Raw genomic sequence first — 57,671 nt, 5'->3', positions numbered from 1 at the left:
CTTGTTCTGTACTTTGGCCTGCACCATGGCCCGCCTTGGTTTCAATGCGGATAATTACCGGGGCAGGGCCTTGCTGGTATTCCTGCAGGCGGGCAGCAAACTTAAATGAATGTGCAGGTACTACACGGTCATCATGATCGGCAGTAGTAACCATCGTAGCCGGGTAACTGGCTGGTTTTAAAGCATGGTACGGCGAATATTTATACAGGTAGTCAAACATTTCTTTTGAATCTTCGGCAGTACCGTAATCATAGCTCCATCCTGCACCTGCAGTAAACTGGTTGTAACGCAGCATGTCCAATACACCCACGGCCGGTAAAGCTACTTTACATAGGTCAGGACGTTGGGTCATAACGGCTCCAATCAGTAGCCCTCCGTTAGAGCCGCCTGAAATGGCAAGGTAATCTTTAGATGTATATTTATGTTTAATGAGGTATTCGGCAGCGGCAATAAAATCATCAAACACATTTTGCTTCTTCATTTTTATGCCTGCTTTATGCCATTTTTCACCGTACTCGCCACCACCGCGCAGGTTAGGTACGGCATAAATACCACCATGCTCCAGCAGCATAATGTTGCTGGTACTAAATGCAGGCGTAAGGCTGATGCCGAAACCTCCATAGGCATACAATAATGTTGGGTTGTGCCCATTTAATACCATGCCCTTTTTGTAGGTGATAATCATCGGTATTTTGGTGCCATCTTTGGAGGCATAAAACACCTGCTTGCTCTCATACAGCGACGGATCAAATTGAACTCCTGATTTTTTGTAAACCGTAGATACGCCGGTTGCAATATCATACTTAAAAATAGTTGGCGGATAAACGTAATTGGTGAAGGTATAATAAGTTTCCTTTTCTTGTTTTTTAGCACCGAAACCACCTGCCGAACCTACCGAAGGCAGGGTAATGGTACGCTCCAGTTTTCCGTCCATATCATATTGGAGTACCAGCGAGGTAGCATCTTTCAAGTATTCAGCAAAGATTTTACCTCCCCCGGTTGAAGCTGTTAAAACGTTGGTGGTAGTTGGGATCAAATCTTTCCAGTGTATGGGTTGTGGATTTGCAGCATCAACCGTTACAATTTTAAAGTTGGGCGAGTACAGGTTGGTTAAGATATACAGCTTACTGCCTACGTTATCCAGAATGGTATGTTCGTTGTCAAAATTGTCAACCACTTTAACAATTTTGCTATCAGGCAAACTCAGATCTTGCAGGTACAACTCATTACCGGTAGTGGTATTGGCAGCAGAGATCACCAGGAAGCGTTCATCTTCGGTTAAGTAAGCGCCAATATAACGGCGTTGTGTTTCTTCGCCTCCGAAAATTAATTTATCAGTATGCTGGGTTGTGCCTAACTGGTGATAAAACAATTTATGAAATTGCGTCAGTCCGGATAATTGTGAGCCGGTTTTGGGTTTATCATAGCTGCTGTAATAAAAACCTTCATTGCCGTGCCAGGCTATACCGCTGAATTTTATATCAGTAAGGGTATCGCCAATCATACTTTTATCTGCGGTTTTTATAATAATAACCTTGCGCCAGTCGCTGCCGCCTTCTGATAGCTGGTAGGCTGCCATGCTGCCATCCTTTGTAAAGCTGATGCCTTGCAAAGAGGTGGTACCATCTGTTGAGAATTTATTAGGGTCAAGAAATATCTCAGGCGTGCCATCACCTTCCTGCCGCCATAAAACAGATTGATTCTGTAAGCCATCGTTCTTATAAAAATAGGTGTATTTGCCTTCTTTAAACGGTGCACTGTATTTTTCGTAATTCCATAATTGTTGCAGGCGTGTATGCATGGCATCACGATATGGAATTTGGGACAGATAATCCTGCGTAACTTTATTTTCTTCCTTCACCCATTCTTTGGTGTCGTCAGCTCGGTCGTTTTCCAGCCAGCTGTAAGGATCAGGCACGGTGGTGCCAAAATAGGTATTTACGGTGTCAACTTTTTTAGTTGCAGGGTACGATAATTTCTTTGTGTTCATTTGTTGTGCATGGGCGAAGCTGCAAACTAATACAGCTGCTGATAAACAGGTATAATATTTCATTTTGCAATTGTGGGTTGGTTTTGCTAATATAATCTTTTTGAGATAAAGGCAAAAAAGCCGAGTTCCGCCGGATAATTTAATTAACTTAAGAATGATTTTTTTCAACTGCTAAGATTACCTTCTTTACGGCTTGCCTGAGAGAAGGTCGACCATCCGCCTAAAGGCGGAGAACGTCAGGATGAGTCGATACGCCAATGCATTCACGTTAATGCCGCTAGTAGAGTGGACTCACCCGAACGTTGCTTCGCTCGTTCACCCTCTCTGCCGCAAGCGGCAAAGAGGGTGAGAGAAGGTTTGTTTTCTTAATTTAATCACCTTGTCCTCAATGCAGCAGTTTGGATCTAAAGCGAAATTTTATTCCGGATTAATCGTAGCTATGCCGTTCCAGGTCATAGTCAGATTGTCCGGTGATGATCTTTTTTTGCTTATCAATTTCACTATCCAGGTGATGGTCGTATACGCTATCGGTTACGGTGATGTTGCGCTCTTTATCGCGCTCGGCATAATGGATGTCGGCTTCTGAAAGTTTGGCTACGGCTACATCATATGGGCCTTTAGGTGACATCAGCTTTACAAATACCGGTAAGCATTCAAATAAAATAAACAGGTAGCTGATAAATGATTCGGCTAGATAAGTATCCAGGTCGCGTGTTCCGTTTTCGTTGTATGATAATTGTCCCAGTGCCCAGTTCCGGTCCGAAAAACCGGCTACGTTCGACAAGCTGTCCAATTGATGATCGCTGAAAAGGCGGATGCTGTTTAAACCTTCATAATCTTTGCGGGCACTCAGGTACTGATCCATTTTGCCCTCGTCTTCAGTTACGGTTTTAAGGCGGTTTTCTTTTTCCTCCAATACAGCCTGCTTTTGCTTGGCATAAGTGCCATAACCAACAATTCCGGATGTTTGATTGGATTTATCACCAAAAACTTCCTGGTTTAACTGATACCTGGAGCGATTAATATCTTTTTCAAGCGAGTCTTTTTCCTTTTTAAGATCTACAGTTTTACCCAGCTCCATAGCATACTTTTGTCCGTATGTTTTTTGCAGGGTGTCAATTTTTCTGTGCTGGCCCTTCAGGTAAGATGTTTTTAACTTCTGACGGATCTCTTTATCAAATATTTTCAGCTCCAATGGCCTCGATATTACTATCCCTATCATAATAGCTAATAATATCCGGGGAGATGCCTGTAATATCTGCTGATTGGTTGAGCCTTGTTTATCAATACTTGATACGATGTAGCGATCCATGTTAAATATGGCCGTACCCCACAGCAAACCAAACAGAATGGCAAATACTACTGCAAAATCATTTCCGCTAAAAACAAAATACATGGCGTAGCCGCCAGATAGCGACGCAAATAATGCGGTGAAAAATATGGTTGCCCCAATACCTACATATTTATTATGTTCTAAAGGGTATTTTTTTAATGTGCCAACGTGTGCTCCTGAGCAGAACCAAAAAAAGCGTGTTATTTTCTTCATCAATATCTAACTAACAATGTTGCAAACATAATATAAACGCACTTAGTTATTGATTGTTACAAAATATAGACCTAAATATTTGTATGATAACTCTACCTTTGAAAAATATTTATATTTGAACATGAAAGAAATTAGCGTACAGGAACTAAAAGAAAAATTAGATAAAGGCGAAGATTTTCAACTGATTGATGTTAGAGAAGATTTTGAATATGAAATGTCGAATCTTGGCGGTACTCTTATACCCCTTGGCGGCATTTTAATTGAGGTTGAAAAGATAGATAAAACCAAACCTGTTGTAGTAATGTGCCGCAGCGGAAAACGCAGTGCAGCAGCTATTATGCAATTGGAGCAACATGGTTTCACTAATTTAGCCAACCTAAAAGGCGGTATTTTAGCATGGGCAGCAGAAGTTGATCCAACCATTAACGTATACTAAGCCATGTGGAAAAAGGTTTTACCCAATGTTTTATATAACATAGGCATATTTTTAAGTCTTATTGTTGGTTATCAATATGGTATTGTGCAGCATCACTACGGATATATTGTAAGTGCGGCATTAATTATCGCTATCTTTGTATATCTTAAGATCAGGATCTTAAAAGATATCAGAAACGCACAAAAAAAACCATAACCCCAACCCAACATGCTTATTGCAATTTTAGGGATCATTATACTCGTAGTGGGTATAGTGCTCAAACGCTCGCCCGAACCGGGTAACCGCCTTGCCGGTACTGTTAATTTAGTAGGTATAGCCGTAATTGTAATCGGCCTGTTAACATCAGCCTTTAAAGTTATTGACCCAGGCAAGGTAGGTGTACAAGTACTTTTCGGTAAAGTACAGGATGAAGTACTGGAAAGCGGTTTACATGTTATTAACCCTTTGGTTGAGGTAACCACCTTCAGCATACAAACTGAAAACTATACCATGAGTGCCAAAAGCAACGAAGGCCAGGTAGAAGGCGACGATGCGATACGTGTTTTGTCATCTGACGGATTAGAAGTTACTATCGATCTTTCAGTATTGTACAAAATAAATCCTTCAAAAGCGCCTTATATTTTGCAAAATATAGGGGTTAATTATGAAGATAAAATTGTACGTCCTGTTACCCGTACCGCTATCCGCGATAATGCGGTTAATTATCAGGCTGTAGATTTGTACTCAAGCAAACGCGAGGAGTTTCAATACAAGATCAATAAAACCATTAGCGATAATTTCGCAAAAAATGGCTTGGAGATACAGCAAATTTTGGTGCGTAACATCACTTTGCCAGCTACTGTTCGTGCAAGTATAGAATCAAAAATTCAGGCTGAGCAGGATGCACAGAAAATGCAGTTTGTATTGCAGAAAGAACGCCAGGAGGCTGACCGTAAACGAGTGGAAGCGCAAGGTATAGCAGATTATCAGAAAATACTTTCAACCGGCTTAACCGACAAGCAGTTACAGTATCAGAGCATTCTGGCTCAAAAAGAAATAGCTTTATCGCCCAATACCAAAATAATTATAATGGGTGGCGGAAAAGGCAGCCCTATAATGCTGAGCGATAAGTAAAACGTAATTTTTAGAATTAGTCTGGTGATCTTCTTAAACGCTATTGGTTTAAGAAGATCATTTTCTGTTTAAGGCCGGTTCTGGGAATAAAATTACTCCAGGGTAATTTGTCTTCTAATGCTTTCTTCTAATGAGATAAAGGTTTCTGTTCTTTGAATCCCTTTTACACCTTGTATCTGTTCATTCAGTACTTCACGCAGGTGAGTGGTGTCATGACATACAATTTTGGCAAAGATGCTGTAGCTGCCTGTTGTGTAATGCAGTTCAACAATTTCTTTAACTGTTTTTAATTGTTTTACCGCCTCATTGTATTGTGAGCCTTTCTCCAGGAATATTCCCAGGAAAGCGGTAATGTCATAACCTAACTTCTGAGGATCAACTTCCAGGCTGGCACCTTTTATCACGCCCATCTCTTCCAACTTTTTCATCCTTACGTGTATAGTTCCGCCGGAAACGATCAACTCTTTTGCTATCTCGGTGTATGGAGTAGTAGCATTTTTCATCAATATTGATAAAATCTGGATATCCAGATTATCAATTTCTAAATTTTGAGCTTTTCTGTGGGACATAAATTCGAAAAATTTTATTTATATACAAGAATAATTAAAATCTGATAAAAATAAAAATATTCTATTGAAATATTTGCAACAAATTGATAGTCCTGTTAGATTTGTATCAAGCAATTGACCAAAGCTTACCGTTCTTTTAAAATACAAAACATTGTTGGGTGGTGAAATTTTAGGCAGACACACCTCCTTGTCCCGGTGGCGGAGACCATGGAAAACCCGAAGCGGGCTAACCACTCTGTGAAGGTTCGAATCCTTCCCCAACAGCTAGTTTTTAGTAAGTAGTCTTAAGTCCAGAATCCCTAACCAGATTTTGATAAAGACTTAAGATTACCACTCAAGACTAAACAGAATGTAGGATGGTGAAATTTTTGGCAGACACACCTCCTTGTCGCGGTGGCGAAGATTCTGGGAAACTCTTAGCAATAAGAATAACCACTTCGTGAAGGTTCGACTCCTTCTCCTACAGCTCTTCTCATAATTTAGGTTTATAATTGGTTAGCAAAGGCCCCTGCCCATCAGGGGCTTTGCTTGTATATAAGGGTTTTTATTTGTGATGGTGACATTTATAAAAAAGGGTCCTGGCTTTATCGCCAGGACCCTTTTTTGTGGGCTATATTTGCGCGCTGAAGCACGCGCATGTCGCATTTTTTAGCCCATTTTGTCCCAGCATGGCCCATAATTAAGGCTAGTTTTCTGGTTTTTAGGCGATGTTGATTCTGTCGTCCCTGTGTGTTTCGTTTGTGTCATGTATTTCGTGGGACAAGGTAGATGGCTAAAAACCGAGCATTATACCGAATGCAAAATCATGCAGACCGTTTTGATCGGGGCTATTCTCAAACATATTGTTAAAGTAATACTTGGCATATATGCCCCAAGCGCCGTAACCGATACGGGCAACTGCACCATACCTGAAGGTTGCATAATTATAAGTGTCATTAACCTTCTTTGTACCATCCTCCGTACTAACCTGTTTAACACTTGCAGTTAACAGGAAACCAGCTTCGGGGCCAATTACAAAATGGAACCTGTTGCCATCGGCATCTTCTTTCGTTCTGAAATCAAAGGAAAGCGGTAAGCGCAGGTAGCTTGAAGTAAAACGATTTTTGCTCAGTGTTAAGTTGCTGGTTACATAAGACAGCGATGGCTGATGCGGCAAAATGGTAATATCATCACGCAGGCGGATATTTGTCCAATCGAAACCGGCCGCTAAATATAATTTGAACGAATCGCTGAAGCGGGCGCCAAACTGAAATACATCAAAGCCCGCATTACTGGTTTTCCATGAACGGTAACGCAGAAACTGGTTTTGCGGCTTTAAAGTAAAACTTCCATTATCCATTAGTGTTGCCAAGCCCAGATCGAGCCTTGCTATGGTTATTCCAAAAGAGAAATGTGGATAGGCCGAATTATGGTGTACCGTTGTGTCTTCATTTCTGTTGATATTAATCTGCGAAGCATCATCGCCATAGCCAAATTTAATGATTGCTCCTTTTTTTGTTTTTATGCTATCTTTTTTTGAGGTATCGGCCCTATTGCCCTCCGCAAAAAGCATATGGGTAGCCAGCCCTAGAATCAGGGTAAATAATATTCGTTTCATATTATGGAGTATTTGTTTTTTGAGTTAGTTATTTTGTTTGTAATAAGCTGGATAAGGGTTGATTAATTTACCTGATCAACCTTTTCCTCTTTCTTTATTTTTACTATACCCAGGTTTACACTGGTAATGGTTGCTTCATCGCCATCGGTATTTGAAAATTCAATAAACTTATTTTGTCTTTTATCAATCTTGGCTATTACGGCATTCATCATATCTCCAAAGGTATTCATCCGGTGCTTTTTCTTTACAGATCGGGTCTCTTGTTTATTGTTAACCGGTAATACTTGCATTGCCAGCGCATGCTTTGTATCCAAGGCAGGTGTTTCGGCCGATTGTAAGGGTATATTTTCATCAGGCACTATAGCTTTAATGGCATCTGTTTGTCTCTGGCTTACCTCAGCATATATTGGTTTATCTGTAGTATTAATGGTTTTTACAGTATCAACAGTATAATCTTCATTTAAATGAACAACTCTTATTGTTTTTGAAGGATGACTATTATACTTCGTATTTACTTTTGCATAAACTGCTGATGTGCTTGTTATTGCTGGTTTATTTGTATCTGCCTGTAAAATATTTGCCGGTGTGTTTTTAATATTTGTTTTTGTTCCGGCAAAAGTATTTTTACCGGGATGTGTACCGGTGTTTTGTTTTTGAGGGATAAACAAGACATAGGCGGTAACCAAAACAGTAATACTTGCAGCAACGCTTAAGAAAGGGATAAGGCTCTTTTTACGTTTTTTATCAGTTAAGCCGGCAGAAATATTATCCCATACCTGTGCCGATGGCTGTACCTCAAAATTATCCAGCTTTGAGCTAAATAATTCGTCGAGTTCTTTATCCTGCATATCCATATTGTTTTCCCTCCAATTTTATAATCTGTTCCTTTAGCACAGTCCTCGCTCTTGATAGCTGTGATTTTGATGCCCCTTCGGTAATGCCAATCATCACGGCAATTTCCTTGTGCGAATAACCTTCAATAGCATAAAGGTTAAACACCATCCGATATCCCGGCGATAGTTGCTGAATTAAAAGTAATAATTCATTTGCAGCTAATTTTGCCATAGCCAAAGGATTGGTTGATACTTCGTTATGTGCATCATCCAGCTCAACCACCTGCATCATTTTATGATTTTTACGGTAATATTCAATAGAGCTGTGTACCATAATACGCCTTACCCATCCTTCAAATGATCCTTCGCCTCTATAATCCCCCATTTTTTGAAAAACCTTAATGAAGCCGTTTTGTAACATGTCTTCGGCCTCCATCCTGTCGGTTGCGTATCTGCAGCATACACCAAGCATTTTGGAAGCAAACTGTTTATACAGCAATTCCTGTGCTTTGCGCTCACCGGCTTTGCATCGTTTAATCAGTTCGTCTGTTGTGTACTTGTGTTCCAAAAACATCATTTAAAAGTAAGATGTAAAGGGAATAGAAATGGTTGCATGCGTTTGAAAATAATTTTTAATATTTATACAATGATAAGTCTAAACGAGAAAAATTATAAACTGTACTATTTGGACACATGTGTTTTGAGTGAAATGGTCAAGGATAGATCTGGCTTTGGAAGTGATTTATTAAATATTGTCTTAGAAGATGGAATAATAGCCGTTGCTCTAAATTCAATATGGGAGCTTAAATCGGCACCAATAGTTTATAGAGATGTTATTGATGTCATTAGCGTACTGCCTACAGTTATTTTGAAAAACGAAGAGATGATATTTGAAGAGGAATACAAGCTTTTCAATGACTCGACCCACTCTTTATCTCCTATTATGGCTTGTTTTTCAAGCACATTATTTAAGAACTACGGAATTGACATATTGAAAACTTTTGAAGAAAAAGTAACTGATGATAAAAATGAAATGGTTAAAAAAGAACGGAATAAGACATTTGAGATATTGGGTAAAATGCCCTCAAAAATATTTTCAAGGGGTGAATTAAAAACAATATCTTCTGTTGAATCTAGCGTAGAATTGAGTGCATTTATACTGGCAACAAACTATATAATGTCGGAACTACAAGAATATATGAAAGGTGAAAGAGAATTCCCAATTAAAAATTTCCCATCTTTAATGTCTACCTCTTATGCTTTACACTACAAATATTTACAAGCAGAAAGAAAAGGATCAGTAAGTGATATTGAAGACATTTTAATGTCTGCGTTATACCCTTATGTCGATGTTGTTGTAACAGAACGTAATCAGTGTAATATAATTAGACAAATACAAAAAAGGCATGGTTATTTTGAAGGGTTAGAAACCTTAAATATGGAACAAGTAAAAAAACATAAAAACAAAAGGTAACTAATAGAAAAGAAAGCCGATTATATAAAAATTTATATTCACATATAAATTTATACACATAAGAACCAATATTGATATAGATGATATGCTGCTTGCAAAAGCACAACAACTAACCAAAATCAGAACCAAAAAAGCTATTGTTGAAAAAGCCTTAAGGTTATTGGTACAACTTGAGGGCCAAAAAGAACTTTCGGTTTATTGGGGCAAAATTCAGCTTGATGAAAAAGCGTTTGAATAATTAAGGTCTAAATTATTTCATCATCCTGATCTTTTTATAAACTTTCACGGCCATCATTAGGATAATGGATAAAAGAATCAGCCCCAGAAGGCCATAGATCCAGTTTACAGCATTTTTTAGTACAACAAGAAAAACTATTGCGAAAAGAAGAATAGTGGCTACCTCGTTCCAGATACGAAGCTGGGTTGAGGTCCATTTGTAAATACCTTTGGCCATTTGCTTCATTTTATTTTGGCAGATAAAATGGTAAACCAATAGGCCCACAACAAAAAGCAGTTTAATATGCATCCATGGCTGCTGTAGCCATACAGGTGCCAGCCACAGCATAGTTATGCCGGCGGCCAGTACCAATACCATAGAAGGCACGGTAATGATGTACCAGAGCTTGCTTTCCATTATCTCAAACTGCTTTGACAGAATGGTACGATCAGGCTCGGGCTTTTCTTGTGCTTCGGTGTGGTAAATAAACAGGCGCACCATGTAAAACAACCCCGCCATCCAGCAGACTACAAAAATGATATGTATGGCAAGTACGTATTGATACATAACCCCCTAGCCCCCTGAAGGGGGGACTTTTGTTTTATCGATTAATTTCTTTTTACCCTAATTATTCCCTTGCTTGTCAACTCCCCCTTTAGGGGGCCGGGGGGTATTCTTTTATGATTTCTACCGCGTATTTTACATTATCAAAAGGGATATCAGGCATAATACCATGACCTAGGTTAAATATGAAACCCTTTTCACCTTTCATCCGGTCAAACAAACGGTAGATACGTTCTTTAATTACTTTTTTATCAGCATACAAAATATGCGGATCAAGGTTGCCCTGTACAGCTATGCCTGTGGGTAAGCGTTTTTTAATATCCAGAAGGTCAACATTCCAATCGATAGAAATTACGTCAGGTTTTGCTTCGGCCATTAAGGGGGCAAAAACAGAGCTTCCTTTGCAGAAAGAAATTACCGGGATATCCTTACGATTAAGCTTGCTGATAATTTCGGTAATGTAGTGGTGCGAAAATTCTTTATAGTCATCCCACGCCAATGCCTGTGCCCAGCTGTCGAATATTTGAACGGCATTTACACCTGCTGCAATCTGTAGATTCAGGTAATCTGCCGTTACCGTAGCTATTTTTGATAGCAGTTGATGAGCCATTTCCGGCTCATTATGCAACATCAGTTTGGTTAGTTTAAAATCTTTTGATGATCCGCCTTCAACCAGATAACTCATTACCGTAAATGGCGCCCCAGCAAAACCAATTAGCGGAATGCTGCCATTTAAACGTTGTTGAATTACTTTAATCGCATCAGCAACATATTGTAATTTATGAGAAACATCTGTTTGCAGGTTATCAATATCCGCCTTGGTACGTACCGGATTGGCAAACAGCGGGCCAACACCCTGGTTAAAACTCAGGTCACCGCCCATTGCTTCGGCAGTTACCAGGATATCTGAAAATAAAATGGCTCCATCAATTCCTAAAAGGTTAACCGGTAGCATAGTAACATCAGCAGCCAGTTCGGGAGTTTTGCACATTTCCAGGAAAGAATATTTATTTTTTATATCCCAATATTCTTTCATAAAACGGCCGGCCTGGCGCATCATCCATACGGGTGGGCGCTCGGTAGCTTCAGAAAATGCGGCTTTTATCAGTAACGAATCTCTCATAATTATAAAGGCAGCAGCACAAGGTATTGCACTGCTACGGTTTGTGTTTTTTTATTTCCTGATGAAGACGGCTAATTACATCCTTCATTTTGGCATTTATTTTATCTTCATGCTTTTCTGTAAGCTGAAGGTAAGCATCGGCCTTATCATAATTGCCCAGCCTTATGCTGATGTTAGCCACATGTACCAAAGCGGCTACGTGATCATTTACAGAACGTAACGGGTATTGTGCAGCAATTTCATAATGCCTTTCAGCATCTTCATAATCCTGCCTTTGCAGGTACACGCCGCCCATCAGAAATTCATAATAACCCCGGCGTTTTTTTCTTAACCACTCCGGCCTTAGTATTTCATTTAACGCGCGTTCGGCTTTATCGTATTCTTTATGGTGAAAGTATTTGGCCGCTACAACCAATGTTCCCTGCCTGATGTAATCCCATCCCAGTAGTACTATCATCATCAGAGCAACTGCTGCCACCTGATATATCCGCAAATAGGTTAATAATATCAGCGATAAAAAGAATATAATGCCGATAAATAAGCGTGTTCTGTTGCTAAACATTAATGTTGCGAGTCAGTGAATTTATAACCTACACCACGAATGGAGTGAAAATATACCGGATTTTTAGGATCTGGTTCAAAATACTTACGGAAAGTAAGGATAAAGTTATCAATGGTACGGGTTGATGGATATACATCGTAGTTCCAAACGGTTTCCAGGATCTGCTCACGCGATACGGCGTCATTTCTGCGCTCAATAAGCAGTTTTAGCAGCATGGTTTCCTTTTTGGTTAATGCAGTGATTGATTCATCAGCATTTACCAGTTCAAACGAGTTAAAGTGAATGGTTTTATCGCCAATTTTATAACTGTTAAACTCTTTAAGATCATCGCCTTTCAGGCTGCGTTTAACCAGGTTGTTTACCCGTAAAATCAACTCTTCCAGGTTAAAGGGTTTGGTCAGATAGTCATCAGCACCTTTTTTCAAGCCTGATATTTTGTCTTCATTAGTGTTTTTAGCTGTTAAAAACATAATCGGTACGTCAGAGTTTTCCAGGCGGATAGTTTCAGCAACTACAAAGCCGTCAATCTCCGGCATCATCACATCCAGTATCACCAGGTTAAAACGCTCTTCTTTAAATATCTGCAATGCTTTTTTGCCATTGTTGGCAGTAGCAACTTTATAACCTTCCAGTTCGAGGTTAAGTTTTATGGCTTCCAAAAGATGCTCTTCATCTTCGGCTAATAAAATTCTTTTTTTGTTTGGCATGTGGTTCATTATTTAGTGCACTAATTTTTTTCGGATTATATTACTAAAGCAGATGGATGAAAATTTGAATCAATTCGTGTAATTCGGTTTCATTCAGTCAAAAACTACTTCAAATATACTACCTACCGGGCGGTTATCCTTTACTTTAATGCTGGCCTGGTGCTTATCAAGCACTTCTTTTACAATATACAGACCTAAACCAGTGCCTTTTGTATTCCGGGTATCCTCACTACCCACACGATAGAACTTATCAAAAATGCGACTTTTTTCCTGATCCGCAATACCAATACCATGATCGGCCACCTCCAGGAAGATCCTTCCTTCTTTTGAGAATAGTTTCACACCCACAGTTTCACAAGGACCTGAGTATTTAATAGCATTTTCAATCAGGTTGGTAACCACCGAAGTTAAAGCAAATTTATCACCTGTAATTTCAATTTTCGGTTCTATCTCCGCATCAATTATTTGCTGGGTGCCCTCGCATTTGGTAATCTGCAGGCGGTTTACAATACTATCAACCAAAACAGATAAGCTGAACTTGTCTTTAGGGAAGGTGTATGATTGATTATCAATTTTTGAGGCCAGCAGCATATTCTCCACCATATCATCCAAACGCTCAATATCCATCAGCGATTTGTTGATGAAATTTAATACCTGTTCTTTTGAAAGGTCGCGCTTCTGGATAGTTTGTAAAAGTATTTTGATAGATGCCAGCGGCGATTTTAGCTCATGCGTTACAGAAAGTAAAAAGTTCTTTTTTTGTTCCTGCAATTTACGCTCCTGGTTAATGGATTTATGAAGTGAATAAGCTCCGGCTAAAAAAACAACAATAAATATAGATCCCTCACCCAATATCATAGCCAGGCTGCTTGGCATCATTTTTACCAGCAGGTAACCCCACCATACCAGTTCTGCCAGGGCATAAATGATGAGGGCATAAAAAATAACGAATGATCGTTTTAAATTATTCATTTCCTGTTTGTTGTAATATCTATTTGTTACTGAAAACTAATTCCAGACTATCAAATATAGCACGTTTTGTTTTTTCCAGATCAATTTTAGTATGAGCAGCTGATATAAAACCAACCTCATAGCCTGATGGGCCAAAATAAATGCCCCTGTTCAATAATTCGCGGTGCAATTTTTTAAATTTATCCATGCTAGCCGGGTCTATATCATCGGCTGATCGGATAGCTTCTTTATCAGTAAAGGCAAACCAAAAAATAGAACCGATAGTAAACACCTTAAACTTATAATTACGCGCTGTGGCAAACCGCTGAATAGCTTCCGTAAACTCTTGCGTTTTATTATTCAATTCACGGTAAAAGCCCATACGGAGTAATTCAGTTAATTGTGCAATACCTGCGGCCATTGCTACTGGGTTACCGGATAAGGTACCTGCCTGGTAAACACCACCGTCAGGCGAAATGTGACCCATAATTTCAGCAGACGCACCATAACAGCCAACAGGTAAACCGCCGCCGATAATTTTACCATAGGTGATAATATCAGGCTTAATTTGATAATGACCGGCAGCGCCCTCGAAACCAACTCTGAACCCAGAAATTACTTCGTCAAATATCAGCAGTGTTCCATTTTGGGCGCAAATGATGCGTAAAAATTTCAGGAATTCTTTTTCCTGTAACAGCAAGCCATTATTTGCCGGGATAGGCTCAATAATTACGGCAGCTATCTGATCTTTAAAATTAGCAAAAGCCTGTTCAAGGGCTTGCTCATCATTTAACGGAATTACAATGGTTTCATCAGCAAATGATTTTGGGACGCCAGCTGATGAGGTTTCTCCAAAGGTAACCAGTCCGGAACCTGCTTTTACCAATAGTGAATCGGTATGACCATGGTAGCAGCCTTCAAACTTTAAAATCTTGTCGCGTTTGGTATAACCGCGTGCCAGCCTTATGGCCGACATTACCGCTTCGGTACCAGAACTTACAAAACGAAGCTTTTGAATATACTTGTTGTTTTTTAAAATGAGCTCGGCCAGTTCATTTTCTAAAGCGGTAGGTGCGCCGAACGACATGCCATTTTGCATTACGCTGATCACCTTTTCGCGAACTTTGCCATTATTGTGCCCAAGTATTAGGGGCCCCCAGGAGCCGCAATAATCAATAAATTCATTGCCATCTGCATCCCAGATATGGCTGCCATCGCCCTTTTCAATAAAAAGCGGTGTGCCATGTACTGATTTAAATGCCCTTACCGGTGAGTTTACTCCACCCGGAAAATATGTTTTAGCCTTAGCAAATAATTCTGCCGATTTTTCCCTGCTGATGTCCGGTTTGGTGGTAGTACCAGCCGGTTCATCATTATCTCCTGTAAATTTCTTTTTAAATGAATCGAACATTGTTTTGTTTTTTTGCAGTGATATTAACTATACACTGATCACTGACCCCTTGATCTTTTAAACTAAAGCCACTTATTTTCTAATACCTCTTTGGCGTGATATGTTAATATCGCGGTTGCTCCTGCACGTCTTATACTTGTTAAAACCTCAGTAATTGCTCTTTGTTCATTTAACCAGCCTTTTTGTATGGCCGCCTTAATCATTGCATATTCGCCGCTTACATTATACGCCGCTACCGGCAATTCAGTATTATCTTTAATTAATTTTATTACATCAAGGTAAGGGAGGGCCGGTTTTACCATCAGGAAATCTGCACCTTCGTCCTCATCCAGGGTAGCCTCTATCAGTGCTTCGCGCTGGTTGGCTGGGTTCATCTGGTATGTTTTCTTATCACCAAATTTAGGTGCAGAGTTTAATGCATCCCTGAAAGGTCCGTAAAATGCACTGGCATATTTTGCCGAGTACGACATGATAGATACATTGGTGAATTTATTGTCGTCCAAAACCTTGCGGATATAGCCTACGCGGCCATCCATCATATCAGAAGGGGCAATAATATCAGCGCCGCATTGTGCATGGGCCAGAGCCATTTTGCCTAAAATTTCTAATGTTTCATCATTCAGGATTTCTCCGTTTTCAACAATGCCATCGTGGCCATCGCTGCTATAGGGATCCATCGCTACATCGGTAACAACGCAGGCTTCCGGGAAGTTCTTTTTTACCTCGCGGATAGCACGCAGGTATAGGCTTTCTTCGCGGTGGCTTTCGGTGGCGTATTTGTCTTTTAATGATTCGTCGATATTCGGAAACAGATCAAATGATTTTAATCCCAGTTTCATGCAGCTTTCAATTTCGCGCAGCAGGTTATCAATAGAATAACGATAAATGCCGGGCATAGAAGATACTTCCGTTTTTTGAAAAGTACCATCTACTATAAACAGTGGAAATATCAGATTGGCTGCACTTACATGGGTTTCCTGCACCATTTGGCGGATAACTTCGCTCTTTCTGTTTCTTCTTGGTCTTTGTAACATTTTATATTGATATTTCTACAGACCGGGTAAACCGGCATAACAGAGGCGGCAAAGTTAAGGAAACGCAATTCAATTATATAAGAATTTATGCCTCAGGCTTTATTTATGTCATAAAAATGATTTTGTAAATGCATATGAGTAACAGATTTTTTACGAAAGTTATAATAATTAAAAAATATTGTTCAACTTTAAATAACCAATTATAAACCTTAAAATGAGCATAAAACATTGCTTTTTTATTTATTGCTGCTTTATTATATTTATTATAAACGGATGCACAAAAAATGATAATCCGGCAGCTGCGATAAAGCCTGTGGCAAAGGCCCCTGTCGATACCACTATAACCTTACCAGTTAATTCGGTAACGTTAGCAGGCAAGGGTACCGCTACTACCGGTTTAATTGTTGCTTATTTATGGAGCCAGGTTTCGGGCCCTGCGGAAGCCAGTATGGTTAATGAAGGCTCGGCTGTAGTAACTATAAATGGACTTATTGCCGGGAAGTATCTTTTTCAGTTTATGGTTACGGATAGTAAAGGACTAACTGGTGTTGATACCGTATCTGTAACGGTAAATCAGGGTAAGACGGTTACGTTAAACTTATCTCCCTCAAACAACCCAACAGAGTTTAACCTGGGCCTGTTAGGCTCGCAGGATTTAAGCAACCCAACATCCATTGAAGAGCCGCTTTGTGCATGGACAATAAACGGCGTGCCGGTAACTTTAAGAGATTTGCTGAAATTTGATCTGAGCAGCATTCCACAAAATGCCACCATACTGAAGGCTGATCTTTACCTTTACTCAGATACCATACCTAAAAATGGCGATTTAATACATGCAAATTTTGGCGCAGATAATTCAGTATTGGTACAGCAGGCCGCTTCAGCATGGGATGCTTCAACCTTAAACTGGTTTAACCAACCTGCGGGTTTAACCAGCAACCAGGTAATTATTCCAAGCACCAACCAGCCATTTCTTAATGTTGATGTAAATGTTACCAGTATAGTGAGCAGTATGGTAAATAATAATGCCAACTACGGCTTCAAACTATCGGTGCAAAACGAAGTAATTTATACCAGCCGAATATTTTGTTCAAGTTATTATACTGATGCTACCAGGCATCCACGTATAATAATTACGTATAAATAGCCATAAGTCATTAACCATTTTCCTGACCATCTGTCTTAGCATTTATAGCTAAGGCAGATAGTTCCGAATACGGCCTCAGCCAAACCTGTTTCATCGGGTGAATAAGGCAGCTTGTATCTTACTCCGTATTCTTCCAGTTTCTTTCCGGTTGATTTGCCTATGGCGATGATCTTTTGATCGGGCTGTAGTAAATTATCAACAAAATAAGCCTCTACGTTCGATGGGCTGGTAAATACCAATACCTCTGCAAGGGTTTCTTGTATATTGCCTTCCAATATGGTTTCGTAAATTGGCAGGTCGATGATTCTGGTATCGGCCGATAATCCTTTTTGGATGCTTCTTAAAGAGGCTTCTGCAGAAGGAAATACGATGGTAGTTCCGTTGGCTATTTCGGCAAAATGAGCGGCTACATCAACGGTATCCACACCTTCGCCAGTGTAATCAACAGTATGGCCCTTGCGGCGCAGCATATCAGCCGAACCGGCTCCCATCACTCCATATTTTACTTTTTTGGGTAGTAGCGGATTTAACTGGAAAAAGTATTCCACCGCATTTTTGCTGCTGAAAAATACCCAGTCAACATTTTTAAGGATGTAGTTATCCAGCTTGGTGATCATTGGAACGGTGCGGATCAATGAGCGTGCCTCAATTTCAATTCCGTGTTTTTCCAGCGCCCTGCGGAAATAGCTATGTTCTGAAAGATCACGTGAGATGAATACTCTTTGCGGCATCAAACGGTCTTTTGCATAATAAGAAACAATGCTTTCAGCCAGGCCAAGTGTAGTAGGCGCTTCCAGAAACAACCTGTCGGGGAATCCATCCCCGTCATCGGCTTTGGATGTAAATACCTGGTATTTGCCATCTTCCTTGCGGCAGTAGCAGCCCAAAGGCATGTGACAGCCACCGCCGAACAGTTTTAATACCGAACGTTCAACAGCCAACTCTTCGGCAACATCCGGGTGATTTAAAGGCTGTAAAGCGTTAAATAGCTCGGTATCGTTTTCTCTTATCTGTATAGCCAGGGCACCTTGTGCAGGTGCAGGCACTAATTCAGTGGGTTTTATATCCTCTACATGGAAGTCGCTCAGATCAAGTCCCAGTCTTGAGATACCTGCTTTGGCAATCATAATGGCATCGTAGCTTTCATCGCGCAGTTTGTTTACGCGGGTTGGCACATTGCCACGCAGGTCCTGAATTTCCAGATCGGGGCGTAAAGCCAGTAGTTGTGCCTTGCGCCTGTTGGATGATGTACCTACGGTACCACCATATTTAACGGAGAGCTTTTGATGTAAATCAACACAATCTTTTAATATCAATAACAGTTCTGAAGGATCTTCACGTTCCGATACTACGGCAATAGATAATCCCGGTGGATTTTCAGTAGGTAAATCTTTGTGCGAGTGTACCGCTAAATCAATAGTGCCCGCCAACAGTTCTTCTTCCAGCTCTTTGGTGAAAAAGCCTTTACCTTCCAGCTTGTCCAAACTTAAATGGAGTATGCGGTCACCCTGGGTTTTGATGATCTTTAATTCGGCGTTGATATTGATAGCTGCCAGGCTATCTTTTACAAAATTTGCCTGCCATAGTGCTAAGTCACTACCGCGTGTTCCTATTATCAGTGTTCTGTCCAAAAGATATTTTTATGTGCTTTGCAAATTTAGCTTTTTATAAACAGGTTTAAAGCATTAATTAAGGATATGAAGATAGGCTGACTAACAGGATACTGATATGCACCAATGGCTAAATTTATATGGCTTTAACCGGTCGGTTAATTTGTGTTATCGAGGCCAAACTCTATATTAGCCTTCAAATACCTGATCTTAAAGCATGAATCGCAATATTAAATACACCCTACTACTTGTACCATTGATATTTATTATAAATCGGGGTTACTTAATCATAAAAGGGTTTTCCGAATCGAGATTTATTGAGGTACGAAAGGAAATATATGATAATGATGAGAAGGATTATTTGAAGGGTTATGAAATTACAAATGTACCTTTTGAGCAATTCGATATCGTAGTAACGCCCAAAAACTTTTGGGATTATCTTTTATTAACTAATAAAGACGGAAATTTTTTGAGCCTGATATTGCAACTAGCATCAGGCTGCTGTCTCTTTTGGTATATCGCTATGTTAGATTTTAATAATATCACCTGGCAAAGAGGCAGGTTAATATTTATTGCCGGTTATCTAATTGCCTTTGCCTTTCTTGCTATTGATTTTGGGTTGGATCATACAAAAACGTTTTGGGAAAGCATTTACAGCTATCACGGGAAAACGGACTTTTGGAAATACGCTTTTTATGTAGAGACAAAAAACAATATGTTGATTTATGTATATGCTTCATTAATTGTATTAGGAGCTTTCAAAAACATAATGTGGTACTATGGCACCCCTAAGGTAACGAACGAGGAGATTGAGCCGATAATTGATTAATTTAAACCTGGAACTATTATAATGTATTCTTTTAAATCTTTCACCTACATTCTTGTTGCCGCTTTTATTGCTTTTAAAGCCTACAAAATCGCTACTGAGTTCTCAGGAAACAGAGTAATTGAAGTAAGAGAGGAAATGCAAAAAGATTCCACTCCTCCATTAAAGGGCTTTAAAGCAGATGGTATTCCCGTAGTCAGGTTTAAGTCAACTGTTACTCCCGTAACTTTTTGGGATAAGCTGTTATTAACCAATGGACACAGCTGTCTTTTATCAGAGATTGTAGAGATTATTGCCGGTTTGGCAATCGTGTGGTTTGTTATCCGACTCAATTACAACAATGTATTTTCACAAAGAAGCGTGAATAATTTCATATTGGTATTAGTGTTAATTATAGCAGTGCTTGGAGCCTATGACTTTGGATACGGCCATACGCGCGATTATGTATGCGATGCATTAAGTAAGAAAAATGGCAGAGATTATTGGTTTGATAGATTTAAATTATATCCGCGCCGAACAAATTCATTCTATCAGTTACATCTGATGATACCATTTTATTGGATCATAGGATTATATCGAGTATTTGTTGATCATCAAACAGAAAAGTCTGAAGCAGTGGAGCAATAATATACTCAATTATTATTCACCAATATATCCTTAGCCATAATCATGGGTACGCTGATATATTTTTTCTCCATATAATTGATCACTTTCTCCAATGTTTCGCGCGATTCTTTGTCCATGTTTTGCACTTCTTCGGCAAAAACAGAATTGATGGCGGTATTGCGGATTTCTTTAATCTTTTCGGGCACCTGACGCATGGCCAGTTCAATTTTGCGTTGTTTTAGTTCAAGGCAAAAGGCGTTTATGTTTTCGGTAATGATATCCTCGGCGTGAGTAAGCTCTTCGTAACGTTCCTGCAGGTTCTTTTTGGCCACTTCATTAAGGGAATGTACCTCAATAAAATTAACCGGAAATTGCTCCAATACCTCAGGGGCAGTATCATTCGGAACAGCAAGGTCCACAATGGTTTTGCGGCCCGTTTCGCCATTAAGCAGGGTAGTGTAAATTTCGGGAGTGATGATCGGCTCCACTGCTGAGGTGCAGGTGATAATTACATCAAAACCTTCATTGTAAGTTTTAAGCGCACCAAGTGAATAAGCTTCGCCATTCAAATCGGCTGCCAGCTCAGCGGCTTTTTCAACAGTGCGGTTAAACACAGCAAAATTGCTGAACTTATGTTTTTGCAGGTATTTTGAAATATTGCGGTTTGTTTCACCTGCGCCGATAATCAGGATCCTTTCATTTGACGTAAGGTGCAGATCGCGCAGCTTGCGGTAAGCGAGTGAAACAACCGAAATTGGGTTTTTTGAAATATTGGTGTTGGTATAAACTTCTTTAGCTGTTTTAACAATGCAGTTCATAAACATGCGTAAGCCATCACCGGTTAGGCCAGCCTCTTTGCAATCTTCATACGCTTTACGTAACTGGGCAAGAATTTCTTTTTCGCCAACTATTAAACTTTCCAGTGAGCATGAGGTACGCAGCAGGTGCTCTAATGCATCGCGGCCCTCATAAATGGACGCAGCATCCAAAAAGGATCCGGTGGAGATAGGACAAAGTCCCATTTCCAATGCATCAACAAATCTCTTTGAGAATTCCCTGTCAACTACTTCCGGGGTCATCATAACAAACTCAACCCGGTTACAGGTGGCAAGATAAAACATCTCTGATATGCCAAACTGTGATTTTACCTGGTTTAGTTTTTCAGTCAGATTTTCCTGGCAAATAACCAATCTCCCTAATTCCTTCAGCTCAATTTGCTTATGCGTAAAAGCGATTACCTTTAGATACTTCAATGCTATTTTAAAATTTGACCCCACAAAAGTAACAGGATAAACGAGATGCAATGTCAATCCTTTGTCATACAGTAGTATTTAGAATGATTTTAAACAAGAGAATGTCCATAAACAGCTCAATTTAATTCTGTGTAAGCGGTGTTTAGTAAAATAATATATCTTTAAACATGCAAATACTTAAAAAAGTAAGTTTGATAGTGATGATTCTCTTCTATCTGGCTGCCGGAGCAAATCATTTCCGCGATCCTTCATCCTATATCAAAATAATACCCAATTATTTTCCGTATAAGCCGGCATTAAACCTGTTGGCAGGTTTTTTTGAACTTTTGTTTGGCTTGATGCTGATGTTTAACTATACACGTGCCTGGGCAGCCTGGGGAATTATATTAATGATGATTGCTTTTATACCTGTACACGTACAAATGGTTAAGGATGCTCCTTTTTTATTGGGCGATAAAATTACAGTTAGTCCGTTAATTGCCTGGATAAGGCTAATAGTTTTACAACCCCTGTTAATATTATGGGCATGGTGGTATACTAAGGCCGAAAGAGTTTAAATTAGCGCGATTTACCAACAAACACCATATTGGTAAAAGAAGCTAATAGGATTTACTTTTTAAAGATGATCAGAAAACAATATTTTAATATATCTGGTGCTAAAGGACGTAGCATGCTCATGGACCTTACCTTTGATGATGCCCATAAAAAAGCACCGCTGGTAATTTTTGCACACGGTTTTAAGGGTTTTAAAGACTGGGGCTCGCACAACCTGGTAGCCGATTACTTTGCTGAACATGGTTTCAGGTTTTTAAAGTTCAACTTTTCGCATAACGGCACCACAACCGATAAACCGGTTGATTTTGCCGATCTGATTGCCTTTGCTGATAATACTTTTACCATGGAGCTGGAAGACCTGGATGCGGTGATAACTTTCGCCTGCGGCGGATCGGCAATGCCTGCGGCACCATGGGTGTATTTGATTGGGCATAGTATGGGCGGTGGGATAAGTATTATAAAAACAGCAGAGGATAAACGCATTAAAAAATTGGTTTCAATGGCGGCTATATCCAGTTTTAGGAATTTGTGGGCTGCGGATATTGAGACTCAATGGCGTTTACAGGGTATGACTTATGTTGCCAATAAACGTACCGGGCAGCAATTGCCTTTAAAAGTTTCACTGTTAAATGATCTGGATAAACACCCTGCCAGGCTGGATATATTAGGCATGGCAGCACATGTAAAACAGCCATGGCTAATTATCCATGGAGATGCTGATCCAACTGTTTCATTAACCAGTGCCGAAGAGTTGAAAGCGGCACAGTCCCATGCAGCGCTTTTAGTAGTTCATGGCGCCGACCATACCTTTGGCTCCAGCCACCCCTATCTGGAAGATAATCTGCCTCCGTTTTTACTGGAATTTTGCAAACAAGCGATAGCTTTTTTTAATAAAAAGGAAAGCTGATTGTTCCAAAATGTTTAGATAGCACCAGAAATTGTAATTGTACGGCAATAAAATGGGTATAATGATTATTCGGAGTAACATAAATAGGCTAAAGCTTTCAAAGTACCATGCGAAAGCTATTTTTGATTAATCTTATACATATTTATGAATTTAATTGGGGCAAGTAAAAAAGGGAAAAAGTTTCAAAATCCAATTCCTACTGATGAAGCAGGTTTTGGTAAAATGATCCCGATACTAAAAGAATATATTAATAATAAAGCCGAAAATATTCCCAAACAAACTATTGGTCCGTTTAAAACGGATACCTCTGTTTACAATACGCCACCGGCCAGCGGGTTAAGAGTTACACTGATAGGGCATTCCAGTTTGTTAATTGAAATTGATGGAAAGCGAATCTTAACCGACCCGGTTTGGAGCAACAGGGTTTCATTTACTCAATTATTTGGGCCTAAAAGATTTTTTCAGCCGCCCATGGCTTTGGATGAGTTACCGAAGCTGGATGCAATCATACAATCGCACGATCATTACGACCATCTGGATGAGTCTACTATTAAGTATTTTGCGGATAAAGATGTACCGTTTTACTGCTCATTAGGTGTTGGACAACATTTGGAGAAATGGGGCATTGCCAAAACGCGCATTACCGAATTGGACTGGGGCGATAGCGCCATTATAGGCACTGATGTTGAATTAAGGGCTACGCCATCCAGACATTTTAGCGGCAGAGGCATTACCGGGCGCAATGAAACCTTATGGTCATCATTTGTAATAAAAGGACCTGTTCATAATATATTTTTTGGCGCGGACAGCGGATGGTTCCCCGGCTTTAAGGATATTGGGGATGCTTTTGGTCCGTTTGATTTGACAATGCTGGAGATTGGTGCATATGGGCAATATTGGCCGGATATACATATGGGGCCAGATCATGCATCCAACGCGCACCTGGCCTTAAACGGGAAGCTGATGATGCCTATTCATTGGGGAACCTTTAGTCTTGCACCGCATGCCTGGTACGAGCCTATTGAACGCCTGGAAGGTTATGCTGAGGCCAAACATATTAAACTCTTTGTACCCGAACCCGGCAAGCCAACGGAGGTGAGGGAATATAGTTCAGACTGGTGGAAAAAATATTAAGGGCCCCTCCTAAATCCTCCCCGGTAGGGAGGACTTAAAAAAACAAACGCCTTCGAAGCTAAAGTCTCCCCAACCGGGGGAGATTTAGAGGGGGCTATTAACTTGTACTCCTATCTCATTGATATTTTGAACAGGTGCTGAATTATTATTCCATAAATAATTACCTTTCGGCATTATTATGGCTGATGCACCTGTTCACTTTAAAAAGATAGACTTTCTGCGCGGAATAGCTATTCTTTTGGTTTTTTGCTACCATTCGCAAATTGCTATTTTTCATTTCGAGGTTAACGATTATAACAGTTATGGCATTTTAAATACTCTCAGCAGAAAAAGTGCCATTTTAAACTATTTACCAACTGCTTTTGGTTGGAGTGGGGTAGAGCTTTTTTTGCTGATCAGCGGGTTTTTGATACACTTTGGATTTTTGTCAAAAGGAAGTGTATTTAAGGCTGGAGATTTTTTTAGCAGGCGTTTCTGGCGCATTTACCCACCTTATTTACTGGTGCTATTGGTTTTGTGCTGTATTAATGCCAATGGAATTCACTATTATTTATTGAGCAAGGATGGCCTTGCCGATCTGTTTGCTCATTTGTTTTTGCTTCATAATATTTTTGATAAAACCTTTTTTACGGTTAACAATTCATTTTGGAGCTTAGCGCTCGAGGCCCAGCTATACGTGCTTTATCCTGTAATTTTGTATGTCCGTAAGCTTATCGGCATAAATAAAACACTGCTGCTGGTTATTATACTCTCATTATTGTTGCTAGGCATTGGCATAATGATACCGGCACTAGGCAAATCTTTATATTACGCTAATTCGGTATTTAGACTTTGGTTTGTTTGGGTGGCCGGCGCATTTTTAGCCGAAAAGATTTTTAATAAGGAAAGGCTGTTTAACAAAGGAACTGTAGCTATTATGCTTGGCTTAGTTTTACTAACCATTGCTTCAAGGGCGTTGCTTATGGGCAGCTATTTTACAGTGTATTTTGCCACCTTTGGCTTCTTTGTTTTTTTTGAATGGTTTTTGCTCAACGAAAAAATTAGCATCGGGAAGCGTTATTTTAAGTTGATAAGCTTAATTGGCTTGTGCAGTTATAGTATTTATTTAATTCACCAGCCTTATTTAAACCAACTGTTTAATGGGGTAAGCTTTGGTTACTATAATCATTTTTACCTATTGCTTCCATTTAAACTGATAGCCATGTTCGGAGTGATTTTTGCGATAGCTTATGTACTTTACCTCTACGTTGAACTCCAATCTATTAAGCTGGGGCAAATCATCAGGAATAAGAAAAAGCAACCGCATACTCATGCAGCATTGCCCGATGGTATAAAATAACAGGAAAAGGTTATTAATTCTGTGCTGTATTTGGGTTATTCCACGCTAACGGTGAGGCCTTCCTGTTGAAGGATTTTGCGGTAAACTTCAACTTCGGTAAATGAGCCTTCCAATATGGCGCATTTGCCTTCGTTATGTACCTTCCATGCTATTTTTTCTGCTTGTGTTTCAGAATAGTCAAGATACTTCATCATGCAATAAATAACATGTTCAAAAGTATTGACATCATCATTCCATAATATTAAACGGTGCAGCTCTTTGAGGCTCGACAGTATTTCCTCAAGTGTTAATGTTTCTTCCTGTGTTTCGGTTGACATATGTAGCCACAAATTTACTTAAAAAGAATAATAAAAAAGTCAAAATCGTGTTGAATTAGCTATACTGATAAGTCCGTATTTGTTTGACGTTTATGCTGATTGTATTGCGGTTAATAGTCGGTTAAAACCGGACATTAAATTTTGCAACAATTGCTGCTTACCTCTTATTGTTAAAAAAGTGTTAAAAAGGTATTTAAAATGTGCTTTGTAAATACAATAATTAAAATTAATATACATTTGCTCTCATGAAATTATCCAGCCCCAATTTTTTCATTGCTGTTAGCTTACAGCTTGCTGCCATCAGTTTTTGCAGCGCACAATCAAACAAAAATGTTATTGCAACTTTGCAGGCCCCGCCACCAAAAATTGCCATTGACGGCGATGTTAAAGAATGGGGCGATAGCCTGCGTTATTACAATGCCGAGAAAAGGATTAACTATTCTATTGCCAATACTAAAGACACCCTTTATATGGCCATACGTGTTAATGATCATTCGGAGCAGATGAGGATTTTACATGCGGGCATTACTTTCACTATTGATCCCAAAGGCAAAAAGAAAGAAACTTTCAGCATAACCTTCCCATTGAATGTGGGTGGCAGCATATCACTACCCGAACCGAAAAAAGACGATATACCGAGCGAAGTTACCCAGGAAGACCGCGATGAACTGATGCGTCAGCGTATAACAAATTTGCGCGGTATTAAGGTGGTTGGTTTTAAAGATATTGAAACAGATATGATCACTACCTCTAATACTTACGGTTTTCAAACGGCTGTAAATTATGATGACAAGGGTTATCTGGTTTGTGAGGCCGCCATACCGATGAGCTTTTTTCATGCCGAGGGTATGGATAAAAATGAATGGGCCTTTAATTTCAAGATTAACGGCATACAGCACAAACAAAAGCCGGAAGGTGGACAAGGCCAGGATGGTGAAGGTGGCGGCGGTGGTATGGGTGGCCATGGCGGCGGCATGGGCGGTGGAATGGGCGGCGGCGGTGGTCGTGGCGGCAGAGGCGGCGGCCATAAAAGCGAAGCTCTGGGTGGAGAAGCACCGAGTGAGTTATCAAAATCAGAAGATTTTTGGGAGAAATATTATCTGGCTAAGTAGAATTGGCTAATTAGGTTTGATGCTTAATTGCATCAATATAGAATATATAACAAAGCCTGGGCAATTGTCCAGGCTTTGTTATTTGTTATCAAAAGTCGTTATGATTTTTTTACCAATATCAATACTACTTTATTAAAATCAGAAGAAGCATTAATGATTTTTCTGAACTGGTCAAACTGCGCCAGGGGATAAAAAGGCTTACGGTATTCTTCCATAATATGTACCGAAAGTACATTGCCTTTAATTTCATATCCCGATGCGAAACCCATTGTTAGCTCGCCATTATCTTTAAATGTTTGATCAATCTTCAGGTCATTCGCATTGCTGATGGTATAGCCATCGGGTATTATAAAGTCAATTTTTCTTTCTTCAATATGGCCAAAATCAATATCTACAGGTGCTTGTCTTGGCTTTTCCTGGTACATTTCAACTTGAGGCCCAATTGCCAATCCAATTTTTACGAGCAATTTATCGCCGGCACTTTCAATTAATGCGTCAGATTTTGTTTTTATATGAAGAACAACCGGCAGGTTGGAATTTGCATCTTCAAATTCTTTATTTAAAACTTCCGACGAAATGATATGGTCGGTACTGGAAACAGCCTTGGCCAACTCTTTAATGAAGGTTCTTTTTTGTTCATCATTAGCGAAGTTAAAGGCATCCCTCATACTAACGGCGTCATATCCGCCAAAACTCTCCCTTGAATCAATACTTAAGGAGTCGAGATTTTTATTAAGCTCCAGGCGGGAATCAATATTTTCGTATGATTGGGTATAATCTTCCAGTACAATGGGTTTTACTTCGGCTATGGCGGTTGTTAAGCTGCCAACAGAAATGGTTTTGCAGAAAAGGCCATTAGTGCCAGCCCATTCAGGTACAATCCATGGGTACCGGTAATCGGGCCTGCTTGGGGCAATAAATTTATTTTCAACAGGGAAATAAAATAGCGGATCATCACAATTGTTCCAGTTTTCAAACCCACGGTCAATAATATATTTACTCCTGTTACCGGTTAAAACAAATTGATATTTGATATCAAGGCTTTGAAAAATTGCTGCATATAAACGGGTAATGCCAATGGTGCCGGCTATTTTTTTCTGAATTACATTTTCCAGTTTATTGCCTTCCTCACTTTTTAAATCCTCGTTGTATGAATAACTTTTCTTTACAAAATTTTCCACTGCAGTAATTTTAGCTACTTCTCCGTTAAGCTTATCCCAGCCATTGTCAGCTACCATCTGGGTAACTTTTTTATATTCTTTGTCTGAATAATAAGTGTAGACGGCAAATATTCTTTTCGCAAGTTCTGTCCAGGTGAAAAGACGCTCCCCTTTGCGGATCATATCATTAAAGGACAGTTTGAACTCAATGCGCTCCAGGTTAGCGCCGTAAAAAGAGTATTTTTCGTCTTCGGCACCCGCTGTTTCTTTTATGTTGCATTGGGCTATTCTTTTACCGCTTATAACGGTATCAGTGGGCGATAGCGAAAAATTATAAGGCTTTATTTCAAATCTTAACCTATCTGGTGCAATAATGCTGAAAGTAGTTTGGAGTATCGGGATCCGCTCCTGTACAACCTCACGCCCAAAAAATGAAGTTGATCTTTTAAAAGTATACAGATATTCTACTTCACATCCCTTCTCCAGGCCGTCAAGCGCAAATATTTTGTAAACGCCGCCATCTTCTTCTTTAAGATCTTTTATGTTGTTTTTATCAAGCTCAATGATTTTTCCACCGGGCAGAATAGTGCGGGCTTTTACATCCACCACATCTGAAGTTTCGCTAAAGCCAAGGTATATTTTGTTAAAAGTTTCAATGCCACGGTCATCATTTATGTGGATTATCCGATGCAGCGTATAGTATTCTGCCACTTCATTTTTCGGTTCATCAATAAATTCAACTCTCCTGTTGTCATACAATACAACAGCCGATTCTTTACTGTATTTATTATCCAGATGGTGAATAGCAGGCTTATCTGCCCATTTTTCCCTTTCAATATTGCTGGTTTGACTAAATAGCTGTTGAAATGATAATACACCTATTATCAGGGAAAAGATTTGTTTTTTCATAAGGGTATTTAAATTTTTGTGAGGCTAAGGGTTTCTTTATATAACGGAAGCAGGTTTTCGAGTACCTTGTTCCATGGTTCAAACTGATCATTGGTGAGCATCAGGTTTTCATTGCTAAACTCCTGGGTTAGTATTACGTAATTGCCTTTTTGCTGGTATTGCAAATCAAATCCCCATACGCTGTTATGAAAGGTTTTGCTTTTAGGCAGATAGGAAACTTTATAGCCTTCTGGTATTTTAAGCATGGTAACATACTTCTTTACAAATTTGAAGCTATATTCAATTGGAGCTTTTCTGCGCGGATAGTCTATTTGTTCGTCATTAAAAAACTTAAACAAGTTTAGGTTTAAGTAATAATCGTTACCGAGCTTCTTAGCATAATCAGGCAAATTAAAGTTACCATACAATGAAATTTCATTTGTTGTTTGGGTTTTATCAACGCTAAAGGTGTCAAGATGAAATTTGTTCGATCCTCTTTCAAACTCATCTTTCATGTCTTCGTTCATATCTTTACTGCGCCAGTACATCAGTTTACCATACATTTCTGTAGAGAAATACCCGCTAAGCGTTTGTTTTATTTGCCCTTTTATACCATTTGGGCTTAGCTGAAGCCAGGTAGTATCGGTAAGGGTATTTTTATTGTCTTCAACGGCTGGTACTTTTAAAATTTTAAATTCCTTTTCACTGATGGCAATCATAGCTTCTTTATCCTGAATGCCTGATGATGGCATGCCAAAGGCACAGGTAGGGTCGGTAGCATCCAGAAAAATAAATTTATCATTAAGTTTAATGGCGCAAATCATGTGGTTGCTTACCAGCGGCAGCGGTGTCTGACTAAATTTGTAAGGTAAATCGCGGGTACCAATCCATGTAAAATAAGCCTGGACACCCGCTGTATTAAGCATTTCTGTAAGGATGCTGGCCATGTCCTTGCAATCGCCAAAGCGCCTGCTGCAAACCAGCCCCGCATCGCGGGGTACAAAGCCGCCCATCCCATCTTCAAAAGCAACATATTTAACATTGTGCTGCACCCACGAATAAATGCTGCGGGCTTTGCTTTCGGGAGTGGTAAGATTAGTAGTTAACGAATCAACAATATGTTTTAGGCCTGGGTTTACATCATTATTTACGGTTTTAATATAGCTGTAGTTAAGATTATACAGGTCTGTCGCATTTGATAAATAAGGAACCACATTGCCTTTATCATCCTTATAGTTTTCGATATAAAAAACAACATGTGGCGAATACCATGAAAAGCCAGGGGCATCGGGGTATTTTTTATCAGAAGGGCAGTTTTTGTACTGAAACGTATAAACATTATCGTGATGTTTGCTCTCTACATTTATGGTAATTTGGCTTGTATCAAGCCCTATCAGCTGATATTTTAAGGAGATATCTTTTGAAACTGTAATTTTTAATTCGCTGTTTGCTACCGGAATATACCTCGAAAAGTAAAACGGTGAAAGTAGGTGCGGATCTTTATTAAGTCGTGATACCTGCAGGGTGCCTATTGCACCCGGCTCAACAGCGGGGAAATTAAAAGTGGTTTCTTTTACATCATCATAAAAAACAAAGCTTTCTTTATCGGTGCTGGTTTTAAACTCACTCACCTTTAGTTTTTTATTGGCTGCCGTAAGTGTAAAAGCATTATAGTTAACTAACTGCTGAAAATCGCTGTGAGAAAAGCCAAATCCACCCATATAGGTCGTAGCACTACCCAGCAGGTATTCTATTTGCTGTACCTCGTTACTTTCTATATAGGGTTTGCCCTCTTTAAGGTTAATATTATACTCCAGCTTATTAGTAAGTAATACCGCTTTTTCGTCGGGAAACTGCTTGCGAAGCTCATCAAATGTTTGCGCTTTTGACGAATTTATGTGCAGCGATAAAAACGCAAGCGGAAATAAAATCAACAATTTATTTTTCATTAGTTACTGCTATAAGGTTATCATAATAATAGTACAGCGTTTTGATCAATTTTCCGTTTTCATCAAAATACTTTGTTGGGCCATTGCTTAACCCGTTTAAAAAGGTAGCCTCTTTTTTTAATTTGCCATTTGGATAATATTCGCGACCAATTCCGGTTACGTTATCGGTTAAATAATTATAATCATATTTAATAGCTCCGTTAGGGTAATATTCTTTTGATGAGCCTTCCAGAATGTCAAATGCCATATTTTCTGTAGAACGTAATTGGCCAGTACCATAATATATTTTGTTCAGGCCATTTTTGGCACCATCTCTATAAGAAACTTCGCGGGCAATTTTTCCATTTTGAAAATAGGCCTTTACGCTGCCATTAGCAGGGTCAATAGGGATAAATGGCACGAGCTTTCCATCGGGCCCGGTATAGGTATAGGCTTGCGGGGCATCGTCTTCAAAAAGCACCTGATAGGCTTGCGTTCCATCGGGATCATATTTTATGTGGAGGCCATTCAGCTCATCATCTTTATAGGTACTGGTAAAATCTTTACTGCCGTTGGGCAGAAAATAATTTTTAGTGCCATTAATCTGGTCATTTACATAATTAACTGTATTATATAGGCTACCGTCGTCTTCATTATAAAGTTTCCAAACGCCTGTTTTATTATTGTGAAGATATTTACCTTCAGCATATTTTTTGCCGCCGTAGTAATAGCTTACATAGTTGCTATCCAACATTCCGTTTTTATAGAATAAAGTACTTTGCAGGCTGCCATCAAAATAGAAATTTTTATATGGTCCTACCAAATCGCCATTTACATAATTGCCTAATGCCTTTATTTTACCGGTTGGATAAAGCAAAGTGTATTTTCCTGATGTTTTAGGGAAAGAATCAACAGCCAGCACATTGCCGGTAGTATCATACTGGGTCATTTGTTCCAGCCAGCCCAGGTGGTATTTTTGTTCTATACTTTTTTTGCCATTTGGGGTATATTCTTCTTTATACCCATTCAACTCGCCACCCTGATAGTATGCTTTAATGCTGATGTTACCCAACTCATTATAAGTTATCCAGAGTCCTTCATTCTCGTCATCTTTAAGCCATCCTTCCGCTTCCATCTGACCATTGGTGTAATAAGAAGAATAATAGCCATCTTCTTTGTCATCAACCATAGGTACTTCTGATTTCTTTTTGCCATTACGATAATAGGTAACAGAAGCGCCGTTTAATTTGCCGTTTTTGTAATTATTAACCTGGTATATCTTGCCCGAAGGATAGAATATGGTATCCGGGCCATCAGCGTTTCCTTTTTTATCATACCCGAAATGGGCTTTCTTTATACCTTTAGATGTATAAGTAATTATATCGGTAACATTACTGCTGCCGCCCGCGGAGCTTATCTGAGCACCGGCAGGATTAAAATACTTAGCTGACTTAACTACGCCATTGTCATAAATATATTTTGCGTAAACTTTTCCTTCTTTATTGTAATAAGTCTCTTCACCGTTTATCTTATCTTTTTTAGCATTGTATTCAAGTTCCAGCTGGCCGTTATCATAAAATTCCTGGTGAGGTCCCTCTTCATTGTCGTTGTTATAAGTGCGCTTCTCTTTAGGTTTGCCATTGTCGTAATAATACTTCCATTCGCCTATGGCTTTGTCTTTACTATAAACGCCCTCAGTTGATGGATTACCGCTTTCATAGTACGACTTATATGCGCCATCTGATTTACCATTTACATATTCCTGTACACTTTTTAAGGGGCCGGTTTTATAGTATTCCTTATTTGTGCCTGTAAGTACATCATTGGTATAATTGTATATGGCACGCAGGTTTCCGTTTGAATAATAATCATGCTCCTCGCCATCTTTTTTGTCCTGCTTGTAGTTGATTATTGCCCTTTTATTTCCGGAATAGAAGTAAGTGGTTGATATTCCATCCAGCTTGTCATTTACATCGTTTTCTATGGATGATAAATTACCATTTTGCTGATAATATAGTTGCTCGCCCTGTAACTTACCATTTTGGTAATGAACTTTTGATTTTAACTGACCGTTGAAGTAATAGAAAGACCAATCACCCTGGCGCTGACCATTTTCATCAAAACTACCAAAACCCCTTATATTCCCCTTTGAATAAAATAGTTTCCAGGGTCCGGTTAATATTTTGCCATTATTAGCAATTATGCCTTTGCCGGTAAGTTTGCCGTCCTCAAAAAGATAACGGTCTGTAATAAGGGTGCGTTTGTCTGATTGCAGTTCCCTTGTAGAACGGATAAGGTTAAAATAATCAGCAGCTTGGCTTATAAATGCATCTGATGCTTTTTTATTTTTTTTGATATAATCCTTTATAACAGGAAGGTTCACATTAGAGAAACAGTGATTCACAAAAAGCTCAAACTGGCCATCTTTATAAACCTGTTTAAAATAAGGCAGGTAATATTGGATCCAGAAATCGTTATTACTGTCGCTATATTCCAGTTTCTCTACTATCACCTGCATTTGACGACTAATCTGATCGTCCAATACGATGATTGGTTTATAACCTTTGTCGAACGCGATTTTTGATATTACAATATCCTCCATTTGCTGATAATTGGCATCGGGAGCTATAGCGCGGCTGTTTTTTAACTCCATAATGTCATCAGTGCTTTTTGAAATTTTGCTCAAAAACGCAATTGCTTTTCCGCTATACTTTCCTTCAGGATTTACCAGCAGGTAACCTACAAAGCTGATAAATGCAGGGATTATTTTTCCTTGCTTTAAGGCAACTACCCCCAGTTGATAATGAGCACTGTACATGTACGGATTAATAAGCAATGTTAGCTGAAGTACCTGTTCGGCATCCTGCAGCTTGTTTAATGACATCAATGTAATAGCCTTGTTAAAATATGACAAAGAATATGCAGGGTATTTAGCAATGGCTTTATCAAAAATTTTCAGAGCTTCATCATTTTGTTTAATGTCATTCAATACGTTTCCGTAAACATTATAAAAATCGGGTTCGTTTTCTGGTTGCTCTTTAAGCGCGAGCCCCTCTTTGCAATACTTTATTGCCTGGGTATACTGACTGTCGGCTTCACAAGTCATAGCTTTTTCGTATAAGCTTTCTACATAGTTAGTGTCGCTACGGCATATTTTATTATAAAGTACAAGTGCCTTTTTGTACTGACCAGAGTCATACAGCGCTACCCCTTGTTTGATGATGTCGCCGGAGTTTATTAATTCGATTTTTTGTGCTGAGGTAATCCGGGGGAATAAAAGAATCCCCAGAAAGAATAGGAAAAGGTATTTCATTACAATAAGGCAAAGTTTTAGTTAGAGGTGAAAATAGCGGTTTTTTTAGTTACGAAAGAAGAAATATTTACAACTATGTTTTAAGCTTATTGCTTACGGAAAATACCTGTAGATGGTTATTGAAATAATGATGAATAATTATCTTTTGCAGTTATCAGGAACTGGGGCGATACTTAATTAAGTATTAGGATAAAGTTCCTGCCGGATAGTAAACAGAGCCTGCTGTTCCACGTGTACCACTTTTGGTCAAAAAAAAGAGGGGTCTTCTGCAAAAGGATGAGCATAATGTATGCCTGTCACTTGCAGAAGACCCCTCGTTACTATTGGGTATGATATTTTAATTAGTATCCATTACCCTAACTTTCAGGAAGCTTGGGTTATCGCCAGAGGTATAAACCTTGTTGGTTGCTTTTTGAAAATCGGAAGGTTTGGCTTTCATAATGTCTTCAAACACCTGTGGATTGCGGTCAATCAGCGGGAACCAGGTGCTTTGTACCTGTACCATAATGCGGTGTCCTTTTTTGAAAGTGTGTAATATATCCTGTAGCTCAAAGTTTACCGGACTTACCTGGCCAGGTACAAATGGCTCCGGTTTTTCAAAGCTGTTGCGGAACTTGCCGCGCATAGCCTCGCCGCGTACCATTTGTTCATAGTGCGACAAATGAGTGTTGGTGCTCCACTGATTGTTTTTGGTGCTGTCCGGATAAACGTCAATAATCTTAACTATCCAGTCGGCGTCTGTACCGGTGGTTGATACTTTAAGATTGGCCCATATGTTGCCGGCAAGGGTAACATCGTTATCCAGTACATCAGTTTGGTAGGTTAATACATCCGGGCGGCTTTCGGCAAAACGCTGGTCGCCGGTCATGTATTCGCGTTTCATGTCGTTGTCAATACCATCAATAAAAGGCACCGGTTTGTTAGGGTCTGATATAAATTCATCAGGCGTGCTGTTAGCCATAGGTGCATCGAATGATAGCTTTCCACCCGGTAAAAAGTAAAGGTTTTTGTCAGTCGCTTCTTTAGGCGGCCAGGTGTTAAAGGTTTTCCATTGGTTAACTCCGGTTTGGAATGTTGATACTTTAGGGATATCGGTATCTGTACCTTTAAGGTAGTGACTGAAAAAGGCCAGCTCAATTTTTTCGCGGTAGTATGGACCTGTCTGGCTGCCGAAATCAACATCGCCAAGGTGATCGCCGGGACCGCGTGACCATCCGCCATGTACCCATGGACCCATCGTAAAATATATCGGGGTTGACGGATTGTTTTTTACCAGCGTTTTGTAGGTGTTTATAGCTCCGTATAGGTCTTCGGCATCATACCAGCCACCAGTAACCAGTACGGCGGTTTTAATGTCGTGCAGGTGGGTTAAAACGTTACGGTCTTTCCAGTGCTGGTCATAGTTCGGGTGGTCCAGCATTTCGTTCCAAAGGCGGATAGTATCTTTATAATATTTGTCGTTGGTGTTTTTCATGGTTTGCATGTTCATGAAAAACTCATAGCCATCCTCAGTACCAAAATCAAGCCTTGAACCACGACGCTGGGTAGGCTTATCATCCTGACGGTTGGTAAAGCCAGGGTAAAAGCTAAAGTTAGCAACCAGCATAAACGCACCATTATGGAATGCATCATCGCGGTACAGATCTGCAATAGGCGCCTGTGGTGATGCCGCAACCAGCGCAGGGTGACGACTCAGTAATGAAGTAGTGGTATAAAAGCCGGGATAAGAAATTCCCCATACACCTACTTTGCCATTGTTGTTAGGGATGTGTTTTAACAACCAGTCAATAGTGTCATAAGTATCCGTTCCTTCATCCACATCGTTTTTAGTTTTATGGATTTCTTTTTCAGGAGTCATTTCCTCATAAATGCCTTCGCTCATCCAGCGGCCGCGTACATCCTGGTAAACAAAGATATAACCGTCATGTAAAAACAGGGAAGATGGACCCAGGCTTGGTTTATATTTATCTTCGCCATAAGGTGCCACACTATAGCAGGTGCGGTCCATCATGAAAGGGTATTTTTTTGATTGATCTTTAGGCACATAAACCGAAGTGAAGAGTTTTTTGCCATCACGCATCGGAATCTGATACTCGTATTTGGTGTAATTTTCCTTTACATAGGCCGCATCAGCATTGTTTGGCTGGGCGCGTTGTGCCCAGGCCAGAGACGTTAATAGCAAAAAGCTGAGAACGGAGAGTATGAGTCTTTTCATTTATAAAATTAATAATTTTCTGAAACTAAGTATAAAACAAAAAAGACCCCGGCAAAACGGGGTCTTTAACAAAAATGTTACTTAAAACTTATTCGTTTATAGCTTTTACGCCAGGTAGTTCTTTACCTTCCATGTATTCCAATAAAGCACCGCCACCGGTTGATACATAGCTAACATCTTCTGTAAAATTAAACTTGGCTACTGCTGCGGCTGAGTCGCCACCACCTATCAGCGAGAAAGCGCCATTTTCAGTTGCTTTTACTACCGATTCGGCAATAGCTTTGGTTCCGGCTTCAAATTTCTCCATTTCAAAAACACCCATAGGGCCGTTCCATAAAATGGTTTTTGAACCTTCTACTACTTTTTTAAATTCAACTATTGAATCAGGACCGATATCTAAACCCATCCAGCCATCTTTAATATTGTTATTTGGAGCGATGTCTGTATTTGCATCGTTAGAGAAATTATCAGCAATAACAGAGTCAGTTGGTAATACCAGGTTAACACCTTTTGATTTTGCTTTTTCTATCAGCGTTAAAGCCAATTCTAATTTATCTTCTTCAACCAATGATTTTCCGATGTTACCACCCTGTGCCTTAGCAAAGGTATAAGCCATACCACCACCAATAATCAAACTGTCAACTTTATCCAACAGGCGTTCAATTAGTTCAATTTTGTCTGATACTTTTGCTCCGCCCATAATAGCGGTAAATGGTTTTACAGCACCGTTCAATACCTTTTCGGCATTATTAAGCTCAGCAGCCATCAGGTAACCAAAATATTTGGCACCAGGGAAAAATTGCGCAATAACCGCGGTTGAAGCATGTGCACGGTGTGCTGTACCAAAAGCATCGTTTACATAAATATCGCCAAGTTTTGAAAGCTTTTCAGCAAAGTCTTTATCACCTTTTTCCTCTTCTTTATAAAAGCGAAGGTTCTCTAATAACAACACCTCGCCTTTTCCTAAAGCTTTAGCTTTTTCAACAGCCTCAGCGCCAATACAATCATCGGCAAATTCAACTTGCTGACCCAGTAAATCAGCCAGATGGGGTACTAAATGTTTTAATGAATATTTTTCAGTCGGGCCATCTTTTGGTCTGCCAAGGTGCGACATCAGGATCACTGCACCGCCATCTTTTAATATTTTATTGATAGTTGGCAGGGCAGCCGTCATGCGGTTATCATCAGTGATATTATAATCTTTATCCAACGGAACATTAAAGTCAACACGGATAAGTGCCTTTTTGCCGGCAAAACTAATTTGATCTATTGTTTTCATAATGATTGACAAGCAATTTTTGAACCGGCAAATTGAGCAAATAATTCTAAATTCTGAATATTTAAGTTAAAAAGGTGTTGTAAGTAATAAAAAAATCACTGAATCTTAACATACATAGCATGGTGCGGTCCAATTCCAGGTACTTCAAACTCCGGCGAAACAATTTCAAAACCCACATTGAAATAGAACGGAATAGCTTTTTTCCGGGCATTGCACCACATATAATTCGCTTTTTGCCCACGCAGGTAAACAATAGCAAAATTAAGCAGCTGGTTACCCAATCCCTGGCCGCGATGCGCTTCAACGGTAGCCATACCGCGTAATTGGTAACCTGTACCCGTAAACTCGTCATAGCTTTGCGGATGGAATGATGCTACACAAGCCAACTTATCATTTACATAATAGCCTAAATGAAAAATACCTGCTACAGTATCTGATGGAAACCTGCACTCATCTAAAGTTAACCGGCCTTCGCGTAAAACCTCATTGCGAATGGGCAGCACATCATCACCGGTAATAAATTTGATCATCTATTTAAATTAAGGGGGAAATATTAATTGGGTAACGCACTTATTTTTACAACCAAATCGGCTAAACGGCTGGAGTAGCCCATCTCATTATCATACCATCCCACTACCTTCACCAGGCCGCCAACAATAGAGGTAAGCTTTGCATCAAAAATACAGCTGTGAGGGTTGTCCAGAATATCGGTTGAAACAATAGGATCTTCGGTGTATTCTAATACGTTTTTCATTGGCCCATCAGCTGCGTTTTTAAATGCCTGGTTAATAGCGGCAACGCTTGGTTGTTTTTTAAGGCTGCAGGTAAAATCGGTTAACGAGCCATTTAAAACAGGTACGCGGATGCCAGCACCGCCTAACCTGCCTTCCAAATGAGGGAAAATAGCAGTTATAGCTTTAGCTGCCCCGGTTGTTGTTGGGATGATAGATGCCGATGCTGCACGGGCACGACGTAAATCTTTATGAGGAGCATCATGCAGGTTCTGGTCGCCGGTCATGGAGTGTACGGTGGTGATATAACCATCAATAATTCCCCAATTATCATCCAGTATTTTTACCATTGCTGCCACGTTATTAGTAGTGCAGGAGGCGTTTGATAATATAGGTGACCGAAGGTCAACCAAGCCATCATTTACACCCAAAACAACAGTAGGTATATTTTTGTCAGTGCCGGGCGCCGATATAATTACCTGTTTGGCCCCTGCTTCCAGATGAAGGGACGCACTCTGTTTTGAAGTGAATTTTCCTGTCGATTCTATTACCAAATCGATATCCAACTCTTTCCACGGCAGGTTTACGGGGTTGGGCTCGGCCAGTACTTTTATGGTTTTTTTGTTGATGATGAGATGCTCACTATCAAAACTTACTTCTCCCTTAAAACCACGGTGAACAGAATCGTATTTAAATAAATGGGCAAGTGTTTCAGTATCGGTAAGATCATTAATGGCAACTACCGTAACTCCCGGCCTTTCTAAAATATTTCTTAAAAATATACGGCCTATGCGGCCAAATCCGTTTACAGCAATCCTCATCTCAATAAAATATGAGGTGCAAAATTACTAAAATAAAGCAGCAGTGAAATTATACAGGAAGCTAACACTCAAAAATTACCTGTAGCTGATGTAGCTGAATTTAGCAGAAATAAATGTGTTTATACAAATAAATTACGTAGAGCAAGACTTGAACGTTCTTTTGAACGAAGGAAAAAAGTGATCATCCAGTTAAACACCAACGAAACAGCAAGTATTAGCACAATAAGCACGGTGTTTCCATAACTTTTAAAAAGTAAAACCATTACAATTGATGCAATATTGATGCTAATTAAAATGCAGGTGGTTTGTAAATGATTAAAACCAAGCTTTAACATGCGGTGATGAATATGATTGCGATCCGCTGTAAATGGTGATACACCACTCGCTATTCTGATCACAAATACTCTTATGGTATCAAACACAGGGCCTATTAATATTGCGAAAGTTAATGCAGGTACTGCAAAAATATCAACAGTTGATGTGCCATCTACTCCTTTGCTTAATGCCATAAATTTGAGTGCCATTACCGCTGATATGAGTCCGATTAGCAATGAACCAGTATCGCCCATAAAAATTTTTGCAGGCGTGATATTGAATCTAAGGAAGCCTAAAATAGCACCCACCATAGCTAATGAAACGGCTGCCAGCTCATATTGATGGAGGTATATAAACAATGCAGCAAATGTGCTGTTGGCAACTATGCCTGTTAAAGCAGCTAAACCGTCAATGCCGTCAATTAAATTAAAGGCATTAATTAACAGCAGTATTAATAATATAGATACGCTGACGCTAAGTAAATAAGGAAGTTCATAAATACCAAAAACACCATACATGCTTTCAAGGCGTATGTTCCCTAATACAACTAATATGGCACAAACTATAAACTGAATTAAAAATTTGGTATTTGAATTTACACCAGAAAGATCATCTTTTAAACCCATTGCAAACAGTATAATACAAGCAGTAAGCAAGTAATTTATGGGTAATGACTGATCTGTCATGCAAAATAAGAGCGACGTGATGGTAAAGCTTACAAAAATGGCTACTCCGCCCAGACGTGGGATACCATGATCGTGCGATTTTCTGAAGTGTCCAAGATCATCATAAAGGTGCCTGAAACGGGCTACATGTAAAATTGATGGAATGGCAAATGAGGTAATGACAACGGAAAATATTACGATAAAGATGTAATAAAAAACCGTATAACTATGTAAAAAATCCATCATTTTAATAGTTTTAAAAGTAAATTTAACTATTTAGTATTATTAAATCGCCGAAATTAACCTACAATCGTTGGTTTTTCGGGGCGTTTATTATTAACATATCAACAAATCTTAAACGCAGGCTAAAAGTATTGGATAATTTTACGGGTTGGTTTCAGTACTATTGTTAGTATTGGAAGTAAAATACCATTACGGCGCATAGCCTTAAAGTCAAAGAACAATCCTTTTACGCGGCTGGTAAAATTTTTGTTGCTTGCTCCACCAACTTTCATTTTAACAATTACCTTTTTTAAATGAAAGGGATTAATCTTGTTCTGGTGTATAAATCTTAGCATTAGTTCGTAATCCGCAGCGGTTCCGTATTCAAGGCTGTAAAAGCCATATTCATTAAATAAATTTCTGTTACAATAAAAAGTTGGATGCGGAGGCATCCATCCCCAGTTAAATTTACCAGTGTTGTATTTACCCGAACGCCACTTACGAATAATCTCACCCTCCGGACTTATATAGTCTAGATCGGCATATACTACTTTAGTGTCGTTTTGTATAAACGCTTCTGCAATGGATGCTAAAGCATTTGAGTCGGCGAAAAAGTCATCGGCGTGCAAAACCCCAATAATATCTCCGGTAGCTATTCTGATCCCTTTATTAATAGCATCGTAAATCCCTTTATCGGGTTCTGAAACCAAAATAGCTATATTATCCGTATAAGCCCTTATGATGTCAAGGGTATTGTCGGTAGAGGCACCATCAATAATAATATATTCGAAGTTTTTAAAAGTTTGCCCAATAACGGATTCAATACAACGGCTAATGGAGTTTTGGGCATTAAAAGAGACGGTAATTAAAGAAATTTTAAAATCCTGCACTTAGCTAAAAATACGCTGTTTATACTGCCAAAATTATGTAAATTTGGCAAAGTTCCCTAATAAATTAGACATTTAAAAGAACCAAGGCAGGTATGCGCGTTTTAAATTTTACTTATTTAACTGTTGCGATATTTTTATTTTGCACCTCATGTTCAGATAAACAATATCAAACCCTTTTCCTTCAACAAAAAGCGCTTTCCGATAGTACGTCCAAAAAAGCCAGTGTTAAGACTGTTGATTACCAGATAAAATCACAGGATATTTTACAGATAAGGAATTTACAGGATATTAAATATATTGTAAATGAATCGCCAATTACTGCAAATGCATCTGGAAATAACGCTTCACAGGGACAGGAATTTCAAGTGCAGGATGATAGTACTGTGGCTTTGCCGGTAATAGGTCATATTAAAGTTATAGGGCTTACCCGGGCCGAAGCACAGAAATTAATAGAAGATCAATACCGCAAAGTATTGCTTAAGGATCCGATAATTGATTTGAAGATTATTAACCTTAAGGTAACTATATTGGGCGAAGTAAGAGGCCAGGGTAATTATGTATTAACGAAAGATCGCACAAGTTTGGTTGAAGTTATAGGTCAGGCAGGTGGACTAACTGATAGAGCTAACGAAAAAAATGTTAAAATTATTCGCGGTACGGAAGCAAGTCCCAAGGTAATAAATGTAGACCTTGCTGATATTGGGTCTATAAATGATCCTAAAACTATATTGCAAAGCGGCGATATTATTTATATTGCTCAAAATAAGCGCGCAGCACGTAGCGATAATCTTCAAAGCTTTACTGTTATTTTTCAGCCCGCATTATTATTATTTAATACAGCACTAATAATTTTTACGCTTATCCACAAATAAGTAGATGGAAGAAACCGAGAAGATAAAGCATAAACTGCCGAGTCAGGAGATAGATTATTTTAAGATAGCCCAGATACTTTTAAGCAGGTGGTATTGGATAGCCGGATCGTTGCTGGCTTGTATGATTATGTCGAATTTATATTTATGGTATACACCTAAAGTATATGCAACATCGGCAACAATGAAATTTGAAGAAAAGAAATCGGAGATTCCAGATTTGGTTGGTATTACTACCAGTACTGAGAGGGCTTCTGCTTCAAAAATTCAAAGCGAAACCATTGTATTGCAAAGTACGCCTTTATTACTAAGTGCCATAAAGCAACTGGATTACCGTATTAGCTTTTTTGTGGTAGGCCGTGTTTTAAACCGTACCAGTGAATTATATCCGGCTAAGCCCATTAATGTAGAGCTGGTAAAGTTTGATAGTTTGAACTTTTTTCGTGATTTGGTTACCTTTAATCCGGTTAATAATAAGAGCTTTGATATAAGTTATAAGAGCGCAGGCAAAACGATTAATCAAATTTGCCATTATAATGTTCCGTTTACCATCGGGCCAACATCATTCAGTATCAGTTATCCTGGTGAGCTACCAAAAACATCTTCCTTTTTATTTAAATTAAATGCTCCGGAAGATTTTATTTGGCGTGTTAGGGGAGGCTTCCACACCAATGAGGCTGCTAAAAACTCAAATATCATTTCATTACAGGAAACAGATTTAAACCCCCAGTTTGCGGCTGATATTTTAAATGCTATAATGAAAGAGTATTTAAATTATGATCGTAACCAAAGGACGCAATCGGCTACCCAAATGATTCAGTTTATTGACAATCAGCTGGATTTTTTGTCAAAGGAAGTAAGAGGGTCTGAAAATTCTATCACTCAATATAAACAGAATAAAAAAATACTGGATGTATCATCTGCTTCTGAGTTGGCTACCGGCAAAGAAAAAGACCTGGGTACGCAGATATCATTATTAAAAATTGAATTAATTGCACTTGACGAGGTAAAACAGGAAATAATAAAAGGGAAAGATAATTTAAATTTAAATTTCAACCTTAATGGACTTAGTGACCAGGAATTGGCTACCTCTATTACGGCATTAAATAATTTAATTTCTGAAAAAAATTCCTTATTAAAAACTTATAATAGTAATTCACAACCGATACTGGATATTAACCAGCAAATTTTACAGATAAAAAACAATGCTCTAAATAGTATTAACTCTACAAATAAATCAATTGAAGGCAAAATAAAGTATTTGAATGATCAGCTTGCACCTGTAAACCAGCAAATATTATTATTGCCAACAGCAGAGCGTGATTTGGTGGGTTTAAAGCGCGATTATGAGATTAATGATAAAGTTTACTCTTTTCTTTCGGAAAAGAAGCTTGATGCACAAATAAGCAGTGCCGGTATTATGCCTGGTGCTACCATTATTGATGTGGCACAGCCTAACTTTAACCCCGTATCGCCAGATGTAAGTGGCATACATCGTACGGCAATAATTTTTGGTTTAATAATAGGATTGGGCTCAATTATTTTAATCAGGGTTTTAAATCCTTTTATTTATGATAAGGAAACCATAGAAAGCTTAACGTCTATTCCAATTATTGGAGTTATCAGGAAGTTTCCTGAAGAAATTGATGAATATAGTACTCAGATATTAGCTATTAGTAAGCCCAAATCAATATTTGCCGAATCAGTGCGTTCGGTACGTACCAATTTAAGCTTCATTGCATCCGATAAAAAAGTTAAAGTAATCTGTATAACTTCAGAAGTAGCCGGTGAGGGGAAATCATTCGTAGCCGTAAATTTATCAAGTACTTTATCACTTATTGATAAAAAGGTAATTTTGATTGCTGCGGATTTACGTCGTTCAAAATTGCACAAAACATTCCATGTGCCTAATGATATCGGATTAAGTAATTACCTGGCCAATCAATGTGATGTTAATGATATTATTAATCATTCATCTCAAAAAAACCTGGATTTTATTATATCTGGCCCCGTTCCTCCAAACCCTTCCGAGCTTTTGCATTCTGACAGGATGGGTAAATTGATCAGTGAACTTAAGCAGATGTATGATATCATCATGGTTGATACAGCACCTATTGGTCTTGTATCAGATGCTATTCCCTTAATAAGGGTTAGTGATATTAATCTTTTTGTAATACGTTCAGGAAAGTCAAAATTTTATGCAGCTACAGTTCCTCAGCGTATTGCCCAGGAATACCATTTGGATAATACGGTGATAGTGCTTAATGCATTTGCTCAGGATCTTTTACATTCCAGATATTATACTACCAAATTTACAGGGGATAGTTACGGAGCGAAATATTATTACTATTCAGATTATACTGGTTACGAAAGTTCAGGATACTATGTAGATACCGAAAAGAAAAAATGGTGGAATATTAAGAGGTGGTTCACAAAATAAAATCGTGCAGGGCATAAATGATTGGTTTAAAGGTAAATAATAATGCCAGTAAGTGGTATCCGGTTCATACACATGCAAAAGCCGAAAAAAAAGCTTACGAGGCATTAACAAGAAAAGGGATCGAAGCTTACTTGCCTTTACAAAAGCAACTTAAGCAGTGGAGTGACAGGAAGAAATGGATTGAAGAGCCTTTTATTAAGTCGTACCTTTTTGTGAATATTAAAGAAAATGAGCTAACTGATGTGTTAACAACCAAAGGAATAGCCCGTTTTATATATTTTTCCGGAAAAGCTGCTTCGATTCCTGAGGTTCAGCTGGCAAATCTTAAATTATTAATTTCAAGTGCCGTCGAATTGGAAATTACCGAAGAAAATTTGCAGCCCGGAGAAAAGATCATGATTAAAGCTGGTCCACTTAAAGGGTTTAAGGGTGAGATAGTTTCTTATCGTTCTCAAAAACAGCTTGCATTACGTCTGGAAAATTTGGGTTATTCAATAATCATTCATGTTGCGGCATCAATGATTGAAAGATATTAGAAGGTTAACTAAGCGTGTTCTTATCTTATTTATAACGCGCCAAAAATACAGTTAAACCTGATTAGGTAAATAATTGATTAATAATAGGTTGCATTTAAAGTGTGTGACTTACAGGGCGGAGCTGTAAAAATTAGCCAAGTATGTGCAGGATAGCAGGAATAATATCAAACCGGTTAACGCCGGGTGAGATCAATGAAAAAGTTAGCTTAATGTGCAATGCATTAAAGCATGGCGGCCCTGACGATGAGGGTATCTTTTTTGATGAAAAGGTTAAACTTGCCTTTGGTCATCGGAGGCTTTCAATTATTGATTTAAGCAAGAACGGGCATCAGCCTATGGCTGATATTCAACAACGGGTTTGGATCTCTTTTAATGGCGAGATCTACAATTATTTAGTATTAAAGCAAGAACTGTTAAAGTTAGGGGTTAAATTTAATTCTAATACTGATACTGAGGTTATTATAAATGCCTATTTGCAATGGGGTACAGATGCTTTTTCCCGAATTAACGGAATGTTTGCTTTTGCATTGTATGATAAGGAAAATGCAACCACCTACCTGGTACGTGATACCAGTGGCATAAAGCCTTTGTACTATAATGTAAGTCAGGGACAGCTAAGTTTTGCTTCAGAAGTAAGAGCTTTTAAAGCAGCAAACATTGTAACGGAAGCTGATCAGAACTGGGCTGTGCGATTTTTGGCTTTTGGTCATATTCCGGAACCTTACACAACGTTAAAGGAAGTGTATAGCCTTGCAAAAGGGAATTATTTATGCTGGCATCATCATAAAAATAGTTTTGAAATTGTTCCATATCAGAAAAGTAAAAGTGTTTTATCATATATAACGGATATTAATGAGGCTAAAGAACAGATACGGAATTCTTTAAAAGCATCTGTAAAAAGCCAGCTGATTGCTGATGCCCCGATAGGTGTTTTTTTAAGCGGGGGTATTGATTCAAGTTTACTTACTTTATTGGCCAACGAGCAAAAAGAACAACAGCTCAAAACCATTTCCATTTTCTTTAATGAAAAAACCTACGATGAACGGGCTTATCAAAATCTTGTTTTAGACAAGATATCCGGAGAAAAATTTGCGCATTTAGTACAACAGAAAGAATTTGAGACGTTTTTACCGTCCATTATCAATGATATGGATATGCCAACAACAGATGGTATTAATAGTTGGTTTATAAGTAAATATGCACACGAAGATGGACTGAAGGCTGTTTTGTCAGGTGTTGGTGCTGATGAGCTTTTTGGAGGGTACCCATCATTTAACAGAATTAAGTATTTTAAATATTTAAGAAAAACTCCTGAATTTGCAGCACATTTAGCTAATTATTTTAAGGAGGATAAATATAGGAAGTTGTCTTTTCTTGCACATAAACACTACTTGGCCGATTATTTATTGCTTAGAGGCTTATTTGTACCTGCTGATATTGCCAAAATTTTAGGTGCAGATATCAATCAAATAGAACAAATTCTGTTTAATGAACCGCAGCTGTCTGGACTCGATAATTACGATGGAGAAAATGCGTCATGGTTTGAAACCAATTTATATATGCAAAATCAATTACTTAGAGATACTGATGTAATGAGTATGCAGCATGGCCTGGAAGTAAGGGTGCCATTTTTAGATGAAGATTTTCAGCAATTAGCTGCAAGTATTTCTCCTGAAATAAGATTTGATAGTAAACAACCTAAAAAGATATTAATTGATACTTTTACAGACATTTTACCTGAATCGGTATGGAACAGACCAAAAATGGGATTTACATTCCCATTTCAACAATGGATGGGCTTGCATCAGGAGATAGGGAATGAGCACCTTTACAAAAGTGAAATAGCAAAAAAATCAATTCGTAAATTTAAAAAGGGTGAAATGCATTGGGCAAAAGCTTTTGCTCTTTACCAGGTACAACTTCATGGGTAAAAAAGTAGTTTTATTTTCTTTACAAACATTTAGTAGCATGGGGGGCATCCAAAAAATGACCCGTACCCTTTCGCATGCATTAAATGTTTTGGCAAAACGAAATAATTGGAGTTTTGAACTATGGTCTGTTTATGATTCAAATAATGACGTAATAACGGATTATCTGCCAGCAGAAAATTTTAAGGGTTTTAAGAAAAAACGTACACTATGTACGCTTAAAACAATATTAGCTGCTCCAAAACTGGATATTGTTATTTTAAGCCATGTTAACCTGGCTGTTCTTGGAATACTGGTTAAAATGATAAATCCAAAATGTGAAATTTGGCTAATTGCACATGGTATAGAAGTTTGGAGGCCTCTGTCAAAAACTAAAAACCTGTTTTTAAAACGTTGTGACAAAATAATTAGCGTAAGTGAATTTACCAGGCAGCAAATGATACTGCGCCATCCGGTAAATGAAGAAAAATGTTTTGTTTTAAATAATGCAATTGACCCTTTCTTGAAACTGCCAACCGTATTTTCAAAGCCGGAACATTTACTTAAACGGCACAGATTTAAAGATACTACGCCGGTAATACTTACATTAACCCGTTTGGCATCGTCTGAGCAGTATAAAGGACACGATCAGGTTATTAAGGCATTGGGCAATTTAAAAAGTAAATTTCCAGATTTAAAGTATATCCTTGCAGGTAAGCATGATCATAAAGAAGAAATCAGGATACAGAAATTGATCTCAAACAGTAAAGTAGATGAAGAGCTTATACTTACCGGATTTGTTGAGGATAATGAGCTTTCTGATTATTTTTTACTGGCCGATCTGTTTGTTTTACCGAGCAAAAAGGAAGGATTTGGAATTGTATTTATTGAAGCTATGGCCAATGGCTTACCTGTAATATGTGGCAATGCTGATGGCAGTGTTGATGCTATCCGCAATGGCGAGTTAGGCACCGCTATAAATCCTGACAGCCCTGTTGAACTGGAAGCTGCCATCATTAATCATTTAGAAAATCCTGTATCGCTTAGCCAACGAAAGGAACTTCAAGAAAAGTGCCTTCGTTATTTTAACGAAGATGTTTATATAAGTAACCTCGAAAAACTATTTTTTAATGCATAACCTGGCTGAAGAGTGGGATATTGAAATTACATCGCGTAATAACCTTTTTGATTTAAAACTTAAAGATGTTTGGCACTACCGCGATTTGCTGGCATTACTGGTACGGCGGGATTTTGTTGCCTTTTACAAGCAAACTATTTTAGGGCCATTATGGTTTTTTATTCAGCCACTGTTTACAACAATCATATATACTTTTGTATTTGGCAATCTGGCAAATATATCAGCTGATGGGTTGCCTAAGCCGCTTTTTTACCTGGCGGGCATTACCGCATGGAACTATTTTGCTGATTGTCTTACTAAAACATCAACCGTATTTACGGCTAATTCAGGCCTGTTCGAAAAGGTTTATTTTCCGCGGTTAATTGTACCACTAAGTATTGTGGTATCTAATTTAATCCGCTTTGCGGTGCAGATGCTGTTGTTTGTTGTAATGATGTTTGCTTATTATCTTAAAGGTGCCTCGTTTCATCCCAATGCATATTTATTATTGTTCCCCTTGTTATTATTATTAATGGCAATGCTGGGTTTAGGTTTGGGGATGATCATTTCGGCCCTTACTACAAAATACCGGGATCTTAGCTTCCTGATTACTTTTGGCGTACAATTGATGATGTATTTAACAACAGTAATCTATCCATTATCAACCGTTAAACAAAAATACCCAACTTATGAATGGTTGGTTGAGTATAACCCCATGACCTCCATTATTGAGTGTTTCAGATATGGCTTTTTAGGGCAGGGAACGTTTACCATGGTATCATTAGCAATAACAACAGCAATAACTGTTTTAATTTTGTTAATTGGCATTATAGTGTTTAACCGAGTAGAGAAAAATTTTGTAGATACGGTATAATGACAAAAGTTATTCAGGTTGAAAACCTTTCAAAAGCATACCGTTTAGGCGAAATAGGTACAGGTACCATATCAAAAGATCTTGAACGTTTTTGGGCCAGGATGCGTGGCAAAGAAGATCCTTTTCTGAAAATAGGCGAAGTAAATGATCGTACCATTAAAGGCGGCAGTGATGTTGTTTTGAGCTTAAAAGATATCAATTTCGAAATTGAGAAGGGAGATGCGGTAGGTATAATAGGCCGTAATGGGGCAGGTAAAAGCACATTGCTCAAAATATTAAGTCGTGTTACTGCACCAACCACTGGTTCGGTAAAAATAAAAGGACGCATAGCCAGCTTACTGGAAGTAGGTACAGGCTTTCATCCCGAATTAACAGGTAAAGAAAACATTTTTTTGAACGGGGCCATTTTAGGCATGCGCAAAGCCGAAATTAAACGCAAGTTTGATGAAATTGTTGATTTCTCGGGTGTTGACCGTTATATTGATACACCAGTAAAAAGATATTCATCAGGTATGTACGTGCGCCTGGCATTTGCTGTTGCAGCCTACCTTGAATCGGAAATATTAATTGTTGACGAAGTTTTAGCCGTTGGTGATGCCGAGTTTCAAAAGAAGTGTCTCGGGAAAATGGGTGATATCAGCCAGGGACAAGGTCGTACCGTTTTGTTTGTGAGCCATAATATGGGCGCAATTAAAAAATTGTGTAACCAGGCTATAATCCTTGATAAAGGGTCTATTTATTCAAAGGGCAATACCAGCGACGGAATTACGGCTTATACCCAGCTTCAAAACATAAATAAAGCTATTAATTATAGCAACAATGATCCGGGTAAAAAATTCAGAGAAGTAACTATTGAAGATAATAAGGGTCGGCTGAAATCTGATTTCAGCTTTGATGAAAATGTCAACGTCCGGCTGAAATTCGAAGTTGGCCAACGAGATCTGAATGCAGCTATGGGCATTAAGATACTGGATGATTTAGAAAGATGTATATTCACTTCCGAGAAAAAAGTAGGTGAAATCGTGAAGCATGCTGGCGAATCAACTGCTGTAATAACCATACCGCGAGAAATGTTATCGCCAGGTCATTACAGGGTTACTTTTGGTATGCATGTTCCCAATGTTGAAATAATTGAAGTAATTACAGATGTTCTGCACTTTGAAATATTGGAAACTGGAACCGATTTTTATCAATTTAGTGGGGCAGATATGGGTTGTGTTTTCGTGAATTGCGATTGGAAAATATTATAATTAAAAGTATATGGAAATAAGGATTCCGGTTTATCGCCCTTCATTGAACGGGAACGAAAAAAAATACGTTAACCAGTGCCTTGACTCTACATGGATTTCTTCAAAGGGAGAATTTATTGGCCTGTTTGAACGAGGTTTTGCTAATTTTCTTAATGTAAAATATGCCGCCTCGGTATCAAATGGAACAGTGGCCCTACACCTCGCTTTGGTAGTGTTGGGGATTGGTCCTGGAGATGAGGTTATTGTGCCAACCTTAACTTACATTGCATCTGTCAATGCCATAACATATACAGGAGCTACGCCTGTTTTTGTTGATTCTGTGGAAGACACCTGGCAAATGGATCCAGCTGATGTTGAAAAGAAAATAACGCCCAATACAAAAGCAATCATGGTTGTTCATTTGTATGGCTATCCTTGTGATATGGACGCATTAAAAGCCATAGCAGTAAAACATTCCCTGTTTTTGGTTGAGGATTGTGCCGAAGCTATTGGCACCGAATATAAAGGCAAGCCAGTTGGTACTTTTGGTGATATTGCTGCATTCAGCTTTTTTGGGAATAAAATGATCACTACAGGCGAAGGTGGCATGGTTGTTACGAACGACCAAACAATTCATGATCGTTCAACGCATTACAAGGGTCAGGGTTTATCAAAACACCGCTTTTACTGGCATGATGTAGTAGGTTATAATTACCGTATGACTAATATTTGTGCAGCACTGGGTTTAGCGCAATTGGAGCAGATAGATTTGTTTATAAACAGGAAACAAGAAATAGCAGAATTATATATCCAGAACCTTAAAAATTTGCCGCTTAAATTTCACAGCGGGACCGCAGAAGTTAAACACTCTTATTGGATGTGCTCTATTTTACTGGATGATGCTGATAAGCGCGACCTGTTGATGGATTATTTAAGCGCTCAAGGAATTGAAACAAGGCCGTTGTTTTACCCTGTACATACCATGCCTATGTATGCTCAGAATTTCCAGAAACATCCTATTGCCGAAAGTTTAGGATGGCGCGGTATAAACTTACCAAGCTTCCCCGCATTAACAGACAATAATGTTATTGAGATCTGCTCTCATATTAAGCAATTCTTCATAAGTTGAATACACAAATCTTACTACCCTATTAATAGAAATATATGACAAATAAGGCGCAAGAATTGGTCGATCCTGTTAAAAAAATTATTTTTGGCTTATTTGGCGCAGGCGGATTTGCACGCGAGATTATGCCGATCGTTAGAGAGTCGCTTTTGCCAACTTATCAATCAGCCGGAGAGTATTCAATTCAAATGTTTTTTGTTGAAGTAAACCCGCCTGCAAGTGAAATAAATGGAATTCCTGTTATTGCAGAAGAAGAGTTTTTTAAGATGGAATGCTCAAAAAAACTATTTAATGTGGCCATTGGTGATTCAGGAATCAGAGAAAAAATAGCAGATACTTGCATTAAAAATGGTGCCATACCCCAAACGTTACGATCAGTAAATACCACCATTTATGATAATAACGAAATTGCAGAAGGAGCAATCATTTGCGCTTATTCAACCATTACTTCTGATGCAAAAATCGGAAAGTTTTTTCATTCGAACATCTATTCATACGTTGCGCATGACTGCGTAATTGGCGATTATGTAACATTTGCACCTAACGTGCACTGTAATGGCAATATACATATTCATAATCATGCTTATATCGGTACCGGAGCAGTGATTAAACAAGGTTCATTAAGCAAACCACTTATTATTGGTGAAGGTGCAATTGTTGGGATGGGGGCTGTTGTGACAAAAGACGTGGAACCCTATACAACAGTGGTAGGAAATCCTGCAAAACCCTTTCAAAAACAATAAATAGTTTGAGTATTACTGTGAATAGGCCGATAGACGGGTCGTTATATGTTTGAACTTAAATTAATTTGAATATACTTTACTACATACCCTTTATGGGACAGGACATGGGCGGCGTAAGACAGTACGCCGTTACTTTGTTAAAGATGCTTTCTAAAGATGCTGAAAACACCTATTATGTTTTCCATGAATCGAATGATCCTGAGGTCATGGCAGTTTTGGAAAGTAATCCTCAACTCAAACTTGTAAAAGCAAAACCTGATAAGGAGGACGTATGGACAATCTATTGGAAAAAAATTAAAAGAAGGTTATTGCCCTATTACTCGAAGGTTTTTGTAACGCATCCGGAAAAAGATCCGATAGATAAAATTTGTGAAAAATATCAGATAGATATTATTCATTGCCCTTATCAATATTTGGCTCAGTCAAAAACTGCAAAGTCAATTTGCACCATGCACGATGTGCAGGAGTTGCATTTTCCTCAGTACTTTACGCCCGACGACCGGGCTTACCGGGCTACTTACTATTTAAAATATATTAATAATGCCGATAAGATAATTGTGAGTTATCAGCATATTAAAAATGATATTATAAAATATTTTTATACCGCCCCTGAAAAAATTACAGTATGCTTATTGGATATGGGGAATTTATGGTTCGATAAATACACCAATGATGACATTGAACCTTTAGATACTTTGGGTATTGATTACAAGTTTGTTTTATACCCTGCAAATACATGGGAGCATAAAAACCACCAAAAATTAATGGAGGCTTTGCTTTTGTTAAAAGAACAAGGGCTTACTGATATAAAACTGGTATGCTCAGGGCACCAAACTCCTTATTTTGAGGCCCAGATAAAACCTTTTATTGATAAATATGGGCTTAATAGCCAGGTAAATTTTGTTGGTGTTGTTGACGAAAAACTACTTTATAGTCTTTATAAAACCTGTTTGGGTGTAGTAGTACCCACAATTTACGAAGCTGGTAGCTTTCCGCTAGTGGAGTCTATATTATTGGATATTCCCGTGATATGCTCTGGTGTTACATCGCTGCCTGAAACAATCGGCGATAGCAATTTTGTATTTGATCCGATGGATGCTTTGGCAATTAGTAATAAGCTGCAACAGCTATGGAATGATGAAACATTCCGCGAGAGAAGTATGGAGAACAATAAAAAGCAAGCAGGCAGGTTGCGTAATACAAATGCTTTGAATACAGTTAAAACACTGTATAGTAGTATTAATGCCCTAAATTGATATTTGTAACAGGTTATTATTTGCCAATTCTTTGAAATTTTCTATCCTAACACCATCATACAACTCTGTTAGTTATATTGAACGGGCCATTAAAAGTGTGCAGACCCAGGGTTGTACCAATTGGGAGCACATTATAGTTGATGGCGCCTCAACTGATGGTACGGTTGAAATTCTAAAAAAGTACCCACATTTGCAATGGATCTCAGAGCCGGATAAGGGCCAGTCTGATGCAATGAACAAGGCATTTAAAAAATCAACAGGTGATATCATCATTTATTTAAATGCCGATGATGAACTGAAAACTGATGCTTTAGAAAACTATAAGGATGCTTTTGAAGCCCACTCCGGTTACGATATGGTTGTGGCTAGCCTTGAGATTGATAATTGCGGCGTAACATCAATTAATAGCCCATCCGTAAATTTAAGGCAGGTTTTAAATTATTGGCCGTGTATATTTCCGGCAAATCCTGTTTCATATGCCTACAAAAAACAATTACAAACAAAGATTGGTACATTCCCGGTAAATAACCATTACACTATGGATTACTGGTTTTTACTGAGGGCATTTTTAAAGGGAAAAATACTTAAGCAAGAATTTATCGCCGGAACATTCTATTTTGACGGATTGAATAAATCAGCTGACCCTGAAAACTCGCGTAAGTGTTTAAAGGAAACTAGGGATCAATTCTTAGCAACTTACTTTTATCAGCCCGAAGTAGCTAAATTTATTATCAGAAAATATATAAAATAAGCTTTGGGAAAAAATATTTTATTTGTTGCACACGATGCCGAGCTGATGGGGGCTCCCATGGTTTTACTGCATTTAGTAAAATGGGTAAAATTAAACACCGATTACAATATAACCATACTGCTAAAGGCCGGCGGACCTTTGCAATCGGAATTTGAGGCAGCAGGTAAAGTTTATTATTGGCGGGAGGGTTTATTATCCCCATCAATAAGCTCACGCATTACTTCAAAATGGAAGAAGATAGTAGACAAGCCACCTGTTTATATCCCCTTTCCTAAAGAACTGCAGGCAGAGAAATTTAGTGTGGTTTATATTAATACAGCTGATGTTACCCCATGGGCGCCTATGCTGAAGAAGATGTATAACTGCCCTGTAATAGCGCACATACATGAATTGACTTATTCTATAAAAGCGTATTTCCCTAAGGCATTTGATGATGAAAATATTGCAACAATTGATCATTACATAGCTGCCAGTAAAAGCGTTGCCGATAACCTGGTATCAAGCTATAATCTGCCCGAAGAAAACGTTTCTGTATTTAATGAGTTTATCCCTATTGATCAAATATCTAAACCAACAATAGCGTCAGCAATTATTAAAGAGGAGTTAGGTATTGCCGGGAAATTTATAATAGGCGGATCAGGACAAGCAGGTTGGCGAAAGGGAACAGACTTGTTTATACAACTGGCTTATTGGGTTAATAAAAAACTGCCCGATAATAATATAGCCTTTGTTTGGGTGGGCTATCAATCCGATGAAGCAGCAGCCCAGGCGGAATATGATATTAGTAAATCAGGATTACAAGGCAAGGTGATTTTTACGGGCAGTAAAAAAGAACCGCAAAACTATTTTCAAACGTTTGATGTATTCGCACTTACTTCACGTGAAGATCCTTTTCCGTTGGTAAGCTTGGAGGCCATGGCATTAAAAAAGCCTGTGTTTTGTTTTAAAGATACCGGCGGTATTCCTGAAATAATAACCAGCAATATTGGCGAAGTTTTTAATTATGGCGATGTAGAAGCAATGGCAGATGGTATAATTAAAGCATATCAACACCCGGAAGATACCCTTCAAAAGGGTAAAAATGCTGGTGTGGCAGTACAAAAATATGATGTAAGTATGATTGCACCGCAGTTATTTAAGCTGGTAAATCAATATGCACATGCCACAAATAAATCATTAATAAAATAATGGCTGTTCAGCTTGGCATAGTGATTCCCGCTTATAAAGCTAAATATCTGGATGCTGCACTCATGTCTATTGCAGCGCAGACCAATAAAAGTTTTAAGGTTTATGTGTGCGATGATGGCAGCAAGGAAGATATTAAATCTATCGCCAATAAATATACTGATCAGCTAGATATCCAATATCACCGTTTTGATGAAAATCTGGGTGGAAGAAGTCTTGTTCAGCATTGGAACCGCAGTATTGCCCTGGCTAATGAAGAGTGGCTATGGCTGTTTTCGGATGATGACGTGTTGGCGCCCGGTTGTGTGCAGGCCTTTTTTGATGCTTTGCAGATTACTCAATCACAGCATAATCTTTATCGTTTTAATATTGAAATGATAGATGCCAATGATGAAGTGATTTGCGTAAAAGAACCGCACCCAACTACCGAAACCGGGTATGAATTTTTAAAGCGCCGCTTGCAATCAAAATCGTTGAGTGCTGTGGTTGAATATGTTTTTAAAAAGGAAGTATTTGACGCAAGCAATGGATTTGATGATTTTCCGCTGGCTTATTGTGCTGATGACGCCACCTGGCTCAAATTTGCAGGCAATCTGCTGATTTTTACCATCCAGAGCCAAAAAATTTACTGGCGTGCAAGTGGTATTAATATCAGTTCATCAGGTGGTTTTCAAACACAAAAAATGGAAGCCTTATTAAAATTCGTTAAACATATTTTAAATAAATATCCGGAGAATAAAACCGAACTGCTGCAACTAGCCGAGCCCTGGTTTTATGAAAACCTGGGTTATATACATGGTCGCCTTAGTTTTTGGGAGGCGATGAAATTATCTTTTAAGCTGAATGCTCTATTCAAGGGAAGTAAGCCCGGTGCAATGAAAAAGATCATTGCATCACAGTTGCGTAACACCCGGTTTGCTGATAAGGTTCAAAAATGGTCAGGATATTAGCACTGCGCGAAAAATTTGCTCATATGAGCTCGGTTAGCGGTTATGATGCACTTTATAGTCATTTTGCTGATGATATCCTCATTGATTCAATTTTTTGCAACTTTAAAAAAATGCACCCCCGGGGTGTTGGGCGCTTGCTGGAAACTGCCTCCAAATTTGCAGGAACATCCGGCTTTTATAATGCCAGTTCTTTTGAGGCCGAATCAAAGTTGTTATTGAAATATTTAAGCGGTAAATACAGCTTAATTCATTATTCGTACGGCGAGTCGTATTACAGTTTATTGGGTAAAATCAAAAAGAAACAAAAAACAGCTATCGCCGTAACCCATCACCAGCCAGTAACCTGGTGGCAGGCGCATGAAAGTTCTTTTAAAAAATATAATAATGCCAATGCGGTGATTACTTTGTCTGAATACGACAAGGAGTATTTCAATTCCCATATTCCGGGAAAGGCAGTTTGCATCCCTCATGGGGTTGATGTTAACTTCTATAAGCCATTGCCATCTGCCGAAAAAACGGATGATGATACTTTCAGAGTGATATTTTCTGGACGCTATTTAAGGGATATGGAAACCCTGGCTAGGGTGGTAAAAAAGCTTTCTGCATCATCTATAAATATTCAGTTCGATATTGTTTATATCGATAAAGCAAAAGTATGGCAGCCCTACCTTATTGACATAATGGGATTACCCAATGTAGTTTGGCATGCTGATGTTTCGGAGCATCAGCTTTTAGGTCTGTACCAACATGCCGATGTTTGCTTGATTCCTTTGGAGGATTGTACGGCCAATAACGCCATACTGGAAGCAATGGCATGCGGCTTACCAATAGTAACTACCGATTTACCCGCAACAAAAACCTATCTCGACAGCTCAATGGCAATAGCAGGTCGTAAGGAAAATGCCGATGATCTTTGTGATGCATTGTTGATGTTGAACAATAATATTACATTAAAAACAACCATGTCTGTAAATGCCCGTAATAAGGCAACAGCGAGTTTTGGCTGGGATATAATTGCCAACAAAACGCTGAGCTTATTTAAATCATTGCAATGAGCAATTTAATATTAACTATAATACACAGTTACGACTATCCATTTGTTGAGCCTTTCTTCAAATCATTAAAAGAAACAGGTTTTAAGGGTGACATGGTTATTTTCACGTCCGAAACGGTTTCAAAAGCAACTAAAAAAGCGCTGGTAAAAAATGGAGCTACATTAATTGATTATAACTCGGCCTGGCCCTACAAGGCGGAATATGCCGAAGCTTTTAAAAATATTTTGCCCGATGCCGCTATTTCCAATTACCGCTTTGTTTTATACAGGCAGT

The 57,671-nt window shown here is 38.7% G+C and carries 53 protein-coding genes and 1 tRNA gene (2 of these 54 cut by a window edge); 29 read left to right on the top strand and 25 right to left on the bottom strand.

Annotation, left to right across the window (positions count from 1 at the left end):
• Together JN11_RS12885 and JN11_RS12880 are read right to left on the bottom strand one after the other, a co-directional pair.
• Positions 1-2,053, bottom strand: the 5' portion of a protein-coding gene (locus JN11_RS12885; RefSeq protein ID WP_144913142.1) for a prolyl oligopeptidase family serine peptidase. The gene continues 62 nt to the left of window position 1, outside the view; 2,053 of the gene's 2,115 nt are visible here — the first part of the coding sequence; the start codon lies at positions 2,051-2,053; its stop codon lies off the left edge, out of view.
• Between the two features lie 364 nt (positions 2,054-2,417).
• The gene (locus JN11_RS12880; RefSeq protein ID WP_144913141.1) at positions 2,418-3,536 is read right to left on the bottom strand and encodes a DUF4407 domain-containing protein; all 1,119 of its coding nucleotides are present in this window, start codon (positions 3,534-3,536) and stop codon (positions 2,418-2,420) included.
• A gap of 121 nt (positions 3,537-3,657) precedes the next feature.
• Between JN11_RS12880 and JN11_RS12875 the strand changes: the two genes are divergently transcribed.
• Genes JN11_RS12875 through JN11_RS12865 form a run of 3 tightly spaced genes read left to right on the top strand, consistent with a single transcriptional unit; the run spans position 3,658 to position 5,085 of the window.
• Entirely contained in the window at positions 3,658-3,972 is a 315-nt protein-coding gene (locus JN11_RS12875; RefSeq protein ID WP_144913139.1) for a rhodanese-like domain-containing protein, read from the top strand.
• 3 nt (positions 3,973-3,975) lie between these two features.
• On the top strand, positions 3,976-4,167 hold the full coding sequence (locus JN11_RS12870) for a DUF6358 family protein (RefSeq protein WP_144913137.1): 192 nt from the start codon (positions 3,976-3,978) through the stop codon (positions 4,165-4,167).
• 12 nt (positions 4,168-4,179) lie between these two features.
• Entirely contained in the window at positions 4,180-5,085 is a 906-nt protein-coding gene (locus tag JN11_RS12865; RefSeq protein ID WP_144913136.1) for a prohibitin family protein, read from the top strand.
• Between the two features lie 92 nt (positions 5,086-5,177).
• Here JN11_RS12865 and JN11_RS12860 read toward each other — a convergent pair whose 3' ends face one another.
• Positions 5,178-5,654, bottom strand: a complete 477-nt coding sequence (locus tag JN11_RS12860) for an Lrp/AsnC ligand binding domain-containing protein (protein ID WP_144913134.1) — start codon at positions 5,652-5,654, stop codon at positions 5,178-5,180.
• Positions 5,655-5,806: 152 nt separating this feature from the next.
• Here JN11_RS12860 and JN11_RS24440 point away from each other — a divergent pair.
• A tRNA-Asp gene (locus tag JN11_RS24440) sits at positions 5,807-5,918 on the top strand.
• Positions 5,919-6,426: 508 nt separating this feature from the next.
• Here the strand turns inward: JN11_RS24440 and JN11_RS12855 are convergent.
• The 3 genes from JN11_RS12855 to JN11_RS12845 all read right to left on the bottom strand — a co-directional run bounded on the left by JN11_RS12855 (position 6,427) and on the right by JN11_RS12845 (position 8,658).
• A complete protein-coding gene (locus JN11_RS12855) occupies positions 6,427-7,251 on the bottom strand; it encodes an outer membrane beta-barrel protein (RefSeq protein WP_144913133.1) in 825 nt (274 codons plus the stop codon).
• Positions 7,252-7,313: 62 nt separating this feature from the next.
• Entirely contained in the window at positions 7,314-8,105 is a 792-nt protein-coding gene (locus tag JN11_RS12850; protein ID WP_144913131.1) for a hypothetical protein, read from the bottom strand.
• Positions 8,089-8,658, bottom strand: a complete 570-nt coding sequence (locus JN11_RS12845; RefSeq protein WP_144913429.1) for an RNA polymerase sigma factor — start codon at positions 8,656-8,658, stop codon at positions 8,089-8,091. The genes JN11_RS12850 and JN11_RS12845 overlap by 17 nt, the downstream gene beginning before the upstream one ends.
• Positions 8,659-8,730: 72 nt before the next feature.
• Here JN11_RS12845 and JN11_RS12840 point away from each other — a divergent pair, with 72 nt between their 5' ends.
• Both JN11_RS12840 and JN11_RS12835 read left to right on the top strand, forming a co-directional pair.
• Positions 8,731-9,558, top strand: coding sequence for a hypothetical protein (locus JN11_RS12840; RefSeq protein WP_144913130.1), 828 nt, complete (start codon positions 8,731-8,733; stop codon positions 9,556-9,558).
• Positions 9,559-9,592: 34 nt separating this feature from the next.
• Positions 9,593-9,796 (top strand): type II toxin-antitoxin system VapB family antitoxin, encoded by a 204-nt coding sequence (locus JN11_RS12835; protein WP_317131274.1) that lies wholly within the window; start codon positions 9,593-9,595, stop codon positions 9,794-9,796.
• Between the two features lie 12 nt (positions 9,797-9,808).
• Here the strand turns inward: JN11_RS12835 and hemJ are convergent, their stop codons facing one another.
• The 7 genes from hemJ to hemB all read right to left on the bottom strand — a co-directional run bounded on the left by hemJ (position 9,809) and on the right by hemB (position 16,127).
• A complete protein-coding gene (gene hemJ, locus JN11_RS12830; protein WP_144913127.1) occupies positions 9,809-10,342 on the bottom strand; it encodes a protoporphyrinogen oxidase HemJ in 534 nt (177 codons plus the stop codon).
• Positions 10,343-10,430: 88 nt separating this feature from the next.
• Entirely contained in the window at positions 10,431-11,462 is a 1,032-nt protein-coding gene (hemE, locus tag JN11_RS12825; RefSeq protein ID WP_144913125.1) for a uroporphyrinogen decarboxylase, read from the bottom strand.
• Positions 11,463-11,496: 34 nt separating this feature from the next.
• Positions 11,497-12,024 (bottom strand): tetratricopeptide repeat protein, encoded by a 528-nt coding sequence (locus JN11_RS12820; protein ID WP_144913123.1) that lies wholly within the window; start codon positions 12,022-12,024, stop codon positions 11,497-11,499.
• Complete coding sequence (locus tag JN11_RS12815; RefSeq protein WP_144913122.1) at positions 12,024-12,731, bottom strand: response regulator transcription factor; 708 nt, start codon at positions 12,729-12,731, stop codon at positions 12,024-12,026. The genes JN11_RS12820 and JN11_RS12815 overlap by 1 nt, the downstream gene beginning before the upstream one ends.
• A 93-nt stretch (positions 12,732-12,824) precedes the next feature.
• A complete protein-coding gene (locus tag JN11_RS12810) occupies positions 12,825-13,703 on the bottom strand; it encodes a sensor histidine kinase (RefSeq protein WP_144913119.1) in 879 nt (292 codons plus the stop codon).
• A gap of 19 nt (positions 13,704-13,722) precedes the next feature.
• A complete protein-coding gene (gene hemL / locus JN11_RS12805) occupies positions 13,723-15,093 on the bottom strand; it encodes a glutamate-1-semialdehyde 2,1-aminomutase (RefSeq protein ID WP_144913118.1) in 1,371 nt (456 codons plus the stop codon).
• A 62-nt stretch (positions 15,094-15,155) separates the two neighbouring features.
• Positions 15,156-16,127, bottom strand: a complete 972-nt coding sequence (gene hemB, locus JN11_RS12800) for a porphobilinogen synthase (RefSeq protein WP_144913116.1) — start codon at positions 16,125-16,127, stop codon at positions 15,156-15,158.
• 214 nt (positions 16,128-16,341) lie between these two features.
• Between hemB and JN11_RS12795 the strand changes: the two genes are divergently transcribed.
• Positions 16,342-17,274, top strand: coding sequence for a DNRLRE domain-containing protein (locus tag JN11_RS12795; RefSeq protein ID WP_144913114.1), 933 nt, complete (start codon positions 16,342-16,344; stop codon positions 17,272-17,274).
• Between the two features lie 35 nt (positions 17,275-17,309).
• Here the strand turns inward: JN11_RS12795 and hemC are convergent, their stop codons facing one another.
• Complete coding sequence (hemC, locus tag JN11_RS12790) at positions 17,310-18,905, bottom strand: hydroxymethylbilane synthase (RefSeq protein WP_144913113.1); 1,596 nt, start codon at positions 18,903-18,905, stop codon at positions 17,310-17,312.
• Positions 18,906-19,101: 196 nt separating this feature from the next.
• Between hemC and JN11_RS12785 the strand changes: the two genes are divergently transcribed.
• A complete protein-coding gene (locus tag JN11_RS12785) occupies positions 19,102-19,713 on the top strand; it encodes a hypothetical protein (protein ID WP_144913111.1) in 612 nt (203 codons plus the stop codon).
• Between the two features lie 21 nt (positions 19,714-19,734).
• Positions 19,735-20,337, top strand: a complete 603-nt coding sequence (locus tag JN11_RS12780) for a hypothetical protein (protein WP_144913110.1) — start codon at positions 19,735-19,737, stop codon at positions 20,335-20,337.
• 5 nt (positions 20,338-20,342) lie between these two features.
• On the opposite strand, the gene hemA is transcribed toward JN11_RS12780, so the two are convergent.
• The gene (gene hemA, locus JN11_RS12775; RefSeq protein ID WP_144913108.1) at positions 20,343-21,569 is read right to left on the bottom strand and encodes a glutamyl-tRNA reductase; all 1,227 of its coding nucleotides are present in this window, start codon (positions 21,567-21,569) and stop codon (positions 20,343-20,345) included.
• 167 nt (positions 21,570-21,736) lie between these two features.
• Here hemA and JN11_RS12770 point away from each other — a divergent pair, with 167 nt between their 5' ends.
• From JN11_RS12770 to JN11_RS12755, 4 genes are all read left to right on the top strand, one after another.
• A complete protein-coding gene (locus JN11_RS12770) occupies positions 21,737-22,126 on the top strand; it encodes a DoxX family protein (RefSeq protein ID WP_144913106.1) in 390 nt (129 codons plus the stop codon).
• 65 nt (positions 22,127-22,191) lie between these two features.
• Positions 22,192-23,031 carry an alpha/beta hydrolase gene (locus tag JN11_RS12765; protein WP_144913105.1) on the top strand — a complete coding sequence of 280 codons (840 nt, stop codon included), beginning with the start codon at positions 22,192-22,194 and terminating at the stop codon, positions 23,029-23,031.
• A gap of 144 nt (positions 23,032-23,175) precedes the next feature.
• Positions 23,176-24,165: an MBL fold metallo-hydrolase gene (locus JN11_RS12760; protein ID WP_144913103.1), complete on the top strand. Its 990-nt coding sequence runs from the start codon at positions 23,176-23,178 to the stop codon at positions 24,163-24,165.
• A gap of 178 nt (positions 24,166-24,343) precedes the next feature.
• The gene (locus tag JN11_RS12755) at positions 24,344-25,504 is read left to right on the top strand and encodes an acyltransferase family protein (RefSeq protein WP_144913101.1); all 1,161 of its coding nucleotides are present in this window, start codon (positions 24,344-24,346) and stop codon (positions 25,502-25,504) included.
• A 35-nt stretch (positions 25,505-25,539) separates the two neighbouring features.
• On the opposite strand, the gene JN11_RS12750 is transcribed toward JN11_RS12755, so the two are convergent.
• Entirely contained in the window at positions 25,540-25,821 is a 282-nt protein-coding gene (locus tag JN11_RS12750) for an ATP-dependent Clp protease adaptor ClpS (RefSeq protein WP_144913099.1), read from the bottom strand.
• A 245-nt stretch (positions 25,822-26,066) separates the two neighbouring features.
• Between JN11_RS12750 and JN11_RS12745 the strand changes: the two genes are divergently transcribed.
• A complete protein-coding gene (locus JN11_RS12745; protein WP_144913097.1) occupies positions 26,067-26,933 on the top strand; it encodes a hypothetical protein in 867 nt (288 codons plus the stop codon).
• A gap of 98 nt (positions 26,934-27,031) precedes the next feature.
• Here the strand turns inward: JN11_RS12745 and JN11_RS12740 are convergent, their stop codons facing one another.
• From JN11_RS12740 to JN11_RS12700, 9 genes are all read right to left on the bottom strand, one after another.
• Positions 27,032-29,002, bottom strand: coding sequence for a DUF3857 domain-containing protein (locus tag JN11_RS12740; protein WP_144913096.1), 1,971 nt, complete (start codon positions 29,000-29,002; stop codon positions 27,032-27,034).
• An 8-nt stretch (positions 29,003-29,010) separates the two neighbouring features.
• Positions 29,011-30,930: a DUF3857 domain-containing protein gene (locus JN11_RS12735; RefSeq protein ID WP_144913094.1), complete on the bottom strand. Its 1,920-nt coding sequence runs from the start codon at positions 30,928-30,930 to the stop codon at positions 29,011-29,013.
• The gene (locus tag JN11_RS12730) at positions 30,920-34,222 is read right to left on the bottom strand and encodes a toxin-antitoxin system YwqK family antitoxin (RefSeq protein ID WP_144913093.1); all 3,303 of its coding nucleotides are present in this window, start codon (positions 34,220-34,222) and stop codon (positions 30,920-30,922) included. Before JN11_RS12730 ends, JN11_RS12735 begins: the two co-directional genes overlap by 11 nt.
• A 337-nt stretch (positions 34,223-34,559) precedes the next feature.
• Positions 34,560-36,437, bottom strand: a complete 1,878-nt coding sequence (locus JN11_RS12725) for a CocE/NonD family hydrolase (protein ID WP_144913091.1) — start codon at positions 36,435-36,437, stop codon at positions 34,560-34,562.
• An 88-nt stretch (positions 36,438-36,525) separates the two neighbouring features.
• Entirely contained in the window at positions 36,526-37,716 is a 1,191-nt protein-coding gene (locus JN11_RS12720; RefSeq protein WP_144913089.1) for a phosphoglycerate kinase, read from the bottom strand.
• A gap of 95 nt (positions 37,717-37,811) precedes the next feature.
• Positions 37,812-38,246: a GNAT family N-acetyltransferase gene (locus JN11_RS12715; protein WP_144913088.1), complete on the bottom strand. Its 435-nt coding sequence runs from the start codon at positions 38,244-38,246 to the stop codon at positions 37,812-37,814.
• Positions 38,247-38,269: 23 nt separating this feature from the next.
• Entirely contained in the window at positions 38,270-39,268 is a 999-nt protein-coding gene (gene gap, locus JN11_RS12710; RefSeq protein ID WP_144913086.1) for a type I glyceraldehyde-3-phosphate dehydrogenase, read from the bottom strand.
• 119 nt (positions 39,269-39,387) lie between these two features.
• The gene (locus JN11_RS12705; protein ID WP_246139004.1) at positions 39,388-40,494 is read right to left on the bottom strand and encodes an MraY family glycosyltransferase; all 1,107 of its coding nucleotides are present in this window, start codon (positions 40,492-40,494) and stop codon (positions 39,388-39,390) included.
• Positions 40,495-40,613: 119 nt separating this feature from the next.
• Positions 40,614-41,360, bottom strand: a complete 747-nt coding sequence (locus JN11_RS12700) for a glycosyltransferase family 2 protein (protein WP_144913084.1) — start codon at positions 41,358-41,360, stop codon at positions 40,614-40,616.
• A 92-nt stretch (positions 41,361-41,452) separates the two neighbouring features.
• On the opposite strand from JN11_RS12700, the gene JN11_RS12695 reads away from it, so the two are divergent.
• The 15 genes from JN11_RS12695 to JN11_RS12625 form a co-directional block, all read left to right on the top strand.
• The gene (locus JN11_RS12695; RefSeq protein WP_144913083.1) at positions 41,453-42,232 is read left to right on the top strand and encodes a polysaccharide biosynthesis/export family protein; all 780 of its coding nucleotides are present in this window, start codon (positions 41,453-41,455) and stop codon (positions 42,230-42,232) included.
• A 4-nt stretch (positions 42,233-42,236) separates the two neighbouring features.
• On the top strand, positions 42,237-44,669 hold the full coding sequence (locus tag JN11_RS12690; RefSeq protein ID WP_144913081.1) for a GumC family protein: 2,433 nt from the start codon (positions 42,237-42,239) through the stop codon (positions 44,667-44,669).
• Between the two features lie 17 nt (positions 44,670-44,686).
• Positions 44,687-45,205 carry a UpxY family transcription antiterminator gene (locus tag JN11_RS12685; RefSeq protein WP_144913079.1) on the top strand — a complete coding sequence of 173 codons (519 nt, stop codon included), beginning with the start codon at positions 44,687-44,689 and terminating at the stop codon, positions 45,203-45,205.
• 140 nt (positions 45,206-45,345) lie between these two features.
• Positions 45,346-47,136, top strand: a complete 1,791-nt coding sequence (gene asnB, locus JN11_RS12680; protein ID WP_144913078.1) for an asparagine synthase (glutamine-hydrolyzing) — start codon at positions 45,346-45,348, stop codon at positions 47,134-47,136.
• A complete protein-coding gene (locus tag JN11_RS12675; protein ID WP_144913076.1) occupies positions 47,129-48,250 on the top strand; it encodes a glycosyltransferase family 4 protein in 1,122 nt (373 codons plus the stop codon). Before asnB ends, JN11_RS12675 begins: the two co-directional genes overlap by 8 nt.
• Positions 48,243-49,103: an ABC transporter permease gene (locus JN11_RS12670; protein WP_144913074.1), complete on the top strand. Its 861-nt coding sequence runs from the start codon at positions 48,243-48,245 to the stop codon at positions 49,101-49,103. Before JN11_RS12675 ends, JN11_RS12670 begins: the two co-directional genes overlap by 8 nt.
• The gene (locus JN11_RS12665; RefSeq protein WP_144913072.1) at positions 49,103-50,353 is read left to right on the top strand and encodes an ABC transporter ATP-binding protein; all 1,251 of its coding nucleotides are present in this window, start codon (positions 49,103-49,105) and stop codon (positions 50,351-50,353) included. The genes JN11_RS12670 and JN11_RS12665 overlap by 1 nt, the downstream gene beginning before the upstream one ends.
• A gap of 10 nt (positions 50,354-50,363) precedes the next feature.
• Complete coding sequence (locus tag JN11_RS12660; RefSeq protein WP_144913070.1) at positions 50,364-51,461, top strand: DegT/DnrJ/EryC1/StrS family aminotransferase; 1,098 nt, start codon at positions 50,364-50,366, stop codon at positions 51,459-51,461.
• Positions 51,462-51,496: 35 nt separating this feature from the next.
• Positions 51,497-52,201, top strand: a complete 705-nt coding sequence (locus JN11_RS12655; protein WP_144913068.1) for an acetyltransferase — start codon at positions 51,497-51,499, stop codon at positions 52,199-52,201.
• Between the two features lie 65 nt (positions 52,202-52,266).
• On the top strand, positions 52,267-53,457 hold the full coding sequence (locus JN11_RS12650) for a glycosyltransferase family 4 protein (RefSeq protein WP_144913067.1): 1,191 nt from the start codon (positions 52,267-52,269) through the stop codon (positions 53,455-53,457).
• Positions 53,458-53,488: 31 nt separating this feature from the next.
• Positions 53,489-54,208: a glycosyltransferase family 2 protein gene (locus JN11_RS12645; RefSeq protein ID WP_170227750.1), complete on the top strand. Its 720-nt coding sequence runs from the start codon at positions 53,489-53,491 to the stop codon at positions 54,206-54,208.
• Between the two features lie 3 nt (positions 54,209-54,211).
• On the top strand, positions 54,212-55,396 hold the full coding sequence (locus tag JN11_RS12640) for a glycosyltransferase family 4 protein (protein WP_144913063.1): 1,185 nt from the start codon (positions 54,212-54,214) through the stop codon (positions 55,394-55,396).
• Positions 55,396-56,343 carry a glycosyltransferase family A protein gene (locus JN11_RS12635; RefSeq protein WP_144913061.1) on the top strand — a complete coding sequence of 316 codons (948 nt, stop codon included), beginning with the start codon at positions 55,396-55,398 and terminating at the stop codon, positions 56,341-56,343. Before JN11_RS12640 ends, JN11_RS12635 begins: the two co-directional genes overlap by 1 nt.
• Entirely contained in the window at positions 56,328-57,398 is a 1,071-nt protein-coding gene (locus JN11_RS12630) for a glycosyltransferase family 4 protein (RefSeq protein ID WP_144913059.1), read from the top strand. Before JN11_RS12635 ends, JN11_RS12630 begins: the two co-directional genes overlap by 16 nt.
• Positions 57,395-57,671, top strand: the start of a protein-coding gene (locus tag JN11_RS12625; RefSeq protein ID WP_144913058.1) for a hypothetical protein. Its footprint extends 593 nt past the window's final position; the window shows 277 of its 870 coding nt (coding positions 1-277); its start codon is at positions 57,395-57,397; the stop codon falls past the right edge of the window. The genes JN11_RS12630 and JN11_RS12625 overlap by 4 nt, the downstream gene beginning before the upstream one ends.

This window comes from Mucilaginibacter frigoritolerans (assembly GCF_007830615.1).
Classification (GTDB): Bacteria; Bacteroidota; Bacteroidia; order Sphingobacteriales; family Sphingobacteriaceae; genus Mucilaginibacter; species Mucilaginibacter frigoritolerans.
The sequence above is the reverse complement of the archived record's forward strand: the minus strand, read 5'-3'. Positions and strand labels throughout refer to the sequence as shown.

Excerpts from the sequence above, each read along its gene's own strand:
- JN11_RS12630 (WP_144913059.1), top strand. The coding sequence starts at position 56,328 with ATGGTCAGGATATTAGCACTGCGCGAAAAATTTGCTCATATGAGCTCG.
- JN11_RS12840 (WP_144913130.1), top strand. The coding sequence starts at position 8,731 with ATGATAAGTCTAAACGAGAAAAATTATAAACTGTACTATTTGGACACA.
- JN11_RS12880 (WP_144913141.1), bottom strand. The coding sequence starts at position 3,536 with ATGAAGAAAATAACACGCTTTTTTTGGTTCTGCTCAGGAGCACACGTT.
- JN11_RS12795 (WP_144913114.1), top strand. The coding sequence starts at position 16,342 with ATGAGCATAAAACATTGCTTTTTTATTTATTGCTGCTTTATTATATTT.
- hemB (WP_144913116.1), bottom strand. The coding sequence starts at position 16,127 with ATGTTACAAAGACCAAGAAGAAACAGAAAGAGCGAAGTTATCCGCCAA.
- hemL (WP_144913118.1), bottom strand. The coding sequence starts at position 15,093 with ATGTTCGATTCATTTAAAAAGAAATTTACAGGAGATAATGATGAACCG.
- asnB (WP_144913078.1), top strand. The coding sequence starts at position 45,346 with ATGTGCAGGATAGCAGGAATAATATCAAACCGGTTAACGCCGGGTGAG.
- hemE (WP_144913125.1), bottom strand. The coding sequence starts at position 11,462 with ATGAGAGATTCGTTACTGATAAAAGCCGCATTTTCTGAAGCTACCGAG.
- JN11_RS12875 (WP_144913139.1), top strand. The coding sequence starts at position 3,658 with ATGAAAGAAATTAGCGTACAGGAACTAAAAGAAAAATTAGATAAAGGC.
- JN11_RS12715 (WP_144913088.1), bottom strand. The coding sequence starts at position 38,246 with ATGATCAAATTTATTACCGGTGATGATGTGCTGCCCATTCGCAATGAG.
- JN11_RS12635 (WP_144913061.1), top strand. The coding sequence starts at position 55,396 with ATGGCTGTTCAGCTTGGCATAGTGATTCCCGCTTATAAAGCTAAATAT.
- gap (WP_144913086.1), bottom strand. The coding sequence starts at position 39,268 with ATGAGGATTGCTGTAAACGGATTTGGCCGCATAGGCCGTATATTTTTA.
- JN11_RS12770 (WP_144913106.1), top strand. The coding sequence starts at position 21,737 with ATGCAAATACTTAAAAAAGTAAGTTTGATAGTGATGATTCTCTTCTAT.
- JN11_RS12660 (WP_144913070.1), top strand. The coding sequence starts at position 50,364 with ATGGAAATAAGGATTCCGGTTTATCGCCCTTCATTGAACGGGAACGAA.
- hemJ (WP_144913127.1), bottom strand. The coding sequence starts at position 10,342 with ATGTATCAATACGTACTTGCCATACATATCATTTTTGTAGTCTGCTGG.
- JN11_RS12690 (WP_144913081.1), top strand. The coding sequence starts at position 42,237 with ATGGAAGAAACCGAGAAGATAAAGCATAAACTGCCGAGTCAGGAGATA.
- JN11_RS12755 (WP_144913101.1), top strand. The coding sequence starts at position 24,344 with ATGGCTGATGCACCTGTTCACTTTAAAAAGATAGACTTTCTGCGCGGA.
- JN11_RS12785 (WP_144913111.1), top strand. The coding sequence starts at position 19,102 with ATGAATCGCAATATTAAATACACCCTACTACTTGTACCATTGATATTT.
- JN11_RS12685 (WP_144913079.1), top strand. The coding sequence starts at position 44,687 with ATGATTGGTTTAAAGGTAAATAATAATGCCAGTAAGTGGTATCCGGTT.
- JN11_RS12705 (WP_246139004.1), bottom strand. The coding sequence starts at position 40,494 with ATGATGGATTTTTTACATAGTTATACGGTTTTTTATTACATCTTTATC.
- JN11_RS12720 (WP_144913089.1), bottom strand. The coding sequence starts at position 37,716 with ATGAAAACAATAGATCAAATTAGTTTTGCCGGCAAAAAGGCACTTATC.
- JN11_RS12760 (WP_144913103.1), top strand. The coding sequence starts at position 23,176 with ATGAATTTAATTGGGGCAAGTAAAAAAGGGAAAAAGTTTCAAAATCCA.
- JN11_RS12735 (WP_144913094.1), bottom strand. The coding sequence starts at position 30,930 with ATGAAAAATAAATTGTTGATTTTATTTCCGCTTGCGTTTTTATCGCTG.
- JN11_RS12870 (WP_144913137.1), top strand. The coding sequence starts at position 3,976 with ATGTGGAAAAAGGTTTTACCCAATGTTTTATATAACATAGGCATATTT.
- JN11_RS12780 (WP_144913110.1), top strand. The coding sequence starts at position 19,735 with ATGTATTCTTTTAAATCTTTCACCTACATTCTTGTTGCCGCTTTTATT.
- JN11_RS12655 (WP_144913068.1), top strand. The coding sequence starts at position 51,497 with ATGACAAATAAGGCGCAAGAATTGGTCGATCCTGTTAAAAAAATTATT.
- JN11_RS12675 (WP_144913076.1), top strand. The coding sequence starts at position 47,129 with ATGGGTAAAAAAGTAGTTTTATTTTCTTTACAAACATTTAGTAGCATG.
- JN11_RS12665 (WP_144913072.1), top strand. The coding sequence starts at position 49,103 with ATGACAAAAGTTATTCAGGTTGAAAACCTTTCAAAAGCATACCGTTTA.
- JN11_RS12820 (WP_144913123.1), bottom strand. The coding sequence starts at position 12,024 with ATGTTTAGCAACAGAACACGCTTATTTATCGGCATTATATTCTTTTTA.
- JN11_RS12730 (WP_144913093.1), bottom strand. The coding sequence starts at position 34,222 with ATGAAATACCTTTTCCTATTCTTTCTGGGGATTCTTTTATTCCCCCGG.
- JN11_RS12860 (WP_144913134.1), bottom strand. The coding sequence starts at position 5,654 with ATGTCCCACAGAAAAGCTCAAAATTTAGAAATTGATAATCTGGATATC.
- JN11_RS12815 (WP_144913122.1), bottom strand. The coding sequence starts at position 12,731 with ATGCCAAACAAAAAAAGAATTTTATTAGCCGAAGATGAAGAGCATCTT.
- JN11_RS12765 (WP_144913105.1), top strand. The coding sequence starts at position 22,192 with ATGATCAGAAAACAATATTTTAATATATCTGGTGCTAAAGGACGTAGC.
- JN11_RS12865 (WP_144913136.1), top strand. The coding sequence starts at position 4,180 with ATGCTTATTGCAATTTTAGGGATCATTATACTCGTAGTGGGTATAGTG.
- JN11_RS12750 (WP_144913099.1), bottom strand. The coding sequence starts at position 25,821 with ATGTCAACCGAAACACAGGAAGAAACATTAACACTTGAGGAAATACTG.
- JN11_RS12850 (WP_144913131.1), bottom strand. The coding sequence starts at position 8,105 with ATGGATATGCAGGATAAAGAACTCGACGAATTATTTAGCTCAAAGCTG.
- JN11_RS12695 (WP_144913083.1), top strand. The coding sequence starts at position 41,453 with ATGCGCGTTTTAAATTTTACTTATTTAACTGTTGCGATATTTTTATTT.
- JN11_RS12810 (WP_144913119.1), bottom strand. The coding sequence starts at position 13,703 with ATGAATAATTTAAAACGATCATTCGTTATTTTTTATGCCCTCATCATT.
- JN11_RS12845 (WP_144913429.1), bottom strand. The coding sequence starts at position 8,658 with ATGTTTTTGGAACACAAGTACACAACAGACGAACTGATTAAACGATGC.
- JN11_RS12855 (WP_144913133.1), bottom strand. The coding sequence starts at position 7,251 with ATGAAACGAATATTATTTACCCTGATTCTAGGGCTGGCTACCCATATG.
- JN11_RS12740 (WP_144913096.1), bottom strand. The coding sequence starts at position 29,002 with ATGAAAAAACAAATCTTTTCCCTGATAATAGGTGTATTATCATTTCAA.
- JN11_RS12745 (WP_144913097.1), top strand. The coding sequence starts at position 26,067 with ATGAAATTATCCAGCCCCAATTTTTTCATTGCTGTTAGCTTACAGCTT.
- JN11_RS12725 (WP_144913091.1), bottom strand. The coding sequence starts at position 36,437 with ATGAAAAGACTCATACTCTCCGTTCTCAGCTTTTTGCTATTAACGTCT.
- JN11_RS12670 (WP_144913074.1), top strand. The coding sequence starts at position 48,243 with ATGCATAACCTGGCTGAAGAGTGGGATATTGAAATTACATCGCGTAAT.